This is a genomic window from Bifidobacterium criceti (assembly GCF_002286935.1).
GTDB classification, from domain to species: domain Bacteria; phylum Actinomycetota; class Actinomycetes; order Actinomycetales; family Bifidobacteriaceae; genus Bifidobacterium; species Bifidobacterium criceti.
In genome coordinates, this window is the sequence record NZ_MVOH01000001.1 from 1 (window position 1) to 57,671 (window position 57,671).

Annotated in this window: 43 protein-coding genes, 3 tRNA genes and 2 pseudogenes (1 of these 48 running past the window's edge); 21 read left to right on the forward strand and 27 right to left on the reverse strand. The window is 63.5% G+C overall.

All coding sequences use genetic code 11. The features are described 5' to 3' along the window. The coding region (locus B1526_RS00005; protein WP_201260108.1) for a hypothetical protein at nucleotides 1–921 on the reverse strand (921 nt) is incomplete at its 3' end. A gap of 131 nt (nucleotides 922–1,052) precedes the next feature. Between B1526_RS00005 and B1526_RS00010 the strand changes: the two genes are divergently transcribed. Then, nucleotides 1,053–1,805, forward strand: coding sequence for a MerR family transcriptional regulator (locus B1526_RS00010; protein ID WP_162287902.1), 753 nt, complete (start codon nucleotides 1,053–1,055; stop codon nucleotides 1,803–1,805). 3 nt (nucleotides 1,806–1,808) lie between these two features. On the opposite strand, the gene B1526_RS00015 is transcribed toward B1526_RS00010, so the two are convergent. After that, complete coding sequence (locus tag B1526_RS00015; protein ID WP_095614098.1) at nucleotides 1,809–2,543, reverse strand: M48 family metallopeptidase; 735 nt, start codon at nucleotides 2,541–2,543, stop codon at nucleotides 1,809–1,811. Between the two features lie 132 nt (nucleotides 2,544–2,675). Here B1526_RS00015 and B1526_RS00020 point away from each other — a divergent pair. Together B1526_RS00020 and B1526_RS00025 are read left to right on the forward strand one after the other, a co-directional pair. Further along, nucleotides 2,676–2,749 (forward strand) — tRNA-Ile (locus tag B1526_RS00020). Nucleotides 2,750–2,780: 31 nt separating this feature from the next. Further along, nucleotides 2,781–2,853 (forward strand) — tRNA-Ala (locus B1526_RS00025). 270 nt (nucleotides 2,854–3,123) lie between these two features. Here B1526_RS00025 and B1526_RS00030 read toward each other — a convergent pair. After that, complete coding sequence (locus tag B1526_RS00030) at nucleotides 3,124–4,137, reverse strand: HlyD family secretion protein (RefSeq protein ID WP_095614099.1); 1,014 nt, start codon at nucleotides 4,135–4,137, stop codon at nucleotides 3,124–3,126. 177 nt (nucleotides 4,138–4,314) lie between these two features. After that, nucleotides 4,315–4,458, reverse strand: a pseudogene (locus B1526_RS09405) (zinc-ribbon domain-containing protein); the annotation flags it as partial. A gap of 53 nt (nucleotides 4,459–4,511) precedes the next feature. Between B1526_RS09405 and B1526_RS00035 the strand changes: the two are divergent. Beyond that, a complete protein-coding gene (locus tag B1526_RS00035) occupies nucleotides 4,512–6,737 on the forward strand; it encodes a DUF2207 domain-containing protein (protein ID WP_157908643.1) in 2,226 nt (741 codons plus the stop codon). An 84-nt stretch (nucleotides 6,738–6,821) separates the two neighbouring features. Here the strand turns inward: B1526_RS00035 and mscL are convergent, their stop codons facing one another. Beyond that, entirely contained in the window at nucleotides 6,822–7,319 is a 498-nt protein-coding gene (gene mscL, locus B1526_RS00040; RefSeq protein WP_095614101.1) for a large conductance mechanosensitive channel protein MscL, read from the reverse strand. A 431-nt stretch (nucleotides 7,320–7,750) separates the two neighbouring features. Here mscL and B1526_RS00045 point away from each other — a divergent pair, with 431 nt between their 5' ends. The 3 genes from B1526_RS00045 to trhA all read left to right on the forward strand — a co-directional run bounded on the left by B1526_RS00045 (nucleotide 7,751) and on the right by trhA (nucleotide 11,582). Further along, on the forward strand, nucleotides 7,751–8,995 hold the full coding sequence (locus B1526_RS00045; RefSeq protein ID WP_095614102.1) for an MFS transporter: 1,245 nt from the start codon (nucleotides 7,751–7,753) through the stop codon (nucleotides 8,993–8,995). 133 nt (nucleotides 8,996–9,128) lie between these two features. After that, nucleotides 9,129–10,475: an NADP-specific glutamate dehydrogenase gene (gdhA, locus tag B1526_RS00050; RefSeq protein WP_095614103.1), complete on the forward strand. Its 1,347-nt coding sequence runs from the start codon at nucleotides 9,129–9,131 to the stop codon at nucleotides 10,473–10,475. A gap of 252 nt (nucleotides 10,476–10,727) precedes the next feature. Beyond that, on the forward strand, nucleotides 10,728–11,582 hold the full coding sequence (trhA, locus tag B1526_RS00055) for a PAQR family membrane homeostasis protein TrhA (protein WP_095614104.1): 855 nt from the start codon (nucleotides 10,728–10,730) through the stop codon (nucleotides 11,580–11,582). A 579-nt stretch (nucleotides 11,583–12,161) separates the two neighbouring features. Here trhA and B1526_RS09380 read toward each other — a convergent pair. The 7 genes and pseudogenes from B1526_RS09380 to dnaN form a co-directional block, all read right to left on the reverse strand. Next, nucleotides 12,162–12,800, reverse strand: a pseudogene (locus tag B1526_RS09380) (VanZ family protein); the annotation flags it as partial. A gap of 57 nt (nucleotides 12,801–12,857) precedes the next feature. Further along, the gene (locus B1526_RS00065; RefSeq protein WP_235606948.1) at nucleotides 12,858–13,343 is read right to left on the reverse strand and encodes a DUF3566 domain-containing protein; all 486 of its coding nucleotides are present in this window, start codon (nucleotides 13,341–13,343) and stop codon (nucleotides 12,858–12,860) included. 160 nt (nucleotides 13,344–13,503) lie between these two features. Further along, entirely contained in the window at nucleotides 13,504–16,257 is a 2,754-nt protein-coding gene (gene gyrA, locus B1526_RS00070) for a DNA gyrase subunit A (RefSeq protein WP_162287903.1), read from the reverse strand. A gap of 87 nt (nucleotides 16,258–16,344) precedes the next feature. Then, nucleotides 16,345–18,420 (reverse strand): DNA topoisomerase (ATP-hydrolyzing) subunit B, encoded by a 2,076-nt coding sequence (gene gyrB, locus B1526_RS00075; protein ID WP_327078332.1) that lies wholly within the window; start codon nucleotides 18,418–18,420, stop codon nucleotides 16,345–16,347. A 210-nt stretch (nucleotides 18,421–18,630) separates the two neighbouring features. Continuing rightward, complete coding sequence (locus B1526_RS00080; protein WP_095614107.1) at nucleotides 18,631–19,143, reverse strand: DUF721 domain-containing protein; 513 nt, start codon at nucleotides 19,141–19,143, stop codon at nucleotides 18,631–18,633. Then, on the reverse strand, nucleotides 19,143–20,294 hold the full coding sequence (gene recF, locus B1526_RS00085; RefSeq protein ID WP_095614108.1) for a DNA replication/repair protein RecF: 1,152 nt from the start codon (nucleotides 20,292–20,294) through the stop codon (nucleotides 19,143–19,145). Before recF ends, B1526_RS00080 begins: the two co-directional genes overlap by 1 nt. 87 nt (nucleotides 20,295–20,381) lie before the next feature. Then, entirely contained in the window at nucleotides 20,382–21,506 is a 1,125-nt protein-coding gene (gene dnaN, locus B1526_RS00090) for a DNA polymerase III subunit beta (RefSeq protein WP_095614109.1), read from the reverse strand. Nucleotides 21,507–21,580: 74 nt separating this feature from the next. Between dnaN and B1526_RS00095 the strand changes: the two genes are divergently transcribed. After that, nucleotides 21,581–21,889, forward strand: coding sequence for a hypothetical protein (locus tag B1526_RS00095; RefSeq protein WP_235606946.1), 309 nt, complete (start codon nucleotides 21,581–21,583; stop codon nucleotides 21,887–21,889). 103 nt (nucleotides 21,890–21,992) lie between these two features. Here the strand turns inward: B1526_RS00095 and dnaA are convergent, their stop codons facing one another. After that, a complete protein-coding gene (dnaA, locus tag B1526_RS00100) occupies nucleotides 21,993–23,564 on the reverse strand; it encodes a chromosomal replication initiator protein DnaA (protein WP_407640973.1) in 1,572 nt (523 codons plus the stop codon). A gap of 380 nt (nucleotides 23,565–23,944) precedes the next feature. On the opposite strand from dnaA, the gene rpmH reads away from it, so the two are divergent. The 9 genes from rpmH to B1526_RS00145 all read left to right on the forward strand — a co-directional run bounded on the left by rpmH (nucleotide 23,945) and on the right by B1526_RS00145 (nucleotide 31,284). Next, complete coding sequence (gene rpmH / locus B1526_RS00105; RefSeq protein WP_095614112.1) at nucleotides 23,945–24,079, forward strand: 50S ribosomal protein L34; 135 nt, start codon at nucleotides 23,945–23,947, stop codon at nucleotides 24,077–24,079. Between the two features lie 21 nt (nucleotides 24,080–24,100). Continuing rightward, a complete protein-coding gene (gene rnpA / locus B1526_RS00110) occupies nucleotides 24,101–24,460 on the forward strand; it encodes a ribonuclease P protein component (RefSeq protein ID WP_095614113.1) in 360 nt (119 codons plus the stop codon). Next, nucleotides 24,457–24,762: a membrane protein insertion efficiency factor YidD gene (yidD, locus tag B1526_RS00115; protein ID WP_095614114.1), complete on the forward strand. Its 306-nt coding sequence runs from the start codon at nucleotides 24,457–24,459 to the stop codon at nucleotides 24,760–24,762. The genes rnpA and yidD overlap by 4 nt, the downstream gene beginning before the upstream one ends. Nucleotides 24,763–24,772: 10 nt before the next feature. After that, on the forward strand, nucleotides 24,773–25,777 hold the full coding sequence (gene yidC / locus B1526_RS00120; protein WP_095614115.1) for a membrane protein insertase YidC: 1,005 nt from the start codon (nucleotides 24,773–24,775) through the stop codon (nucleotides 25,775–25,777). Nucleotides 25,778–26,054: 277 nt separating this feature from the next. After that, complete coding sequence (locus B1526_RS00125; protein WP_095614116.1) at nucleotides 26,055–26,600, forward strand: Jag family protein; 546 nt, start codon at nucleotides 26,055–26,057, stop codon at nucleotides 26,598–26,600. Between the two features lie 201 nt (nucleotides 26,601–26,801). Further along, entirely contained in the window at nucleotides 26,802–27,560 is a 759-nt protein-coding gene (gene rsmG / locus B1526_RS00130; protein WP_095614117.1) for a 16S rRNA (guanine(527)-N(7))-methyltransferase RsmG, read from the forward strand. 272 nt (nucleotides 27,561–27,832) lie between these two features. After that, a complete protein-coding gene (locus B1526_RS00135) occupies nucleotides 27,833–28,777 on the forward strand; it encodes a ParA family protein (protein ID WP_095614118.1) in 945 nt (314 codons plus the stop codon). 1 nt (nucleotide 28,778) lies between these two features. Next, nucleotides 28,779–30,176 (forward strand): ParB/RepB/Spo0J family partition protein, encoded by a 1,398-nt coding sequence (locus B1526_RS00140; RefSeq protein WP_095614119.1) that lies wholly within the window; start codon nucleotides 28,779–28,781, stop codon nucleotides 30,174–30,176. Nucleotides 30,177–30,213: 37 nt separating this feature from the next. Then, nucleotides 30,214–31,284: a YdcF family protein gene (locus B1526_RS00145; protein ID WP_095614120.1), complete on the forward strand. Its 1,071-nt coding sequence runs from the start codon at nucleotides 30,214–30,216 to the stop codon at nucleotides 31,282–31,284. 28 nt (nucleotides 31,285–31,312) lie between these two features. On the opposite strand, the gene trxB is transcribed toward B1526_RS00145, so the two are convergent. From trxB to B1526_RS00165, 4 genes are all read right to left on the reverse strand, one after another. Further along, complete coding sequence (gene trxB / locus B1526_RS00150; protein WP_095614121.1) at nucleotides 31,313–32,278, reverse strand: thioredoxin-disulfide reductase; 966 nt, start codon at nucleotides 32,276–32,278, stop codon at nucleotides 31,313–31,315. A gap of 62 nt (nucleotides 32,279–32,340) precedes the next feature. Beyond that, entirely contained in the window at nucleotides 32,341–36,363 is a 4,023-nt protein-coding gene (locus B1526_RS00155) for a lipid II flippase MurJ (RefSeq protein WP_095614122.1), read from the reverse strand. After that, a complete protein-coding gene (locus B1526_RS00160) occupies nucleotides 36,360–38,540 on the reverse strand; it encodes a DUF6049 family protein (protein ID WP_133088380.1) in 2,181 nt (726 codons plus the stop codon). The genes B1526_RS00155 and B1526_RS00160 overlap by 4 nt, the downstream gene beginning before the upstream one ends. Nucleotides 38,541–38,592: 52 nt before the next feature. Then, nucleotides 38,593–39,294: an NUDIX hydrolase gene (locus B1526_RS00165; protein WP_162287904.1), complete on the reverse strand. Its 702-nt coding sequence runs from the start codon at nucleotides 39,292–39,294 to the stop codon at nucleotides 38,593–38,595. Nucleotides 39,295–39,424: 130 nt separating this feature from the next. Here B1526_RS00165 and B1526_RS00170 point away from each other — a divergent pair, with 130 nt between their 5' ends. After that, nucleotides 39,425–40,858, forward strand: coding sequence for a CCA tRNA nucleotidyltransferase (locus tag B1526_RS00170; protein ID WP_201260109.1), 1,434 nt, complete (start codon nucleotides 39,425–39,427; stop codon nucleotides 40,856–40,858). A 16-nt stretch (nucleotides 40,859–40,874) separates the two neighbouring features. Here the strand turns inward: B1526_RS00170 and B1526_RS00175 are convergent, their stop codons facing one another. From B1526_RS00175 to B1526_RS00210, 8 genes are all read right to left on the reverse strand, one after another. Beyond that, nucleotides 40,875–41,501: a LytR C-terminal domain-containing protein gene (locus B1526_RS00175; protein WP_095614125.1), complete on the reverse strand. Its 627-nt coding sequence runs from the start codon at nucleotides 41,499–41,501 to the stop codon at nucleotides 40,875–40,877. Between the two features lie 97 nt (nucleotides 41,502–41,598). Continuing rightward, the gene (locus B1526_RS00180) at nucleotides 41,599–42,492 is read right to left on the reverse strand and encodes a 4-(cytidine 5'-diphospho)-2-C-methyl-D-erythritol kinase (RefSeq protein ID WP_095614126.1); all 894 of its coding nucleotides are present in this window, start codon (nucleotides 42,490–42,492) and stop codon (nucleotides 41,599–41,601) included. After that, nucleotides 42,489–43,394, reverse strand: a complete 906-nt coding sequence (gene rsmA, locus B1526_RS00185) for a 16S rRNA (adenine(1518)-N(6)/adenine(1519)-N(6))-dimethyltransferase RsmA (protein WP_162287905.1) — start codon at nucleotides 43,392–43,394, stop codon at nucleotides 42,489–42,491. Before rsmA ends, B1526_RS00180 begins: the two co-directional genes overlap by 4 nt. 106 nt (nucleotides 43,395–43,500) lie before the next feature. After that, nucleotides 43,501–45,039 carry an aggregation-promoting factor C-terminal-like domain-containing protein gene (locus B1526_RS00190; RefSeq protein ID WP_095614127.1) on the reverse strand — a complete coding sequence of 513 codons (1,539 nt, stop codon included), beginning with the start codon at nucleotides 45,037–45,039 and terminating at the stop codon, nucleotides 43,501–43,503. A gap of 364 nt (nucleotides 45,040–45,403) precedes the next feature. Next, nucleotides 45,404–45,477: transfer RNA gene (locus B1526_RS00195), tRNA-Thr, on the reverse strand. A gap of 145 nt (nucleotides 45,478–45,622) precedes the next feature. Continuing rightward, nucleotides 45,623–46,591 carry a DsbA family protein gene (locus B1526_RS00200; protein WP_095614128.1) on the reverse strand — a complete coding sequence of 323 codons (969 nt, stop codon included), beginning with the start codon at nucleotides 46,589–46,591 and terminating at the stop codon, nucleotides 45,623–45,625. 120 nt (nucleotides 46,592–46,711) lie between these two features. Continuing rightward, nucleotides 46,712–48,844: a serine/threonine-protein kinase gene (locus B1526_RS00205; protein WP_095614129.1), complete on the reverse strand. Its 2,133-nt coding sequence runs from the start codon at nucleotides 48,842–48,844 to the stop codon at nucleotides 46,712–46,714. 69 nt (nucleotides 48,845–48,913) lie between these two features. Then, nucleotides 48,914–49,942 (reverse strand): potassium channel family protein, encoded by a 1,029-nt coding sequence (locus B1526_RS00210; protein ID WP_095614130.1) that lies wholly within the window; start codon nucleotides 49,940–49,942, stop codon nucleotides 48,914–48,916. Between the two features lie 348 nt (nucleotides 49,943–50,290). Here B1526_RS00210 and B1526_RS00215 point away from each other — a divergent pair, with 348 nt between their 5' ends. Further along, nucleotides 50,291–51,421, forward strand: a complete 1,131-nt coding sequence (locus tag B1526_RS00215; protein WP_095614131.1) for an ABC transporter ATP-binding protein — start codon at nucleotides 50,291–50,293, stop codon at nucleotides 51,419–51,421. Nucleotides 51,422–51,560: 139 nt separating this feature from the next. After that, nucleotides 51,561–52,997: a DUF4032 domain-containing protein gene (locus B1526_RS00220; RefSeq protein WP_095614132.1), complete on the forward strand. Its 1,437-nt coding sequence runs from the start codon at nucleotides 51,561–51,563 to the stop codon at nucleotides 52,995–52,997. A gap of 126 nt (nucleotides 52,998–53,123) precedes the next feature. On the opposite strand, the gene rlmB is transcribed toward B1526_RS00220, so the two are convergent. Beyond that, nucleotides 53,124–54,113: a 23S rRNA (guanosine(2251)-2'-O)-methyltransferase RlmB gene (rlmB, locus tag B1526_RS00225; RefSeq protein WP_095614133.1), complete on the reverse strand. Its 990-nt coding sequence runs from the start codon at nucleotides 54,111–54,113 to the stop codon at nucleotides 53,124–53,126. 277 nt (nucleotides 54,114–54,390) lie between these two features. Between rlmB and B1526_RS00230 the strand changes: the two genes are divergently transcribed. Beyond that, nucleotides 54,391–57,375 carry a cation-translocating P-type ATPase gene (locus B1526_RS00230; RefSeq protein ID WP_095614134.1) on the forward strand — a complete coding sequence of 995 codons (2,985 nt, stop codon included), beginning with the start codon at nucleotides 54,391–54,393 and terminating at the stop codon, nucleotides 57,373–57,375. Nucleotides 57,376–57,513: 138 nt separating this feature from the next. On the opposite strand, the gene B1526_RS00235 is transcribed toward B1526_RS00230, so the two are convergent. Beyond that, a protein-coding gene (locus tag B1526_RS00235; RefSeq protein WP_095614156.1) for an alpha/beta hydrolase crosses the window boundary here: on the reverse strand, nucleotides 57,514–57,671 show its end. The gene runs 595 nt beyond the window's last position; only the last 158 of its 753 coding nucleotides appear in the window; its start codon lies off the right edge, out of view — the gene reads right to left on this strand; it ends in the stop codon at nucleotides 57,514–57,516.

Here is a 57,671-nt window from a genome sequence, read left to right on the forward strand (position 1 = left end):
CTTATCAAATTTTACTGCACAGTCAGTTTTCCAATCCCGGATTTTTGCAGGTTCCTTCAACGTCGTTTCCGTTGCGTCACCCCCGGATACATCGTCATCATCGAATAGGAACAACTGCGCAGATACAGCCACACCTGCACGCGCAGGTGTCATATAGGTCAGCCCATCCATTTGCCACAGGTTCCAACTGATGATTGTCGCGAATCGCTCATACTCGTCTTGCGATAGTCCCTCGTAGCCCGCAAAGGTCAGATAATCCTCAATATCACGCAGAACGTTCACACGGGCAATCAGCAGATTATCCCCCTGATACTCGTATCCATAGGTCGTCTCAACAGCTTTGGTCGCCCAATCCAACCACTCTTCCCTGTTACGCGCATTATGCGAAATGAGCCGCAGTTTACGGTCCAGAATCCCGATGCGGTTTTCGATATCGGCCACTTCCTCGCCGGTTTCGGCATCATACCTATTCACGAGATACGGCGCCTCGCCACAGGTGATTTCCAAACGCAGAGAGGATACATAACACTGCCAATCATCCTCCAATCGCTGTATGCCATTGGAAGCCATCCATGCAGAATCAGCGTAATCAATCATCATTGCGCAGATACGCACCGGCGTGAACACTTCGGCATGCTGACGCGTTAGCAGACATTGTTCTTCCTTGTCTTTCTGCGCACGGCGCCGTATGACGCCCGCATGACTACCGGATACAAGCTTAGGCTGCATCTCCTCAATTGCACCATACCCATCCCCAAGGCCCTCATAGGCATGAGTGGCCCATACGATGTTCTCCCCTGTTGAACGGTCAGCAAGCAAAATCGGAAGAATCCCCATCAAGGCATATCTATTCAGCTCCTCCGGAATCGATACAGTCATGCCCTCCTCTTCCTTACCTTCATCGGATACCGTTACCACCATGAGTATATAGGATTATGTCATTCCCCCATATTGTTTTGCCCGGCTACGCCCATCAACCAATTCCCACCATCCGACATGCCGTTCATGTTGACCTTCACATCATGTCAGGCCGTAGCGTACGAATCATGCAAATGAGTGAACAACGGACAATCGGAGAGACGTCGGCGCTGTGCGCGGTGAGCGTACGGATGCTGCGGCATTGGGAATCGACGGGACTGCTCCATCCGAGCCGAGACGGCAACGGATACAGGTTGTACAGCGAGGACGACATCGCACGCATCCGCCGTATCCGTCTGTACCGTGACCTCGGACTCACGACGGAGCAGATTCGCGCGGCACTCGACGGTCCAACCACGACAACGCTCGCATTGATGCGCGACCAACGGGCACGCATCAGCGACCATATCGCACAACTGCAGCTGATGTTGGAGGACATTGACGAACTCAGCGCATACGCACACAACACGAACAAGGATGAGCATATGAACGACCCATATATCAACGAAGCACACGAACGTTGGGGAGACAGCGCACAGTGGATGGAGTACGCGGAATACCGCACCCGTATGGACGACGCGCAGCAGCAAGCGGACCGCGACGCGATGCAGACGGTCGAACGCGAACTCGCGCAGGCGATGCGCGACGGCGTCGAACCAGGCAGCGACACCGCGAACGAACTCGCGTTGCGGCACAGGGAATCACTCACGTGGTACCACGTGACGCCATCGATGCATGTGTGCCTTGCGCAGATGTACACTGCGGATCCGCGGTTCCGCGTGCATTACGAAGCGATCGAACCTGGACTCACGGAATGGTTGCGCGCGGTCATCGAGGCGCAGGGCGCCACGGAGGGTGTGGACGTCGAGCACGCGCGCTGGGAGTAGCGTTCAGTTGCGCGTCTGCGGCACTTCGAAGATCGTGCACTTGTTGAGTTCGCGGCGCAGCTCCTTCCAATTGGGCAACGCGTCGGTCATCCTGTTCTGGAAGCCGGCGCCGTGCCCATGCTCCCACAGATGCGTCATCTCATGCACGAGTACATATTCGAGGAACTTCGGGTCCATCAGTCCGAGTTGCAGATTCAGGCGGATGCGTGCGGTCTTCGGTGTGCACGACCCCCATCGCGACGTCATCGCGCGCACGGTGATCTTCGATGGCGAACGGCCGATGACCGGTGTCCATGTATCCAGCAGCCCCGGGATCTGACGCTCGATCGACTGCCGGGCGCGCGCGATATACTGTTCGTTCCACGTGAAACCGGACATTTCCTCGTGGGCGGACGCCTCTTCGACGCCGGTCGCCGCGATTGAACTCGACGGCACCGCCGGATCGACATCGGTCGACGCAAAGGTGCGCGAGCGCGCGGCCGCCATCTTCTGCAGCGCATCATCGATCCACCCACGGCGGTCGCGCACGAAATCGACGATTGTGCGCTCGGGCATGCGCGCGGGGGCGGTCACTTCGATCGCGCCATAGGGTGGCTTGATTCGAAGGTACATATTGCGGTTGTTCTTCCGCAGGACCGTCACTTGCAGCCCATCGACATGCAGCGTTTCACGCGATATCAACGCGCGTTGCGCCGGCTTCGCGAACGAGCGCGCCCTCGGCATTCCACGAAAAGACATACGTGCATTATCGATGTTCATTCGGACATATGTTCGAATGAATACATGTACGACACGCCGATTCCATCACGATTTGCACAAGTACACACCCGAGTGTATTCTTTCTATCTGTTGCGCACAGCGCAATGGATCGGGCCCGTAGCTCAGGTGGTTAGAGCGCATCCCTGATAAGGATGAGGTCGGAGGTTCAAGTCCTCCCGGGCCCACGTGGGGAGCATTCTCACGTGTTCCCCCGTTGGGGCTATGGCGCAGCTGGTAGCGCATCTGCTTTGCAAGCAGAGGGTCACCGGTTCGAACCCGGTTAGCTCCACTCGCGTAACCGTTGAAAACATTGGGTTTTCAGCGGTTTTTCTGTTTTGGCTCCCCTGTGCTGAGACAGCCCGCTGAGGGGCTGGAATGACGCACGATTGCGCTGGGATTGCGCTGACGCATTCCCCTCGACACGCTTACTGCCCCCAAGGGCTTGGCCGCCCCGCTCACGCACACGTGCCGACCCATGTGTCGCCAATACGCCCCGATACCGTCTGCCACGCAAGCGTTGCACAAGTGTTGCACGCTTGTTGCACGTAATGGCACGCCGTCACACGCCGCCGTTCGTGTAGGGTGCGGTGAGTGTCGGCGCTGTCCGTTCGACGATCGGTCCGCACACCGCTTGGTTCTCCTTCGGATATGTGAACCGGATCGTGCTGACGGCTTTCGGTCCGATGATCATCCGCTCGTAGGTCACGGTGCCGTTCTCCTCCCACGTGGCGATCATGACGTCGTCCTTCACGAGACTGTAGCTGACATGGTGCTCCCGTTTCTCCATATCGAGCATCTGCTGCGCCGTCGTGTTTCCAAGGCTTGCGCTTGCGGTGATGCGCATCCCGGTCGCGTCGTCGGTGAATGCGCGGCCATCACCGTTCGCCGGACCGGGTGTCACGAGCGCGAAGTCCTCCGGGATCTGCGCCGTGAAGTCGAACCGTGCATTGACGTACGTCCGCATGCCGTCCTTCGGATACGACAGCCAATCGCCTTCGATGTCCTCTCCCCCGTCCTCATTCGCCGACGATCCCGCACGGTCAACGGATTTCGAGTCCGATGCCGAGTCCGTCCGCTCTTGGTTCCGCGCCTGCTCCTGCGCTTGTTCGCGCTCCTGTTGTTCGTCCGCCTTCGCGTCCGCTTTTCGCTGCGCCTGTTGTGACACACGTACCGATTCGGCCACCGTGGCGATCGCGTCAAGGTCCTGTTTGCTCGCGTCGATATCCGACTGCGCCTGCTGCGCGACGCGTTCGAGTTCCTCTTCTCCAGCGTCCGTGGGACATGAGAGCGCGCTTTTGTCACCGGAGATCTTCCGGTATCGGTCGAGCGCATCGTGGAGGTCGTCGAGTGTGTCCTCGTCGGCGACTTCGCTCGCGGACAATGTTTCCAACTGTTCCGCCGACCGCACGTCCGTTTCCGCCGCCGTACGCTGTGCTTCGAGCCGTTCGACTGCGGATGTGCAGCGTTCGCGCGCGTCCGCGAGCGCCGACGCGTTCTTCTTCGCATGGACGACCGCGATGCCCGCGCCGATGGCCGCGAGCGCCGCGACGGCTGCGATGATGGTGACGATCATCTTCCGTGGTGTCTTGTGTTGGTGTGTGGGCGATGGCGGTACGGTGGCAGATCGTGAGGGGGCAGCTGTCGGAACCGGCACAGCGGGCGCCGCGGGTATGCCGCCGCCTGACGCTATACGCGTCCCGTCGACGGTGCCGCCCGCAGGCGCGTGCGTTCCCCTATTGTCCATGTCCGCACCGCAGTTCGGGCAGAACTCGGTGCCTGCGGGCACTTCCATCCCGCAGTTCGCGCAATGCGTCGCGTCCATATCCGCTCCCTCCCGTCGTCCTCTCCCATTATGCAGTCCCAGCGTGCCGTTCATGTGCCCAATGGTGCCCATGAGGTGGACGCGCCCCCATGTTCCGCGGGTTATGTGCCACAATCGTCATCATCATGAGTACTTCCGATACCCCATCCATCCCATCGCGTAAGCAGAACATCGTTCTCGTCATCGTCGTGACGCTCCTTACTGCGATCAGCTTCGGTCTTGTCGGCACATTGTTGATTGCCGGTATCGCGAACAGCGGACGCGACGCGCGTATGCAGTACCGTTCGCTCGATTATGACGTGTCCGTTGAGGATGACGGCAGCCTGCGCATCGTCGAAACGGTCGACGTCCGCCTTGACAAACAGAAGAACAACAAACCGTGGCGTCAAATCTACCAACGGTACACACTTGATTCCAATCAGCTGACCGGCATAAGCGGCATCGCCGTCGAGAATCTGGATACGGACGACATCTATCTTCAGGGCGACGTCGTGCAACCGAAGGATGTACGGAAGGCGCGCAATTGGGACGTCGACCATGCGGGCACGTGGTACATCGCGAACGTCGACAAACCGAAATCGAATGAATCACCGTTGAGCGACTACACATCGATCGAATCGACGGACAACGTTTCCGGTCCGGCCACGCAGACGGTCGAGGTCGGTTGGAACATCCCCGAGACGAAATCGGCGGACAGTATGCGGTTCCAGGTGACGATGACGTTCGACAACGTCGCGACGCAGTATGCGGACGCGACGAAGTTCCAATGGGAACCTGTTTCGAAGGACAACGCGGTGCCGATCGGTACACTCACGGCGCGCGTACACTACCCTGCACCGCTCGACGACGCCGATTCGTGGGCGTGGCTGCATTTCCAGGGCGCCGATTCGCAAATCACGCGCACCGACGACGGGTTCGAGTTCCGCGCATACGATGTGCGTTCGAAAATGTACGTCGATTATCTGAGTATGACGGCGAACGAGGTCACACCGTATGTCATGCGCACGTCGGATGCGGATACGAAGGATGCGACGATCGCCGACGAAGCGAACGCGCGTACGGATTGGGACAACAAACGCACACGCGACGCGCGGCTGACGCTTATCGGGCTCGCCGTCGGCGCCGCGTTGTGGCTCATGTGCACCGTCTTCGCGTACATCCGCTGCGTGCGCATTTGCCGCGGCATCCGCTACCGCGGCCCGATCGAATACTGGCGCACGGCGCCCGCGGTCAGTCCGGGCGCCGCCGCGCGCCTGTACAACATCACCGCCGAATACGGCAACGGTGAAGGCGCCGACGCGAACGCGTTGGCGGCGACACTGATGGCGCTCATCGACAAGCACATCGTCGCAGTGTTCCCCGGTTCGCTCAAGCTGTACAACGGCGAGCGCGGCGTGCCACCGCTCAATGTGCGCACGGCGACGCCGTCGGCGGCGATGGCATCGCTGAACATGCTCGATGAGCAGCAGCGGCGCGATGAGATGAAAAAGTGCACGTTCGTGCTGCTGCCGGACGCGTTCACGAATATGGATCCGTACACGACACGGTTGTGCGCGTCGGAGCGTGCGCTCCTCGCGATCCTGCTCGAGGTCGGCGAACGCCTGCACAGCAATGTCTTCGATACGAAACAGATGAACAAGACGCTGCGCGAATGGAAGCATGCGGACAGGAAGTTCAAGGAGTTCACGCAGGCGTGCAGGGGCGAGGTGAACAATACGCACGCGGTCGTCGCCGCGAACCGTGGCATGAACCGCTGGATCCTTGGCGCGGTCGTGTCGATCGTATTCGTCGCGATCCTGTTGTGCTTCGGCTTGCAGGAGTTCATGCTCACGGGCATTGTGGCGTGCGCGGCGCTTGCGGTCACGTTGTTCCCGTTGTTCTGGGCGCCGAAATACACGCTCGACCCGCGCGGTGAGGAGGTCGTCGGGCAAGTGCAGGGTTTGGCGCGCTATCTGCTTGATTTCAGCCGTTTCCAGGACCGCACGATGCTCGACATGACGTTGTGGGGCCAATACATGGTCTATGCGACGGCGTTCGGTATTTCGAAACAGGTCATCGCGCAATTCGCCGCGACGTACGCCGAGCTGCACGATGCCGCATGGTTCGACACGCATCTCGATACGACGCCTGTCGTGTATTGGTCGCTGTGTTCGTCCGCGTCCTCGGTGACCGCGTTCACGAACGACGGCGGCGCGCGCAACGGTGGCGCGTCGTTCTTCGATTTCGGTTCGCAGATGGGTTCGAATTTCTCATCGATGATGTCGTCGGCGTCCGGTGGCGGTTCGTCGTCGAGCAGTGGTTTCGGCGGCAGCAGCGGCGGTTCCGGTGGTGGTTCGTTCGGCGGCCGCTGACGGTGTCCGGATACGGCGGGGGGGGCGCCCGGGTTGTTCCCGGGGCGCCCCTCGCATTGGCATGTGCTGGTCGCTTGTGCGGCTTCACTTGCTTTCAACGGTAAGCGTCGCGGTGGGCGCCGCCGCAGGGGCGGCGTTCTGCTGCTGCGCGGCGAGCGAATTGCGGATGTCCTGCAGCAGGATGACGGTCTGCTCTTCGGGGCTCAGATCAGGCTGGGAGGCAGCGACGTCCTCGTCACCGCCCTTCTTGATCTTCGCCATCGCCTTCTCGCTCATGTCACGCAGTTTGTTGATCGGTACGACGATGCAGAAATAGACGGCGATCGCGATGATCAGGAAGTTGAGCAGCGCGTTGAGGAGCGATCCGAACGAGATGACGGAGTTCTCGCCCGCCCAGTTCGTGATCGTCCAGTTCCACGTCTTGCTCAGATCGGGCTTGCCGAAGATCGCGGCGATGAGCGGATTGATGATGCTGTCGACGAGCGCGTTGACGATGCCGGTGACCGCGGCGCCCATGACGACACCGACCGCCATATCGACCATATTGCCACGCGCGATGAATTTCTTGAATCCGTCCAACATGTTCCGACTCCTTCTCGATGTCTGACGGGTGGGGGTTGCCGTCCGCAAGCCATCTCCTGCCGCATGGCGCCGCATTGTCTGGTCAACGGACGTATAAGTGCCATAGTAAACGCATCGAACCAGCCGATATGACCAAACGCGCATTTTTCCCGTGGGCTTCCGCAATGCGCGCATTGTCCCCGACACGCGTAACAATGCCATCTTCATGGCCCACCGGTTGTGCGCATGCCGGCCAATCCGCACTGTGGTACGGCGGGCGGTCCCGCAGCGTACCGCAGTGCGGATGATTGCCATGCGGCGGGGTGACGACTTCGGGCGTGTGCTTGTTCCGGCATCGTGCGCCTTCCGCTCCGCGCGTATGCGCGGTCCTACAATGGTCGGGCCGACACCGCAGCGGACGGACATCCAGGAAGGAGCACATTGTGCAGCCGATGACACGTGGCGCGATCACACCGGAGGGTGGCGCGGCGGAAGATGGCGCGCCGCATCCGCACGAGCGGCTCATCACGCGCGATGTCGCGCTCATCATGGCGGCGACGTTCTTCTTCATGGGCGCGAGCATGATGGGTGGCCCGATCATCGCGGGATTTGCGCACACGCTCGGGGCGAACGGCGCGCTCATGGGATTCATCGCCGGCGCGCTGTCATTGTCCGCATTGTTCTGCCGTCCGATCGCCGGGCATCTGTCCGACCGCACAAGCAAACGCATCCTCGCCGTCTCCGGCGGCGCGTTGTACCTCATGACGAACATCTGGTACGCGTACGCGTCGAATCCGGCGTCACTGCTCGCCGCGCGCATCGTCAACGGCGTCGGGTTCGCGTGCATCTCCGTGTGCCTGTCCACATGGCTTTCGATGCTGCTGCCGATCTCGCGCATGGGCGCGGGCATGGGGTTGTACGGCACGATGAACGCCCTTGCGCAGGCCTTCGGCCCCGACCTCGGCATCCGCATCTCCCAGTCGGTCGGCTACCGTGCCGCGTTCCTGACGGCAGCGGGCATGGCTGTGCTCGTCGTCGTCTGCGTCCTGTTCATCAAGGACGGCGGCAGACCATACGCCGCAGACGGCGGCGCACATCCGCGCGGCGCACGACATCATCTGCGCCTGAGCGCGCTCTTCGAACCGAACGTCATCCCGATCGCCGTCATCTTCATGATGTTCGGTATCCCCTATTTCGCGAACCAATCGTTCATCGTCGACTATGCGACGCGCACACACGCGTCGTTCGGCGTATCGGCGTTCTTCCCGATGTACGCGCTCGTATTGCTCGCCGTGCGCATCGCGCTGCGCAACTGGTTCGATACGAAATCGTTCCTGTTCTTCCTCGTCCTGTGCACCAGCGCGGACATCGTCATGATTCTGGCGCTCACCTATCTGCGGAGTTTCTGGATGCTCGCGCTTGCCGCGGTCGCGACGGCGTTCGGCTACGGGCTGATGAGTTCGGTCACGCAGGCGAAGGCGGTCGTCATCGCTGGCAAAGCACGCAGCGGCATGGCGAATACGACGTATTACGCGGGCATCGACTTAGGTATGTTCCTCGGGCCGCTCATCGGCGGATTCCTCTACGGGGGACTGCCGATCACATGGTTCTATCCGGCGTTGCTCGCGACGATGCCGCTCGCGTGGGCGATCTATCTTCCATTCCATCGGATGATCGACGGCGCGCAACGCACATGACGGGAACGTGACACGAACATGACAGCGTTGGCAAAAACATCATCCAAAACATGAGTAGACACTTGTGTGACCGTTTTCGCTGTCTCTAGAATGATGCTGTTTTGTCCATATACGACGATCAGAAAGAGGAACAATGCTCACCGATGAGTATGTGAAGCGCGTCTACGCCCAGGTCGAAGAACGCGACCCCGACCAGAAGGAGTTCCTGCAGGCCGTGCAGGAAGTGTTCGAGAGCATCGAGCCGGTCTTCGCGAAGCATCCGGAATATGAGGCGGCAGGCGTCCTGCAGCGCTTCGTCGAGCCGGAGCGCCTTGTCAAGTTCCGCGTCGCGTGGGTAGACGACAACGGCGACGTGCAGGTCAACCGCGGCTACCGCGTCCAGTTCAACTCGGCGATCGGCCCGTACAAGGGCGGCCTGCGCTTCCACCCAACCGTCACCGAAAGCGTCATCAAGTTCCTCGGTTTCGAGCAGATTCTGAAGAACTCGCTCACCGGCCTGCCGATGGGCGGCGGCAAGGGCGGCTCCGACTTCAACCCAAAGGGCCGTTCCGACGCCGAGGTCATGCGCTTCTGCCAGGCCTTCATGACCGAGCTGCAGCGCCACATCGGACAGTTCACCGATGTCCCGGCCGGTGACATCAACGTCGGCGGCCGTGAGATCGGTTATCTGTTCGGCCAGTACAAGCGCCTGCGCAACGAATTCACCGGCGTGCTCACCGGCAAGGGCCTCGAATTCGGCGGTTCGCTCACGCGCACCGAGGCGACCGGCTACGGCCTGTGCTACTACACGCAGGAAGCGCTGCGCGTACTGCGCGATGATTCCTTCGAAGGCAAGACCGTCGTCGTCTCCGGCTCCGGCAACGTCGCGATCTTCGCGATCGAGAAGGCGACCGAACTCGGCGCCAAGGTCGTCACCTGCTCCGATTCGAACGGCTACATCTATGATCCGAACGGCATCGACCTCGACGTTGTCAAGGACATCAAACTCGGCCACCGCGGCCGCATCAAGGAATACGCGGACCGCGTCGCCGGCAGCGAATACCACGAAGGCTGCAGCGGCGTGTGGAGCGTCAAGTGCGACATCGCGCTGCCGTGCGCGACGCAGAACGAAATCGACGGACAGTCCGCGCAGACGCTCGTCGACAACGGTTGCACCGTCGTGTGCGAAGGCGCGAACATGCCGTCGACGCCGGACGCGATCGCCGTCTACCAGAAGAACAATCTCCTCTACGGTCCGGCGAAGGCGTCGAACGCGGGCGGCGTCGCCGTCTCCGGTCTCGAGATGAGCCAGAATTCGTATCGTCTGTCGTGGACCTTCGAGGAAGTCGACAACCGACTCAAGGACATCATGAGGAACATCGTCTCCGAATCGCTCGAAGCGGCGAAGGAATACGGTCACGAAGGAGACCTCATGTTCGGCGCTAACATCGCGGGCTTCGTCAAGGTCGCTGACGCGATGGTCGCCCAGGGCATCTTCTGATCGACTGTAGAACGGTATAACGGTTGTGCGCGGCGGCAGCGCCGCAGTGGACAGCCATCGATGCACCAATATACGGCTGCACGGTGCGGCACCGTCGCCCTGTGCAGCCGTATTGTAGTAGTCGGCGGCTGTTCTGTGCGGCACCGCCGCCGACTACGTCCGTGGGATGTACACCGCCGCGACGTTCCCCGTAAGAAAAATGTGGGGAGTCGGCACCGTCCACCACGCGCGCACGTACGTATGCTAAGAACTATGTCCCGCGATACGAATAGGAAGAAGAACGCACAACGCGCGAGCGCGCGGAACTACCGCCCTGCGTACAACGTCGTGCGCACGCAGGCGCAATCGAACGCGCAGACGCCGCGCAAACCACGCAAGACGATCACGGCGAAGCGACTCAACGCAATCAAACAACGCACCGCGCAAGTCAAGGAACAACGTGAACGCCGTAGGATACTGCGTGCGAAACCGAAACTGCGTGGATGGCTGCACCTCATCGCGTTCCCGTTCGCGATCGCGACGTCGGTCATCCTGATATGCCTTGCGCCTGCGGGATGGATGAAGGTCGGCATCAGCATCTATGGTGTGACGATCATGCTGTTGTTCGGCAACAGCGCGGCGCTGCACCTCGGGCACGGCCATTTCCCGAAACGCGTCGACGATGTGCTGTGCCGCATCGACTATTCGAACATCTTCCTCGTGATCGCGGGCACCTGTACGCCGTTCCTGTTCGCGCTCAACAACAAACCATTGTGTTGGGCGTATATGGGTATCCTGTGGATCACGGCGGCGATCGGCACAATCGTGCATCTGTTGTATCCGGTCGGACTTGATTGGTTGTTCACGATCGTCTACATCATCCTTGGTCTCGCACCGGTCACGATCATCTATTTCTTCTGGGTGTCACCGTTCATCGGTCCCGTCCCGACGATCCTCGTGATCTGCGGCGGCGCGTGCTACATCGCGGGTGCCGTGTGCTTCGCGCTGCGCAAGCCCAACCCGGTCCCCCGCTGGTTCGGGTACCACGAGCTGTTCCACCTCGGTACGATCGGCGGATACGTGTGCCACGTCATCGCCCTGTTCATGGTCGTGCTGCAGATGCGCTGACGTTGGCGCTGACGTCTGTGTCTGTGTTGATACCGATGCGGACGTCGACGTGTCCCCAGGGATGAGGTCCCACGGCATCCTGCGCACGAATACCCACCATACGACGAGCGCGGCCGTCAGATACCAGAACCAGCGGTCGGCGCCATCGTTGAGCAGGACGAACCATGCGCCGAGCACAAGCGTGCGCGCGATGTAGAACAATGCGCGACGCCACCCTGTGCGGGTCTTCGTCTCGACCGTCATACGCGTGTATGTGCCGCCAAGTGTGCGCCCGTCGTGCCTCCACGGGATCCACACTTCGAAGATCGCGAACATGATGGCTGCGAGGATCGCGGGCACCCAATGCACACCGTCGGTCGTGATGAGGAGCGCGCCTATCGCATAATGGGTGCTGTCGAGCGCGACCGCGCATTTGTAGAAGATGTACGTGAGCAACAGCACGATCGCGTACATGATGATGTTCATGATCGCGACGTCGATCATGAGTGCGACGGCGCGGTGGACGAATCCAGGGTGGGTGTTCGTTCCTTCGAGCTGCTTCGCGCGTTTCGGTACGAGTTTCGTATAGAGGACGGCGATCGCGTAGCCGAGCATCGCGCCGATCGTGTTCGTGAGCATGTCGTCGACGTCGAAATAGCGGTATGCGCACGGATAGAGTCCCCAGATGCCGGTGAGCTGCGTCGTCTCGATGAAGATTGAACATGCGAGGCCCGTGCCTACGGTCTGCCAGAACCTCCATCCGGCCCAGCGGCCGAGCATGAAGCCGAGTGGGAGGAACAGCACGATGTTCATGACAAGCTGCAGGACGCCGTACAGGCCGCTTTGCGCATCCTCGATGAATTTGAAGAGGTCGAGCTGCGGTCCCAGATGGTGCGTCAGGCAGTATGCGGCGGGGTCGTCGGGCATCGGGTACATCGTGAACGCGATGAGCCCGAGCGCGTAGAGCACGGCGACGTACGCGGTGAATGCGCTCATGAAGCTCATCCGGTGGTTGCGGTGGTAGATGACCGCGACGATCGGCAATGTCAGCAGGAACGACACGAATGGCCACAGCATGACCGCGAGCATGAACGACTGGCTGAAGGATCCCAAGTATCTGAACACGGTTTCACAGTCTACCGTCGCACACGACGGCGTTGCATGGTACTGGAGGATGATTCGCGCACGACGCATTGCGCTCCGGTACGCTGAGGCGGCTGTGGGCGTCACACAGTGCATAACTGCACTGTGTGACGCCCACAGCCGCCTCAGCGTACCGGAGCGCAGAAAAAACTATCAGTCGTCGCCGAGCGTCACGTGGACGCCGCCGACGAGCGAACTGACGACGTTGTACAGCAGCGCGAAAATCGTCACAAGAATCGTGATCAGGACGATTTCGGCGATCGAGAAGATCGTGACACCACTAAGGATCGTCGGCAGCGAGAAGACGTTCGCGAGATTGATGCCGCCCGCGTCGAGACCTGCGGATGAGACGATCTGCGTGACCTGGTCGAAGACGCCGACGACTTTGAGGAGCGACCACAGCAGCGCGACCGCGATGATCTGGATGAGCGCGCCCGCGATCGACAGCATGAACGTGACCTTCGCGACCGACCATGCGTCAAGATGCGTGAGCGAGAGCTTCATGCGGCGTGCGCCCGGCTTCTTGCGGCGTTTGATTGGACGGACCGGCTTGTTCTCGTCGGGGCGGTCCTTGTCCGCGATAAGCGGTGTGTTCGATGCTGAGCGGGCGACGCGCGGCGCATGCTTGTCGGTCGTCATCGATGTGGTCGTGCTCTCCAGTGGATTGACCTCGCGAGGGTCGCTCATGCTCTGCTCCTTGAAATGGTCATGGTTTTGCAGTCGAGATTACCGATGGTAGGGGACGTGGCGGCGGCCGTTCGGGGGAACGGCCGCCACGATATGCCGTGCGTCCGCCGTATCAGTCGGTGTCGGTGTCACCGTCTTCCTCGGTCGTGCGTTCGATCGCGGCGGAATCCTCGGTGATGACCGTAGTGGCCGCGTCGCCTTCCGTATGGACTTCGAATGTCGGCTCGCCTTCCGCGGGCTGCACCGCCGTGCTGCCGTCCGCGGAATCGGTCGTGACGGTGTCACCGTCGGCGTCGTCCTCGGTTTCGGCGTTGCGCGCGATCGAGATGAGTTCGTCGTCCTTGTCGGGCTTCGCGAACGTGACACCCTGCGTCGTGCGCCCGGTGCGCTTGACTTCGTTGACGTTCGAACGGATGACCTTGCCCGACTTCATGATCGCCATAATCTGGTCCTCTTCGGACACGACGAGCGCACCGATGAGGAAACCGCGGCCCTCGACGAGCTGCACGGCCTTGACACCGTAGCCGTTGCGGCCCTGGAGGCGGTATTCGCCGAGCTGCGTGCGCTTCGCGAAACCTTCGTTCGTCACGACGAACAGGTCCTTGTCCGAGTCGCCCCAGACGACGTCCATCGCGAGCAGCTCGTCGCCGTCACGGAACTTCATGCCCTGCACACCGGCGGTCTGGCGTCCCATCGGACGCAGCTGCTCGTCGTCGGCGCGGAACTTGAGGCTCATGCCGTGCTTCGAGACGAGGATGATGTCGTCCTCGGCGTTGCACAGGTTCGCGCCGATGAGCTCGTCGACCGTATCGCCGTCCTCGTCCTGCATGAGGCGCACGGCGATGAGGCCGCCCTGGCGCGGCGAATCGTATTCGGACAGGCGCGTCTTCTTGACTTTGCCCGAACGCGTCGCGAGCACGAGGTATTTCGCGACCTCGTAGTTCGGGATCGACAGCACCGTCTGGATCTGCTCGTCCGGTTCGAACTGCAGCAGGTTCGCGACGTGCTGGCCCTTCGAATCGCGCGAGCCCTCAGGCAGCTCGTACGCCTTGCAGCGGTAGACGCGCCCTTTGTTCGTGAAGAACAGCAGCCAGTTGTGCGTGCTCGTCAGGAAGAAGTGGTCGACGACGTCGTCCTCGCGCAGTTTCGCGCCCTTGATGCCTTTGCCGCCGCGGTGCTGCGCACGGTATTCGTCGGCCTTCGTGCGCTTGATGAAGCCCGCGTGCGTCACGGTGACGACGACGTTCTCCTCGGCGATGAGGTCCTCGACGTTCATTTCGCCGGAGAACGGCAGGATCTTCGTGCGGCGGTCGTCGCCATAGCGCGCGACGATTTCGTCGAGTTCGTCGCCGACGATCTTGCGCTGGCGTTCCGGCTTCGCGAGGATGTCCGCATAGTCGGCGATCTTGCGCATGAGCTCGTCGTGCTCGTCGAGGATCTTCTGGCGTTCGAGCGCGGCGAGGCGGCGCAGCTGCATCGCGAGGATTGCGTCCGCCTGCACGTCGTCGACATCAAGCAGGTTCATCAGGCCGGTGCGCGCGATCTCGACGGTCGCCGACGAACGGATGAGGTGGATGACCTCGTCGATCATGTCGAGCGCCTTGAGGTAGCCCTGCAGGATGTGGTCGCGTTCCTCGGCCTCACGCTTGAGGTAGGCGGTGCGACGCGCGATGACGTCGAGCTGGTGGGCGACCCAGTGGCGGATGAACGCGTCGAGGCTCAACGTGCGCGGCACGCCGTCGACGAGCGCGAGCATGTTCGCGCCGAAGGTCTGCTGGAGCTGCGAATGCTTGTAGAGGTTGTTGAGGACGACCTTCGGCACGGCGTCGCGCTTGAGCACGAGCACAAGGCGTTGGCCGGTGCGGCCCGAGGTCTCGTCGCGCATGTCGGCGATGCCTTGGATCTTGCCGTCGCGCACCGCTTCGCGGATCGAGACGACGAGGCGGTCCGGGTTGACCTGGTATGGCAGCTCGGTCACGACGAGGCACATGCGACCGTGGATCTCCTCGGTGTTGACGACGGCGCGCATCGTGATGAGGCCGCGGCCGGTGCGATACGCCTGCTCGATGCCCTTGTGGCCGAGGATCGTCGCGCCGGTCGGGAAGTCCGGTCCCTTGATGCGCGCGATGAGCGCCTCGAGGAGCTCCTCCCGCGTCGCGTCCGGATGGTCGAGCGCCCAATGGACGCCATCGGCGACCTCGCGCATGTTGTGCGGCGGGATGTTCGTCGCCATGCCGACGGCGATGCCCGACGAGCCGTTGACGAGCAGGTTCGGGAAGCGCGCGGGGAGCACGGTCGGCTCCTGCGTCTTGCCGTCGTAGTTCGGGACGAAATCGACGGTGTCCTTGTCGATGTCACGCACCATCTCCATCGCGAGCGGCGCCATGCGGCATTCGGTGTAACGCATCGCGGCCGCGGGGTCGTCGCCGGGGGAGCCGAAGTTGCCCTGGCCGTCGACGAGCAGGTAGCGCATCGACCACGACTGCGCCATGCGCACGAGTGTGTCGTAGATCGCGGAGTCGCCGTGCGGATGGTATTTGCCCATGACGTCGCCGACGACGCGCGAGCACTTGTTGTAGCCGCGGTCGGGGCGGTAGCCGCCGTCATACATCGCGTAGACGACGCGGCGGTGCACCGGCTTCATGCCGTCGCGCACATCCGGCAGTGCACGTTCGACGATGACGGAGAGCGCGTACGAGAGGTACGACTGGCGCATCTCCTCCTGCAGGTCGACCGGCTGCACGCGCGTGCCGACCATGAGGCCGTAATCGGTGTTGTCCGCTTCCTGCGGGCTGAGCGGCTCCATCGAGCCGGAGAGGTTGTTGAGCTCGTCGTCCGAGCCGTTGTTCGTGGGTTCGTCTGCCACTATGTTTCCTTTGCCTTCACCGCGGTTGGGCGGTCACGTCTTGCTTGCGGGGTGGTCCTGTCGGCCGTTGGGCAGCCAAAGGACCGGTCAGGCGTCGATCCAGCGGGCGTTGTGCGCGTTGCGCTGGATGAACAGACGGCGCGGCTCGACCTCGTCGCCCATGAGCATCGAGAACGTCTCATCGGCCTGGAGCGCGTCCTCGATGTGCACCTGCTTGAGCACTCGGTTCTCGGGGTCCATCGTCGTCTCCCACAGCTCCTGGTAGCTCATCTCGCCGAGGCCCTTGTAGCGCTGGATGCCTTCGCCCTTCGGCAGCTGGCGTCCCGCGGCCTTGCCCTCCGCGAGCACACGGTCGCGTTCGGCGTCGGTGTAGACGAAATCGTGCGGGCCCTTCGTCCACTTGAGACGGTAGAGCGGCGGCATCGCGACGTAGACATAACCGGCGTTGATCATCGGGCGCATGTAGCGGAAGAACAACGTCAGGTTGAGCGTCGCGATATGCGCGCCGTCGACGTCGGCGTCGGCCATGATGATGACCTTGTGGTAGCGGACCTTGCTCAGGTCGAAGTCCTCGCCGTAGCCGCCGCCGATCGCCGTGATGAGCGATTCGATCGTGTCCGACTTCATCATGCGGTCGAGGCTCGCGCGTTCGGTGTTGAGGATCTTGCCGCGCAACGGCAGGATCGCCTGCGTGTTCGGGTTGCGGCCCTGGATCGCGGAGCCGCCTGCCGAGTCGCCCTCGACGATGAACAGCTCGCACTCGGACGGGTCGTTCGACTGGCAGTCCTTGAGCTTGTCGGGCATGCCCGCCGATTCGAAGATCGACTTGCGGCGCGTGTTCTCGCGCGCCTTCTTCGCGGCCATGCGCGCGCGGGACGCCTCGATCGCCTTCTGGATGATGTTCTTCGCCTCGCCCGGATGCGCGTCGAACCAGTCGCCGAGCTTGTCGTTCATGATGCGCTGGACGAAGGTCTTCGCCTCGGAATTGCCGAGCTTCGTCTTTGTCTGGCCTTCGAACTGCGGATTCGTCAGCTTGACCGAGATGACGGCCGTGAGTCCTTCGCGCACGTCGTCGCCGGACAGGTTGTCGTCTTTGTCCTTGAGGATGTTCTTCTCGCGCGCGTAGCGGTTGATCATGCCGGTGAGCGCCGCGCGGAAGCCTTCCTCGTGCGTGCCGCCTTCCGTCGTCGAGATTGTGTTCGCGAACGTGTGCACCGATTCCGAATACGCGGTCGTCCACTGCATCGCGATTTCCGCGGAGATGCCGATCTCGAGGTCCTCCGCTTCGATGTCGATGACGTCCGGTTCGATCGGCTGCGCCTTGCGCATCTTCACCATGTAGTCGACGTAGTCTTTGATGCCGTTCGCGTACTGGTAGGTGACCGTCTGGTGCAGTTCGTCGCTCGCGTCGGTCTCACCCGTCACTTCGTCGCCTGTCGCCTCCGTCTCGCGCATGTCGGTGAGCGAAATCCTGAGTCCTTTGTTGAGGAACGCCATCTGCTGGAATCGCGCGCGCAGCGTTTCGAAGTCGTAGACCGTCGTCTCGAAGATCTTCGGATCAGGCCAGAACGTGACCGATGTGCCCGTCGATTCGTCCGCGTCCATCGCGCGGCCGCGCTTGAGCGGCGCCGTCGGATGCTGGTTGATGTACGTCTGCGTCCAGTAGTAGCCCTGGCGGCGCACTTCGATGTCGACGCGCGTCGAGAGCGCGTTGACGACCGAAATGCCGACGCCATGCAGACCGCCGGAGACCGCGTAGCCGCCGCCGCCGAACTTGCCGCCCGCGTGCAGCTTCGTCATGACCGTCTCGACGCCGGAGACGCCTTCGCCGGGGACTTCGTCGACGGGGATGCCGCGGCCGTCGTCGACGACGCGGATGCCGTTGTCCGGAAGGATCGTCACTTCGATGTGCGACGCGTATCCCGCGAGCGCCTCATCGACCGAGTTGTCGACGATTTCGTAGACGAGGTGGTGCAGGCCGCGTGGTCCCGTCGAACCGATGTACATGCCCGGGCGGATGCGGACCGCTTCGAGGCCTTCGAGGACGCGCAGGTCGCTCGCATCGTAGTGTTCGGGGGACAGGGTGTCATCCAGTTGCGCTTCGACGACCTGATCGTCATCGTTTCGTGATGCGGCCGCCGAATCAGCTGTGAGATCTGCCACAGAGATTCCTTTCTGTGTTCGTCGCGAGGGTGTTTTCGCGGGGCGACATGCCCTATAACACGAATAAAACGCCCTTGCAGGCGTTTAACTACTCTACTGGGTATTCTACTTGTGTGTGGGGACGGAATGGGCCTGTGGCCCGTTATACGATTTTTGTTCTCCTGCGGCGCAAAAATCACCGCGATGCGCGCCACGACGTCATCGTGACGCTCAGCGCGCGCCGCCGCGCATGGGTTTCCTCGTGTTCTGCTGCACGTATTTCATCATCCGCACGCCGCGGCCGTGCGCCTGTGGTCCCGTGACGCGCACGTCGTCGATGCGCAGCCCGCTGAGCCGTTCCGCGATCCGCTCCTTGAGCGTTGGCGCGATCGCCGTGAGCTGCTGCGTCCATGACGGCGAATCCGCCGCGATCGTCAGGACGCCGTCGACGTAGCTCGCGACGCGCGAATGGCGCGCGTTGACGTCGCCGACGATTGCCGCCCAATCCGATTCGAGCGACGCCATCTGCAGCCGGGGTCCCCATCCGGATTTCCTGATGATGGTCGCGAACACGTCACCGAGTTCGTGTGGGTCGCGGCCTGGTTTTCCGAAGTTCTCAAGCGCCTCCTCGCGACGGATGCGCCGTTCGCGGATGAGTCCCGCTTTCTTCGCGACGCGTGCGAATTCCTCGGCCGCGAGTTTGCGCTCGTCGAGGTTGAGGGTCACGGCGATGGGGACCTGCATCAGAGCGTCCCCTCGTCCTGCGTGTCGCGCAATGCGGCGACGTCGATGACGTGCGCGTGCGCGAACGAGCTGTCCGATGGGATGTCGCCAGCCGCGGCGACGGTGATGAACACTTGGTGCTGCGCGGCGGCGAAGTGCATGATCTGCGCGCGTCGTGCATCGTCGAGCTGTGCGAAGACGTCGTCGAGCACGACGATCGGCTGGGTGCCGAACCGTTCCTCGAGAAGGCGGTAGACGGCCATCTTGAGTGCGAGGCCGAGCATCCACATCTCACCGTTCGACGCGAATTCGCGCGCCGGGAACGCGTTGAGCATGATGAGCAGGTCGTCGCGCTGGGGGCCGATGAGGTTGCGGCCGCGCGCGACCTCACCCGCGTAGAGCCGTTGGAAATGTTCGCTGATGAGCGCCGCGGCGCCGTCGCCTTGGAAGATCTCGTCGAATGACGGTTCGTAGTCGAGCGACGCGTCCTCGTCAGGGCCTGCGAGGTCATGCACGAGTTCGCGGAACGGCTGTTGCAGACGTTCGATGACGGCCATGCGGTCGCGTGTGAGCTGCAGGCCGACGTCGATGTACTGCCCGGTCCAGATCTCGAGCCCGCTGAGCGCCGTGTCACGTGAGCTGTCGAACCCGTCCGTGGTGTTGAGCTGTTTGAGGAGCGTGGCGCGCTGTTTCGCGATATGGGTGAAGCGCTGCAATGTGTCGGCGTATCCGCGGATGAGGAGCGACGCCGTCTGGTCGAGGAACCGCCTGCGTTCGGATGGGTCGGCCGAGACGAGGCGCTGGTCGTCAGGCGTGAACGCGACGAGCGGGATGTCGCCGATGATGTCGCGCAGATACAGCGAAGGACCGCCATTGACGCGTGCACGGTTCGCGCCTTTCGCGCGGATCGTCGCCTCATAGGTCGTCACGTGGCCTGCCGTCTCGCCGTTCACGTTCGCGCGGATCGTCGCCTTGTCGAAACCGCGTTCGACGAGCGGCGCCGATGATGAGGCGCGGTGGCTCGAACCGGTCGCGAGGAATTCGATCGCCTCGACGATGTTCGTCTTGCCGAGCCCGTTCGCGCCCTGCAGAATCGTGACGCCCGGGGTGAAGTCAAGCAGGCAGTGCTCCCATGAACGGAAGTGGTCAAGGGCGAGGCGGGATATGAACATCGGCTTTCCAGCGGTTCGGTGACAAGGGAGGGGAGGAAGGGGATCGGGGGCGCCGTCCATGCGGCGAAGGCGGCCCCGACCACGTCATCAGCTGTTGAAGCGCATCGGCACGAGGAGGTAGCGGTAGGCGAGCGATTCCTCGGAGTCCTCCTCCTGCTGGCCGTTGAACTCGACCGGCTTGACGGCCGTCGTCATCTTCATGCGCACATATGGTTCGGTGATCGCGCTCAGACCTTCGCGCAGGTAGTTCGGGTTGAACGCGACGGTGATGTCCTCGCCGTCCAGGTCGACGTCGAGGATCTCGTTCGCGGATGCCTCGTCTGCGGCGCCCGCCGTGAGGTTGACCTCCTGCCCGGAGAAGACCATGCGGATCGGTGCATTGCGTTCGGCGACGAGCGCGACGCGCTTGATCGCGTCGAGGAGATCCTGCCTGTCGAGGACCGCATGGATCGGGTAGGAATCGGCGTACAGGCGGTCGACCGCGGGGAAGTCGCCGTCGATGAGCTGGACTGTGGATACGCGTCCGGCGTTTTCCACACCGAGGAGCGTCGGGTTTTCGACATCGAAGTACAGGTTGACGTTCTGGTGCTCGTCGAGCGAGCGCGAGATGTCGCGCAGATGTGTGCCCTTGACGAGCGCGACGGCGTCGAGCGCCTCATCCGACGGGGTCCAATGGAACGTCGAGCGCGACAGGCGGAAACGGTCGGTCGACGACAGCGTGACCGTGTCGCCGGTGAACTTCATCTGCACGGCCGTGAGTACAGGGCGGTCGTCGGTGCGCGCGATCGCGACGGCCGCCTGGATGATCGACTGCGTGAACGTCGGTGCGTCGACCCGGCCGAGGAGCGGCGGCAGCTGCGGGAGGTCGGGGTATTCGCTTTCCGGCATGAGCTGGAGGGTGAACGTCGATTTGCCCGATGTGATGCGCAGCGTCGAGCCATCGGTCTGCAGGTACGCCTTCTCGAACGGCAGCGACTTGCTGATGTCGGCGAGCAGTTTGCCGGGGACGACCGCGGCGCCCGATTCGTCGACACCGGCCTCGATGTGGTCGCGCGACGACAGCTCATAGGTGAATGTGGAAAGTTGCAGCGTGCCGTCCTTCGCCTCGAGCTTGATACCGGAAAGCAGCGGGTTGAGTTGTTTTGCCGAAAGGATGCTCGTGGTCCAGGACACGGCGTCGGCGAACGAGGTGGAATTGACTTCTACTTTCATGCGCTTCCTTGACTGTTGACGGGAACGGTTGCTGGAGTTCATTCTAACTGCTCTTTGCCGTGTTCGCTTGCGCGGTGCGCAAGGCGCAGCCGATGTCCCTTGATGGTCATGATGAAGGTTTAAGAAGAAGAGTATTCATCATCATCATTATCCCGGTGGAAATGTGGAAAACGTCCGGAAGCCATACAGGACTGTGGATTATCGACGCCGATGCGATGTGGACAACCTCTGTATTTCGTGTGGATAACATGCCGGCTTTTCCACAGGTCGCAGAGGGTCTCTTGGTTATCCACATTTCGATGCCGCCCATCCACGGGTTATCCACAGCGTGGTTCCGCGTTTTCCCCGCGCAATCCACTGCGTTTACCCACATTTGTGGATAACCATGTGGAAAACTTGCCGCGTATATTCTCCGACATGGGTGTGTCGCATGGATGCGGCGTCCACACCGCGATGTGGACGCCGCACATGGGGGAATGAACCGTGTCACTTGCCGCGCTGGCGCAGCAGCACCGTCAGCTCGGTGACGTAGTTGTAGATCTCCTGTTTCTGCTTCATGCCATCGGAGACGATCTTGATGTTGTGCATGACGGTCGTATGGTCGCGGCCGCCGAACACCTGGCCGATGTTGACAAGGCTCATGCTCGTCAGGTCGCGCGTCAGGTACATCGCGATCTGCCGCGCGAGCGTGATGTTGCGGTTGCGTTGCGGCCCCACGATGTCGTCGAACGTCAGATGGAAATATTTCGCGACACGTCCGATGATGTCGGTCGGCTTGACCTCGATGTCGGTCGAGAAGAAATCCTGGAGCGTCTGCTCGGCGAGCGCGACGGTGACCGGCTGGTTGTTGAGCGACGCGAGCGCGGTGACGCGGTTGAGCGCGCCCTCGAGTTCACGGATGTTCTCGGTGAAGCGTTCGGCGATGAGGTCGAGGACGTCGTAGGGCACGCGCATCCCGGACGTCGACGCGATCATGCGCAGGATCGCGATGCGCGTCTCGAGGTCCGGCGGCTTGACGTCGACGGTGATGCCCTGTTCGAAGCGGGAGATGAGACGCGCCTCGAAGTCCTTGAGGTTCTTCGGCGGCACATCGGACGCGATGACGATGCGCTTGTTCGCCTGATACAGGCTGTTGAACGTGTGGAAGAACTGCTCAAGCGTCTCGGTCTTGCCGCCGAGGAACTGGATGTCGTCGATGAGCAGCACATCGACTTCGCGGTATTTGCGGTTGAACGCCGTCACACGGCTCGACCCCGACTTCGTGCCGGCATCCATGCGCAGCGAATCGATGAACTCGTTCGTGAACTCCTCGCTCGTCACATAACGCACGCGCGTGCCGGGCTGCTTGATGAGCGAATAGTTGCCGATCGCGTTGAGCAGATGCGTCTTGCCGAGTCCCGAACCGCCGTAGATGCACAACGGGTTGAAGTCGCTGCCGGTGCCTTCGGCGACGGCGAGCGCGACGGTGCGCGCGAAGCGGTTCGAGTCGCCCGGGACGAAGGTATCGAACGTATCGCTCGGGTTAAGGTGTGTCTCAGGGTCGAGCATCGGCTTGCCGTGCGCGCCGAGCGCCGCCGGCATGCCGGCCACGCCGCCTGAGATTGGCGCGGGGGTTGCGGGGGAGAGGTCCTCGCCCATCGAATCCTCGAAGGTCTGCACGACGGCGTCGTCGTAATGCGTCGTCTTCGGCGTCTGTCGGATGACGACCGGTGCGGGCGCGGGCTCCGGCTCGGGGAGCGGCTGGCGTTTGCGCGTGTCGCCGCGTGGCGCCTCCTCGCTGAGCGCCGTGACCGGGAGGACCGGCTGCTCCGGCTCGTTCGCGCGCATGATGATCTTGAACGCGGGGAACAGGTCGACGCCGCCGTTCGCGAGGCGCAGCGCCTGGAGCAGCTCATCGTTGAGCTCGGTCTGCAGGACGTGCTGTGTCTCGCTGTTCTCGACGGCGAGGATGATGTTCGTGCCAAAGAGCGCCTCGGGCAGGACTCCTTCGAACCACCCCTTCTCACGGGCGGTGAGCGATGAGTTCTTCCGAAGCAGTTCGAGCGCATCCGACCAGATGCGGGCTGCCTTGGCCCCCGGGTCGTTCGTGGCTTCGCTCATGGTCTCGTCTCCATCGGTTGGGAATGCACATGCGTAACAGGTTATTTTTACTCTGACTGATGGAAGTTATCCACATGCTCGCGTGTTGGAAAACCTTGGTTTTGTAATGACATCGGTGTGATTTGTGTATAACTTCGCGGCGCTTTCCCCAACCGCGAGAACAGGTTGGTGGGTACCGCGGACGACGTCTCCACAACGTCGCCGGGCGTGTCGTACGCGGCGTCGCCCACCGTGCGCGCGTGGTGGTATAGGGGTATCGGTAAATTGGTAGAGATTGTCTCAAGCGAAGTCATGTATGAACGCATGACCCATCGACCTAATAACGGGAGCATGAAACTATGAAGAGGACATTCCAGCCGAACAACCGTCGTCGTCACATGAAGCACGGCTTCCGCGCCCGCATGCGCACGCGTGCCGGCCGCGCACTCATCAACCGTCGCCGCGCCAAGGGCCGCAAGACCCTCTCCGCCTGAGTCCCACCAGACCAGACGAACTTGGAACGGCTCAGGAGCCACCGCGATTTCGTAGCCGTATTGCGCCGCCGCCGACGGGTGTCCGATGACGACCTCGTCGTGCACTACCTCGTACCGGATGGTGTCGGGAAAGTCGAGACGGACGGCGCATCGAGACGCGTCGGGCTCGCCGTTTCGAAGGCGGTGGGCAATGCGGTCACGCGCAATGCGGTCAAACGCCGCTTCCGCGTGCTCGCACGGCGCTACGAGGACGAACTTCCCGCGCATGTGAGCGTCGTGCTGCGCGCGAAACCAAGCGCGGCCCACGCGTCCTTCGCGTCGCTCGACGCGCAGATGGCGTCGCTTTTCCGCGCGGTCAGACACAAGACGGAACGTTCATGACGAATGCAGGGCAGGTGTTGATTCGCTGCATCCGCTGGTACCAACGGCGGATTTCGGCGAACACCCCGCCCTCATGTCGTTATTACCCCAGTTGTTCGAACTATGCGATCCAGGCGATCAGGCGCCATGGCGCCGTCCGCGGCGTCACGCTCGCCGCGCTGCGCCTGCTGCGCTGCCGCCCATGGAGTGCGGGCGGCATCGACGATGTGCCGCAGCGGTTCTCATTGTTCTACAGATTCTCGTGGTCACGCGCGCATGAAGAGCCGCGGCTGACCCCTTTGCCTCACGACGAAAAGGAGTGAACGGGCGCATATGTCGGAAAATTTCTTATTGGATAGCGGATTCTGGGGGTGGCTGTACAAGCTGCTGACCCCGGTCGAGTGGCTCATGACGCAGGTCATGTACTGGTTCCACAAACTGCTCACGCTCATCGGCATGCCGGCCGTGGGCTTGTCGTGGGTGCTGTCGATCATCTTCCTCGTCATCGTCGTGCAGGCGTGCGTCTTCCCGCTCTTCTACAAGCAGATGAAGTCGATGCGCGGCATGCAGGCGATCCAGCCGAAGATGATGAAGATCCAGAACAAGTACAAGGGCAAGAACGATCCCGCGAGCAAGGAAGCGATGCAGCGCGAGATGATGAAGCTCTACAAGGACAACAACGCCAACCCGGCGGGGTCGTGCCTGCCGATGCTCATCCAGGGCCCGGTCTTCATGTGCATGTTCTACGTGCTCTCGGCGATCCCGTACATCGCGCGCGGCAAGCGCGCGCCGCTCGGCGCGTTCGACGTCGCGACCGCGAAGGAGTTCTCGAAGACGACGTTCTTCGGTACGAGGGTCTCCGACACGTTCACGACGGCAGGGACAAGCGGCAAGATCGTCATCGGCATCTTCGTGTTCGCGATGTGCGCGTGCCTGTGGTACATGCAGTGGAACACGATGCGCCGCAACACGGCGCCCGCGTCGATGAACAAGCAGGCCGAACGCATGCAGAAGATGATGCTGTGGATCTTCCCGGTCATGTACATCTTCTCCGGTGTCGCAATGCCGTTCGCAGTGCTCGTGTACTGGCTCGCGAACAACATCTGCAACCTGCTGCGCTCGTTCTGGCAATTGCGCGAATTCCCGACGCCCGGTTCCCCCGCGGCGCTCGACAAGGAGAAGCGCGACCACGACAACGAGAACAGGAAACGCGCGCGTGAAGGCCGTCCGTCGATCGAGGAACAGGAACTCATCGACGCGAAGAAGGCGGCGGAACGCAAAGCCTCGCAAGGCCACCAGCGCCAGCAGCCACAGCGCAAGAACCGCAAGAAGAAGTAGCGTACGCCTTCATCAGGTCCCACGTCCCGCAAATGGACGTGGGACCTTCCCATATGTCGTACCCCCACGCCAGCCACCGCACTCCGGTACGCTGAGGTGGCTGTGGGCGTACCGCCCTGCGTGTATCGCCGCGGTGCGGTGCGTTGCGGCACGCGTGGCGCCTGGTGGCGGGGGACTGCCTTACACTAGAGAGTGCATGAGTATAGGGTCGGCATATCGCCGCCGGCCATATGAATTTGTGGACAACGAGACATCCGGATATATGCAAGGAGTGCGTATGGTGCAGGACGAAGAACGAAGCCTCGAACAGCTCGACCGCGAGGCCGACATCGCAGCCGACTACCTTGAGGGTCTGCTCGACATCGCCGATTACGAGGGCGACATCGAGATGGGTGTGCGCAACGGACGCCCGATGGTGCAGATCGTCGCCGACGATGACACCGACATCAAACACCTCATCGGCCGCAACGGGGAGGTCGTGGACGCGCTCCAGCAGCTGTGCCGCCTCGCCGTGCAGCAGGAGACGGGCGAACGTTCGCACCTGATCGTCGACGTCGACGGTTTCCTCAAGCGCAAGCGCCAGGTCCTGCGTGACATGGCGCTCGACGCGGTCGACGATGTGCGTGAGACGGGCGAACCGGTCGATCTCAAACCGATGAACTCGTTCGAACGTAAGATCATCCACGACGTCGTGCGCGACGAGGGCCTGCGTTCGCGTTCGCATGGTGAGGAGCCGAAGCGCTATGTGACGGTCTATCTCAAGCACAACGACGCCGATGGTGACGAATACGAGGAGGACGACGAATACGTCGTCGAGGACTGACGGTTCCGTCATCCGAACATCGTGATCGTGCGGGGCGCACCGGGGACTTCCGGTGCGCCCCGCACGATCGTTCGTAGCCACTGCCGATGGCATACGTTGCCGTCGGCAAAATGTTTCACGTGGCGTAAAAAACGTTTCACGTGAAGAAAAGTATTGGGAAACGGGGATGTTGCACGTGAAAACGGTATAGGATGGTGCGTTATGAGTGACGAGATCCATACCGACGAACAGCTCGCCGATGCCCCGGTACTCGAAGCGGTATTCGGTGATGCGCTTGAGCAGATCAAGGTGTTTCACGGGAAACTATCGCGAGAGGGGGAGCCGAGGGGGCTCATCGGCCCGCGCGACGTGGACATCCTGTGGGAGCGCCATCTGCTCAATTCCGCGGCGATCGTGCCGTTCGTCGTCGAAGCGACCGAAGACAGGCAGTTCAAGACCGTCGCCGACATCGGCAGCGGCGGTGGATTCCCGGGGCTTGTCGCCGCGGCGATGCTCCCCGACCGCACGTTCACGCTCATCGAACCGATGGAGCGGCGCTGCGCATGGCTTGCCGAATGCGTCGACGAGATGGGGTTGAAGAATGTGAAGGTCGTCCGCGCGCGCGCCGAGGAGGCGATCGCCGCGCTCGACGAACGCAAGCCCGAAGGTAAGCGCCATGTCAAGGCGTCGATCGTCGTCCCCGAGGAGGTGTGGGATGCGATCCGCCATCCATTCGCGGCCGTGACGTGCCGTGCGGTCGCGCCGCTCACGAAGCTCGCAGGGTGGACGTTGCCGCTCGTCGAGCCGGGTGGTGAGCTCATCGCGCTCAAAGGGCGTTCCGCGCAAGCCGAGATCGACAAGGCGCGCAAGATGATCACGAGATACGGCGGCGTGCGCCCCCGTGTCGTGACGGCGCCCGTCGGTGAGGGGCTTGAGGACACGAGGGTCGTCATCATCAACAAGAAGACGGCGAAACGATGAGTTATCCACAATGTGCACGAATAGAACGAAGTTATCCACATTGATGGTTGTGGATAACTTCGGTTGTCAATAAACACTGCAATATCAACGATAAGAAGACGAAACACACGTGTCGGGAACATGGGAAGACGGTGAGTTATCCACAATGTTCCACAAGTTATCCACAATGGGACGGATGTCGGTTCCCTGTCCACGTGACTACAGAGACTTGAAGACACTGCGACTCAATTAGGAGGACAGTCCTCGTGACAGAACAAAGGGATATCCCCGGCATGGAAAGCACAACGGAGACGCTTGCGCGCATATTCAAAGGCAGCGACTCCGGCGTAGGTTCGCAGATCGCGGACGAATCGTCACGGTACGAACGCATCAACGCCGCCAAATTCAAACGTCCGGCGGACACGCGGCGCATCGCCGTCGCGAACCAGAAGGGCGGCGTCGGCAAGACGAGCACGGCCGTCAACGTGGCCGCCGCTCTCGCGCAGGCGGGCATGCACGTGCTCGTCGTCGACATGGATCCGCAGGGCAACGCGTCGACCGCGCTCGGCGCGAAGCACAATTCCGGCGACCCCTCCGTCTACGACGTCATCGAAGGACGCGCGACGGTCGCCGATGTCATGCAGATATGCCCCGAATACGAGACGCTGCACGTCGTGCCCGCATCGATCGATTTGTCGGGCGCCGACCTCGAACTCGCCGACATGCCCGACCGCAACAACCTGATGCGCAACGCGCTCGACGCGTTCCTCGACGCGAGCGACACGCACTACGATTATGTGTTCGTCGACTGCCCGCCGAGCCTCGGACTGCTCGTCATCAACGCGATGTGCGCGGTGAGCGAGATGCTCATCCCGATCCAGGCGGAATACTATGCGCTCGAAGGACTCGGACAGCTCATCAACACGATCGGCCTCGTCCAGTCGAACTTCAATCCCGAACTGCTCGTCTCGACGATGCTCGTGACGATGTACGACAAGCGCACACTGCTCAGCCGCGAGGTGTACGAGGAAGTCAAGACGCACTACCCAAGCATCGTGCTCGACACGACGATCCCACGCACCGTCAAGATCTCGGAAGCGCCGAGCTTCGCGCAGACCGTCGTCAGCTATGACCCGCGCGGCATGGGCGCAATCGCGTACCGCGAAGCCGCGCTCGAAATCAACAACAGGTCCGCGGTAGTGCTCGAAACCATCGCGTCGAGAAGAAACGAGGAGTGACATGGCATCGAAATCACGTTTGGGCCGGGGACTCGGCGCATTGTTCCCGTCTCTGCCCGGCGAGCAGGCGACGACGCACACCACGCCCGACGAGACGGCCGCGGCTCCGCAGCAGCCACAACAGCCGCGGCAACCACGACAAGCCAAGCCCAAGGCGGCGAAACCGGCGGCAGCAGGACAGCCACGAGCGGCGCGCGACGAGCAGCCGCAGCAGGGGCCTGTCTCGCCGCTCAGCTCGACGATCCCGTCGATGGGCGAGATGACGCGCCATGCCGACACCGTCTCGAAACTCTCGGCACCGATGACGCTCCAGCCGGAAGCGGCGGAACACCGCCCCGTGCGCGAGACGACGGCGTCCACGGAGGGGCGGACGGACGGACAGCCAAACGCGAAACCCACATCGTCGAAACGCGCGCCGATGCCGGCGATCGGCGACATCGCCCATCCAAGCGACATGTTCTTCGACGGCACGCCGATTGTGCCGAACACGACCGCCGCGCCGCACGGCAGCGACGAACAGCAGCTCAAGCCGGTCGAAGGCGGGTATCTCGTCGAACTCGACGTCACCCAGATCGGACCGAACCTGCACCAGCCGCGGACTGTGTTCGACGATGACGAACTGCACGAACTCGCGGAATCGATCAAGGAAGTCGGCGTGCTGCAGCCAATCGTCGTACGCAAACGCCCCGTCGAACAGATCCGCGCGGCGCACGCGCAGCCGAAACACGACAGCGGCGACCGCTTCGCCGACCGCATGGACAGCGCATACGAACTCATCATGGGCGAACGACGCTGGCGCGCGTCGCAACTCGCAGGCCTCGAGGCGATCCCGGCGATCGTCAAGACGACGGCCGACGACTACATGCTGCGCGACGCATTGCTCGAAAACCTGCACCGCGTCGCGCTCAACCCACTCGAGGAAGCAGCCGCATACCAGCAGATGATCGACGAATTCGGCCTCACGCAGATGCAGCTTGCACGCTCCGTCTCGAAATCGCGGCCGCAGATCGCGAACACACTGCGCCTCATGAACCTGCCCGCGAGCGTGCAGAAGACAGTCGCCTCCGGCAAGATCTCGGCGGGCCATGCGCGTGCGCTCCTCGGACTGCCGGACGCGGCCGCGATGGAAGCGCTCGCGAAACGCATCGTCGACGAAGGACTGAGCGTGCGCAGCGTCGAGGAAATCGTCTCGATGCAGGCGAGCGACCACCAGAAGAAACCAAAGACGAACAAGCACAACCCATGGGCCGGTTCCCCGATCCAGCAGAGCCTTGAGGAACGCTACGGCACGAAAGTCTCGATCAAGGGATCCGAACAACACGGCCGCATCGAGATCGTGTTCTCGTCACCGGAGGAAATGGACCGCATCATCGCGCTCCTCGACCCCAATGGACGATAGACGACGGACGATAGACGACGGAAGGAAGTAAACGCCGATGCGCGCCGCATGGCTGACGTCACCCTACGTGTTCCTGTGGTTCCCGCAACTGTGCGCGCTCGCGTTCCTCGCGCTCGTCGTGCGCTTCGACAGACGGTCGTTGTGGTCGGGGTTCGCGTTGCTCGTGTGCATCATGACGGTCGGTGTGACGGCCGCATGCCTGTACGTCGACACGATGGACGTCATCCCGGCACAGTGGATACGCGACGCGATGCTGTGGATCGGCGTGCTCGCGGCCGTCGTCGTCATCGCCTTCCCGTTGCTCCTCGGCGTGTTCCTGACCGCGGAAGGCTGCCGCCTGCTGCGCAGGGAGGGCGTGACGGCCGCCAATTGCCTGTCGCTCGCCGCCGGTCTGTTCATCCTGCTCGACCTGACGCTCATCCCGTACCTTGTGTCGCTTGTGCGCAACGGGGTGTTCGCATGGTGCTCCGCACTCGCCTCCGCATGTGTGCTGTTCTTCTCCGCGCAGCTCGCGATCTACTGCCTGTCGTCAATCGTCAACCTCGTGCACATCGGAAAACCGAAGCACCTCAAGCAGATCGTCGTCCTTGGTTCGGGCCTCTTCGGCACGACCGTGCCGCCGCTGCTGCAGAACCGCATCCTCACCGGCATCCGGCTGCAGCACGACGCGCCGCACGCCGTGCTCATCCTCTCCGGCGGTCAGGGCCCCGGCGAAGACGTACCCGAAGGTCGCGCGATGATGGCGTGGGCCTTGCAGCACGGTGCCGATCCAGCCCGGACGGTCGCCGAGGAGCGTTCGCGCAACACCGAGGAGAACCTCGAATACTCGGCGCGTCTCTTTCCGGATCCGCTCGGCAGGACGGCGATCGTCTCGACACGGTACCATGTGCTGCGCGCGCTGCTGCTATCGAAACGGCTGCATATCGACGCCATCGGCTACGGGTCGGCGACGACATGGTACTTCTCGCTCAACGCACTGTTGCGTGAGTTCATTGCGTTCGTCGTCATGACGCGCAAACGGCAGGCGATCGTGCTCGGCATCCTGCTCACGCCGTTGTGGCTCGTCGCAATCGGCGGCATCGCGCAATGGGCCATGTCGATTGGTTGAACCAGGTCACGCAGGGGTCATGCCTGCATTACGCTTCGGCGGCTTCCTCAGCCGCCTCCTCGGCGAGCGATTCGAGGTACATCTGCACGTCGATCGCGGCACGGCAGCCGGTGCCGGCGGCGCTCACCGCCTGCTGGTAGACCGGGTCGGCACAATCGCCCGCCGCGAACACACCGGGCACGTTCGTGCGCGTCGAGGCGCCTTCGACGACGATGTACCCGTGGTCGTCCAGTTCAACTGCGCCACCGAGGAACGCCGTCTGCGGGACCTGCCCCGCCGCGATGAACACGCCGTTCGCGTCGATCTCGCGCGTCTCGCCCGTCCGCACATCACGCACACTGACCGACATGACCGTCTTCCCGTCGCCGTTGATGCTTGTGACGACGGTGTTCGTCATCACGTCGATCGCCGGGTTCTCCAACGTGCGGTCGACCATGATCTTCGACGCGCGGAACGTGTCGCGGCGGTGCAGCAACGTGACCGAGGAACCGAAACGGCTCAGGAAACCGGCCTCCTCCATCGCCGAATCGCCGCCGCCGACGACGACGATCGGCTTGCCGCGGAAGAAGAACCCGTCGCATGTCGCGCAGTACGAGACACCCTTGCCCGCGTATTCCTCCTCGCCGGGCACATCGAGGTGTCGGTAGTACGACCCGGTCGCGATGATGACGGCGCGTGCGCGGTAGACGTCGCCGCCGTTGCAATGCACGGTCTTGATCGTCTCGTCAAGGTCGGCCGATTCGACGTCGTCGTAGACGAGTTCGGCGTCGAATCGTTCCGCCTGACGTTGCATCGCCTCCATGAGGTCGGGGCCGAGCACGCCATCGGGGAAGCCGGGGAAGTTCTCGACCTCCGTCGTATTGACGAGCTGGCCGCCCGGTGTGAGCGCGCCTGCGATGACGAGCGGCTTGAGCCCCGCACGTCCCAGATAGATGGCCGCCGTGTATCCCGCGGGGCCGGAACCGATGATGATGACGTCTCGAATTTCACTCATGCTCTCACAATAGGCGCGCCGCGGCGTTTATGCCACGGTATTGCTCTCGGCACACGCGACGCTCAGAACGCCTTGACCGAGTTGATGTACAGCTGGTTGCCCGGAAGGCTGTCGAGCGGCACCCACATGATGAGGTCCTGCGTTTCGACGGGTTTCGTGAACTTGACTTCCGTCGTGCCGCCATCGGCGAACGTGAACTCCGCGACCTGCTCGCCGCCCGTCGGATTGTCGGCCGTCGCGTTCGCGTAGACGAAGCCCTTGCCGCCCGACGACCGGATGCTGACGACGATCCTGTCGACGTTCTCCTTGTTCTGCAGATGCAGATAGTAGCCGTAGCCCTGCTGTCCCGCAGGGCGGTCGAGGAACTGCTGCGAGGCGACCGGATACGCGGTGTTGTTCGGCGCCTTCGACGGCGTCTGCGTCGGCTTCGGCGCATCGGACTGCTTGCCCGTCGCGTCCGGCGTCTTGACCTCGCCGCCGTTGCGTTCGCCGAACGGCACATCGTCGAGGTCCGCATCCGGCCAATACGTCGTGTCCTGCTTGCCGAAGCCGAAGAGCGACCCGCTCGTCGCGAGGCTGTGGATCGCGAATCCGAGCGCCGTCGCGACGGCGAGCGCGACGACGATGATGACCGCGGCACGTCCCGTCTTCTTTTTCTTCGGCTGTTCGTCGTTGAGGTTCGACGGTGCCTGCGTCTTCGGGCGTTCCTGTGGCGCGAAGCTCGGCGGCAGCGCCGGCGCGCCCATGACGTAGGTCGCATCGATGTCCTCGCGTTCCTTGCGCAGTTCGCGCTGCGACTGCGAGCCGTCGGGCAGTTCGTTGCCGTCCTCGTCGATCGCGGGCAGATGCCCCGTCGCCGTCGCCGACATCGGCGTCGCCGCCGACGACGTATTGATCGTGCTGTCGCGCACAGGTGACACGTCAATCGGCACCGTCATGCGCGACGGCGTCATCGGTGTCTCCGGCACGGCGTTCGGGTCGAAGGCCGTGAACATCTCGGTCGCGTCGTTCGGTGAGATCTCGGGAATCTTCGCACCCGTGTCGTCGGTGCCTCCCATGATCGCCTTGCTCTTGTTCCACAACGCCTTGAACGAGCGGCCGGATGCCTGATCCCCGTCGGCCTGCCCCTGCTTTTCCGCGGTCTCCTCTTCGAGTTCGGCGAGCGAATCAGGGTCGAGCTGCTGCGCGGGGAACATCATCGACGGCATCGTCTGCGAGGAGACCATCGAATCGGGAATCGGGAGGATGTCGCCGGGAAGCGCGGGTTGGATCATCGCGCGCACAATCGAGCATTCGCCGTCGACGCCCGTCAGGCGCACATCGTGGCGCGTGAGCGCATGCAGCGGCTTGCGCGCGCCAAGCAGCGCGTCCATCTCGGCCATCGTCACGAGCGGCACCGTCGGCTTGACGCCATCACTGAGCTCAAGGCCGCGTTTGACGATGAGATGGAACTCGACGGGCGCGTCCTCCGGTAGCGCATCGAGCGAGAACCGCGGATGCATCGTCGACGGCGTGCGCGTGAGCATGCCATAGAGCACACCGGCGAGCTGGCGGATCGCGCGGCGTTCGTCGTTGTACCCGGCGGGCGTGTTCGCCGTGTCCGCAAGTGCGGCGCTCACCGGGGTGTCGGCGAGCTGCACGCCGTTGCGCGTCAGACGGACCGTGTCCGTCGACAGCGAATTGTGGGTGAGGCGGTCCTTCTGCAGGACGCGGACCGCGTCCATCGACTCGCCGATGATCGTGCGCATCGCCTCATAGCTGAGCACAGGCGGTGTCGCGCCGTCATCACGCATGTATTCGGTGAGCGAGACGCCCGCATCGAGCCTCGTGAGGATGACGGCGATGTCACCGTCGTGCTGCAACTGGATGACCTGCGTGAACCGTGGGTCGTGGGACGCGGCGAGCGTGCCCGCGATCGCGTTCGTGTTCTCGAGCACCGCGCGATTGTTGACGATGAACAACTGGCAGTCGCGCGACAGGACACGGTCGTTCGATTTCCAGACCTGCAGCCCCGCCTCTTCACGCAACGGTGACACGAGCGTGTATCGGTTGAGAATCGTATCTCCCAGATGAGGCTTCATGTTGTCCCCTGATTCGTAAGGCCGTGAGGATGTCTGCACCGTCATTCTACTGTCCGCGGTGGTCGGCGGCGCAGACGGCCGCGCGACGTTGGCAGACAGCGCAATCGGCGGTTCGGCAAGGGCCGCCGGGACCGGCGGATCGAGCTGCGCGAGTTCGTCGATCGGCGCCGCCGGCGCGATGCGGCTCAGCTCCGGGATGACGCGCGTGCTGTCATCGTCGAACGCGATGCCATGTGCGGCGTCGAACGCACGTTCCTCATCGTCGACGGCGTCATCGATGACGGAATCGGTGCGCGCGCCATCCTGCACACCCTGTGCGCCCTCCGCGGACGCCGTATCCGCCGCGCCGACGCGCCCAAGGCGTGCGCGGACGGCCACGACGACCTGCGTGAGCTCCTCGGTGCGCAACAGCCACAGCACCGCAAGATACACGGCGACGATCACGATGAACAGGACCGCGGCGGCACCCACCGCACGCAGCCACCCCACCGCACCGGCACTCATCGGATCGTCGACGTGCAGCAGACGGTACAACGGACGCCGCAGCGCGAAACCGATGACACATGCGACGACGGTCGCCGTGCACGCCTTGCCATACGTGAGCGCGATACGGCGCCCATCAAGCGAACCATCGAACCGTTTGCGCAGCATATGCACAAGCGGAACGAACGAAATGAGATAGCTCACGGACACGCACACGCCGATCGCTGCCGCCCACTGCGTCGGCGGCAGCACACGTGTGCACAACAGGATCGAACCAAGCTGCAGCGCGTACATGATCGCCATGAACGTGAACGGCGAACGGCCATCCTCGAACGCATAGAACGTGCGTTGGATGATCAGGTATGCGCTCGCGAGCGGCAGGCACACGCTCAATCCCATGAGCGGTCCACACATGAGGATCGCCTGGCCGACGGAGACGGTCGGCAGCAGCGAGCGTGTGATCGCGAGCGGCATGACGAGGAACGCGGCCATGAACAGGAACATGATGATGCCGACCGTGCGCAACGAACTGCTCAGGTCGCCGCGCGCGCGCTCGAGGTCATCGTCGGCGATCGCGGCGGAGATCTGCGGGAAGATCGCCGTCGCGACCGAGACGGCGATGAGCGAATACGGCAGCAGGTAGATCGTGTACGCGTTCTGGTAGGTCGCGTTGCCGGCGACGTCGAACTGGCTCATATGCATCGTCCGCTCGGCGAGCGACGGTGCCGCCGTGAGGACGCGCGTCGAGATGATGTTGGCGATCTGGTCGATGCACACGATGCCGAGGCTCCACGCGGCGATCGGGCCCATCGTGCGCAGGCCTATGCCGCGCACGCCGAAGCGCAGATGGAATCGGAAGCCGGAACGCAGCAGCGGGACAAAGAGGATGAGCGCCTGGAACATGACGCCGAGCGTCCACATGCCAGCTGTGAGCGCGATCTTCGGTGTCGTCCACTGCCCGGCCGAGGACTGCGAATGGTTGCCGAACAGGACGATGAACAATGTGAAGCCGATGCAGCTGATGACGTTCGCGCCGACCGAACTCCACGCGTACGCGCCGAACTTGTTCTTGACCGCGAGGATCTGACCGAGGACCGTGTACAGGCCATAGAAGAAGATCTGCGGCGTGCACCACAACGTGAACGAGCATGCGAGGCTGATCAGTTCGGGGCCGCCGCTCACGTACAGCCGTGTGATCCACGGGGTGAGCACCGCCATCAGCACGGTCACGCCAAGCAGGAGCGTCACGGCGAACGTGACGATCTTGTTGAGCTGCTCCTCGGCGTTGTCACTATGCAACGTGCGCACGATGTGCGGTACGAGGACCGCGTTGAAGATGCCGCCCGAGACGAGCGTATAGATGACCTGCGGGATCATCGAACCGGCCTGGTACGCGTTCGCGGCGAGGCCGGTCGTGCCGATCGCCGCTGCGAGCAGGATCGTGCGGATCTGGCCGGTTATGCGGGACGCCGCCGTGCCGGAAGCCATGATGAGCGAATTGCGGCCTACGGAAGAACTCATTCGTCGGGATCCTTCTTGCGGTGGAATTGGCGCCACAGTCCGAGCAGGCCAAGCGCGGCGGCGATGATGACGATCGCGAGGCCGCTCTTGTCGCTCAGTTGCAGCGAACTGGTGATCGAGGTCTGCTGGACGGCGCCGAACGGCTTGTTGTCACGGTCGAACAGCTGTTCACGTGCCATCGTCGTGCCTGACGTCGTAACGCGGATCGAAATCGACGCCTGGGTCTCGCTGTGGGCGGGGACGTGGACGTCGGTCACACGCGCCGTGACGATTTCGATCGAATCGGTGCGTGACGATACGCGCACCGCGATCGGGAACGGCAGTTTGTTGCTCACCGTCACGGGCATCGACGCGGATTCGGACAGGACATTGACATTGCCGGACGGGATGAGTGTGATCTCGCCGAGCGCCGCGTCGGCGAGCCCGTGCGCCGCGTCGCGCATCGCAGTCGTGAGCGTGGCGTCGCCTTGGAGCGCGAAGAGCGCGAGTGTGTCGTGCGCGTCGAGGAGGCGTCGCGCGTACGCGGTTTCGCTGAGGTCTGTGCGGTCCGCGCCCGCACCGTTCGCACCATTCGCGGTGTCGGCATCGGTGGACACGGCTGCGGATGCGGACGCCGACACCGATGGAGACACGGGGTCGTCCGCATCCGTATCGTCCGGGCGTTGTCCGGATGCGCCCGCGGGGCGCGCGAGAATCGACGACGCGAGCCTCATGAGGTCGGTGCGGCTCGCGCCGAGTTGTTCGAGTGTCTCGCGCACGGCGTCGATGTGCGCGCCGCCGACGCCGACGTTCGCGTTGATGAGCTGCGGCATGAGGTCGCTCGATACAAGCGGTTCGTGCTGGGCGAGGTCATCGAGTGTCTTCATGTCGAGCCAGTCCGCGCCGTTGAGCGTGTCCATGAGCGCACTGACTTCGCCCGGGGTGACGTCGTCGCCGAAACAGACGAGCAGTGTGCGCTCCTCATACGGTTGTTCCATTTGATAGAACGCGCTCTGCGCGAGGAAACGCGCGATGCGCCCCGCATCCGTCTGTTCGGCGTTCGCGTGCGCACTCGATGGGCGCGCGTTCGCGAGCGCCGTAAGCGTCGGTTGCGCGGCGAGCACGGTGACGTCGCCGTGCCCGGTCGGCGTACGGTAGACGAGCGTCTCCGCGGTCGCATCGTCGGTCACATCGAAGTCGTCCGTCGCGATGACGGTGTCGTAGCCTTGCGCGCGCGCCGCGTCGAGCGCGTCGATCGTCCAACTGTCCGCGCCCTGCCATGCGACCGTCGGCGCCGTCGCGGACGTGTCCCCGAGCGTACGCCGCAGCCGTGTGAGCGCGCTGTCCGCGCTCCACGCGCGTTCGGAGACGCCCGCGTCCGCGTAGGCGTCGGCGTCGCGCATACGCGCATACGTCGTGATGTCGAAGCGCGCGGGTTGCATGAGCGCCGTCAGATGCGGCGTACCGAGCGCGTCGAGCACCGCGGGGTCGACGACGACCTGGAGGTGCGGATAGTTCGTCGCCAACTGGTCTTTGTCGTGGAGCGCTTTCGTGTGCGCTTCGTCGAGCGTCGCGATCGAACGCGCCGTATCGTCGCGCGCGGCGGACGAGATGAGCCGCCTCCGCGCCTTCGTATCGACCTTCCAATCGTGCGACGTGAGCGGCATGACGACGCTCATCCCGATCGATGGTGTGCGCACGCCATCGACGCCGTCCTGTGCGCGTGTGATGTAGGTGTTGAGTGTTGCGCTCGCGCCTTGCGCGTTGTAGAGGATGCGCAGCGGCCGCGGCCCCCACGTCGTGAGCGCCGCGAGCGCACCGTCGTGCGCGTCGACGCGCACGTGCGCGCTCACGCTGCCTTGTGCGGGCACCGACGTGACGTCGACGTGCGCGAGCGCGAGCGGTGTGTCGATGTGCGCGTCCGCGTCCGCCCATTCCTGTACGTCGGTGCGTGAGACGAAGTTGTAGTCGGGGTTCGTCAGGATGTCGACATCTCCGTCGTCGAGCGCCGCGTCGGTGTGGTTCGCGATCGTGAGCGTCGCCGAGAATCCGGAGGTTGTGGTGATGATGGGCGTCATCGCGTCGATGGTGAGCGTCACGCCGTCCGTGGGGTCTGTCGTCACCGTGTCGTCGTCCGCGGCCGCCGTGTGCGTGTGCACGTCGAGCACCATCATGATCATCATGAGGAGCGCCATCATCGTGCACCAAACGCGTGCGTGGGCGCGCGGATTGGTGTGACGTCGGTTCACGTTAGCCCTGCCTGTTCAGTTTCCTTGCATACAGCCAAGCTATCTTACGCTCGTTGGGGTAACTGAGCACGTCGTCCAGATCGGCGAAGTCCACCCAGATGGCGTCTTCGGCCTCGTGGTCCGGGTCCCCTTCCACGGTCAGTTCGCCGCCGACCTGGCGTAATGCGAAATGGTGGACGAGTTTGTGGACGCGTTGGCTGGTTCCGGTAAACCAATAGTCTATCGTGGCGATGGAATCGACGACTTCGCCGAGGATGCCGGTTTCCTCGTGCACTTCGCGCACGGCCGTCTGTTGGGGTGTCTCGCCTTTTTCGATATGCCCCTTCGGCAGGCACCATTCGAGGTGGCCGCTGCGTGAATGGCGCGCGATGATCGCGACGCGGCCGCGCGTGTCGAAGACGAGGCCGCCGGCCGAGTATTCGCGTACGATCGGCAGTTCCTGTGCGTCGAGTGACGCGAACGTCGTGGGGCGGTCGCTGGTGCGGCGGCGCGGCATGATCGCGGGCGTCGGCGTGGCCGCCGCGTTCGGTGTGCGCGGTGCGTCCTGTGTGCCTGATGCGTGTGAGGTGCCTGGTTCGCGCATCGTGATGCGCAGTGTTTCCGACTGCGACGTGTACATGAGCTCGTCCGGTGCGAGCGGTCCGCGGGCATGGTTCGCCGCAGCGTTGGCAAGCATGCGTGCAACGTCTGCGGGTGTCGTCATACAGTCCACCTTACTCATGTTTTGCCGCCGGTGGGGTACGGGTATGCTTGAAGGGCAGAACGCGCCGGCGGAAACTCCGATGGAAGGCGCCGTCTGCGCCGAGCACGACCATTGGCCGGAAAGGGAGCTTGTGAACTTCGAAGTGTGGCCGGAAGCCATTGAATTGGGAGAGATGTTCGCCGACGCGGGATACGAGCTCGCGCTTGTCGGGGGGCCCGTGCGCGACCTGCTGCTGCACCGTCCGTCGCATGACCTTGATTTCTGCACGTCGGCGCGTCCCGAGGAGTTCGAACCGATCCTCAAACGTTGGGGGCATGACGGGTTCTGGGACATGGGCCGCAAATTCGGCACGCTCGGCGCGTTGCGCCGGCGTTCCGACGGCACCGAGGTCAAGGTCGAGGTCACGACCTACCGCTCGGACGTGTACGATCCGCAGTCACGCAAGCCTGAGGTCAGCTATGGTGATTCGCTTGAAGGTGACTTGTCGCGCCGTGATTTCACCGTCAACGCGATGGCGTTGCGTGTGCCGGACCTCATGTTCGTCGACCCCTTTGGTGGCGCGAACGACCTGCAGCGCAAGGTGCTGCGCACGCCCGTCGACCCACGCCAGTCGTTCGACGACGATCCGTTGCGCATGATGCGCGCCGTGCGTTTCGTCGCGCAGCTCGGCTTTTCGATCGAACCGGAGACGGCCGAGGCGATCGTGGACATGGGTGGCCGTCTTGACATCGTCTCCGCGGAACGTGTGCGCGACGAACTCGTGAAACTGTTGTTGTCGGACCGTCCGCGCGCGGGCGTCGAGGCGTTCGTCGATTCCGGCCTTGCCGACGTTGTGTTCCCCGAGATCCCCGCGCTCCAGCTGGAGATCGACGAACACCACCGCCACAAGGACGTCTTCGAACATACGATGATCGTCATCGACCGCGCGGTCGCGCTCGAAACGGGTCCTGACGGTCCTGTGCCCGGACCTGACCTCGTCCTGCGCCTCGCCGCGCTCATGCATGACATCGGCAAGCCGAAGACGCGCAGGTTCGAGGCGGGTGGCAAGGTCAGCTTCCACCACCATGACGCCGTCGGCGCGAAACTCACGCGCAAGCGCCTCAAGGCGCTGCGCTTCGACCATCACATCGTCGACGACGTGAGCGACCTCGTCGACCTGCATCTGCGGTTCCACGGCTACGTCGACGAACCGTGGACGGATGCGGCCGTCCGCCGCTATGTCAAGGACGCGGGCCCGCTCTACGAACGCCTCAACCGGCTCACGCGCGCCGACGCGACGACGCAGAACCGCCGCAAGGCGCTTGTGTTCAGCTCGGCGATGGACGAGATGGAGGAGCGTGTGCGCACGCTCAAGGAACAGGAGGACCTCAAGGCGATCCGCCCGGACCTCAACGGCGACGAGATCATCGCCGAACTCGGCATCGAACCGGGACCCGAAGTCGGTGTCGCGTACCGCCATATGCTCGACTACCGCCTCGACCACGGACCGGTCGACCATGACACCGCCGTCGCCGAACTGCACCGTTGGTACGACGAGCGCAACGCGCGGCAGACGTCTGCATAGATCCGTATGGCGGCGCTCAGCCGACCTTCGTATGTTCGGGGGACTTCGGCAGCGACGTCAGTTTGTCGGGTGCCTTGCAGCCTTCGGTGTTCGGGATGTCGGAACCGGTCTTCGGCACATCCTCGGTCGGGACGAGATCCTTGAACGTCGCACCGAGGACGACATCGACGAGCTTGTCGTCACGGTCGTCCATGACCATCTGCGCGTCGCTGAAATTGCTCGCGAGCGTATACGCCTGCGCGATCGCGTTCCTACCGAAGATGATCTGTGTGCGTTCGACTTTCGAACTGTCGTAGTTGTCGACGCCCTGGACGACGAATTCGCGGTTCTCGAGCGCTTCGGCGACGGCCTGCGCGAAACCGGAGAACTGGGTGCCATTGAGCACACGCACCGTCACCGAACGGTTGTCGACGTACTTCGGCGTCGAACCATCGGCTGCGGGAGAGACACACGGCGCGGTCCTGCCGTAGTTCGCCGATTCCTTCGTCTGCGCGGTCTCACCGAGGCCACCCACATGGAAGAACACGAGCAACGACACGACGAGCGCGACGGCGAGCACGACGCCGACGATGCCGAATACGATCGACTGACGCTTGCGTACGTATGCTTTGCGGGCCTCGCGCGCCCCGTTGTTCTGTGCCATACCCATCCTTGTCCACGAGGTGTCTGCTGTCCCACCTTATCCCATTATGCTGACGCGTCAGCGGCGCCCGCGCGCACGTGCATATCCGCGCGCCACGTCAACGTCCGGACGTATCGATGATGGGTGTGACGGGCGCGTGCGCGACGAAGAGACGGTCGACGGCGTCCATGCGCGTCCACGCCTCTTCGACGGCGCGTGCGGTGGCGTCGTCGGGGACGAATGCGCATACCGACGGCCCCGATCCGGAAACGAACGCCTGCGTCGCGCCCGCGCCCTTCGCGAGCCCGATCGCGGCGCCCGAACGCGGGTGCAGCGACACGGCGGCCGCCTGCAGGTCGTTCGGTGCGCCATCGCCGCCGAGGACGTCGAACGCCGCATACACTTCCGGTGTGCTCAGTTGCGCGCGGTACGCGCCGACGAGCACGCGGCCGCTGTACCCGTCGGCGCGCAGTCGCGCGATGCGCTGATCGTCCGCGGGCACGGGGGTGACGACCTCGCCATAGCCGCCGCCGTGCGCGTAGCCGCCGACAAGGCAGAACGGCATGTCGGCGCCGAGTGTCGCCGCGATCGGCGCAAGCCGTTCGAGCGGCCAATGGAGGTCCCACAGTTCGTTGAGCGCGAGCATCGTGCCCGCGGCGTCCGCGGAGCCGCCGCCGAGCCCCGCGCCGACCGGGATGCGCTTCTCGATCGTCACGGCGACGTCCGGTTCGCGCCCGCACGCCTTCGCCATCGCGAACAATGCGAGCATCGCATGGTTGCGCAGCATGTCGCTGCTCGATGCGGCAAGGTCGCCGAGATACTGCCCGGAGAGTTCCAGTGAGCAGCCTTCGCCCGCACGCCGCTGTTCGAGGGTGACCGTGTCATAGACGCCGACCGCGCAGTACATCGTGTCGAGCGCATGGCGGCCGCCCCACTCCTCGTGTCGTGCGCCCACATGGAGCGTCAGATTCGTCTTTGCCGGGCAATCGACGCTCACGATCGTGCCGCTCATGCGCCGAGCTCCTTCGCCGCGTCGGCGATGCGCACGAATTCATCGACCGTGAGCGTCTCGCCACGGCGTGCCGCGTCGATGCCGGCCTTTTCGAACGTGCCTTCGGGCACGACCTTCTTCAACGCCGCGTGCAACGTCTTGCGACGCTGGCCGAACGCGGCGTCGATGAGCGCGAACACGGCCGCGCGGTCCGCAGAAGCATGCGTCGCGGGACCTTCGTCTGGCGCATGGCGGTCGAAGCGCACAAGCGCCGAATCGACGTTCGGCGCGGGCCAGAACACGTTCCTGCCGATGGTGCCCGCCGGCTGCGCTGTGCCGTACCATGCGAGCTTCACGCTTGGCGTGCCGTAGATCTTCGACCCCGGCTGCGCCGAGAGACGGTCGGCAACCTCCTTCTGCACCATGACGAGGAACGAACCGAGGTTGTCGAACCGTTCAAGCAGCGTGAGCAGGATCGGCGTCGCGACGTTGTACGGGAGGTTCGCGACGAGTGTGAACGTCGCGTCGTCGCGGAAATCGGGAAGGTTCCCGGGTGTGAGTGTGAGCGCGTCCGCGCGCACGACGCGCAGGCGTGCGGCCGCGTCCGGCATGAACTCGGCTATCGTCTGCGGCAGGCGCTGCGCGACGGGAGAGTCGATCTCGACGGCCGTCATCCGCGCGCCCGTTTCGAGGATCGCGAGTGTGAGCGAACCGAGTCCAGGGCCCACTTCGAGCACATGGTCGTCGGCGCCAACGCCGGCCTCGCGCACGATGCGGCGTACGGTGCCGGGGTCGATGACGAAGTTCTGCCCGAATTTCTTCGTCGGGCTTATGCCGGCGTCGGCGGCGATCCGCCGGATGTCGGCGGCGCCGAGCAGATGGCCGCCCATGGTGGGCGTCGTGTGTGTGTCAAGTTCGCTCATGCGGATCTGTCGTCTTTCCTCGGTTGGTGAAGATGGTCCCGGTCCATCGGGATGCATCGGGACGAAGCGAGTATGCCGCGCGGGCCGGATGTGCCGCGCGTGGGTTTTAGTACCAGCCGACGCGTTCCGAATGCTCCCAGGCTTTCATCGGGGAGCCGTAGCATCCGGAGATGTAGCTCAGGCCCCAGTCGATCTGCACGGCGGCGTCGTGCTTCCAGTTCGAGCCGAATGCGGCCATTTTGTTGCCGGGAAGCGACTGCGGGATGCCGTAGGCGCCCGAATACGGGTTCTCGGCGTTCCAACGCCATCCGGATTCGCGGTTCCACAGTTTGACGAGGTCGCTCCAGTTCTGCCCCGTCCAACCATATTGTGCGGCGGCGCCCGCGGCATACGCCTGCGCGGCTGCCGCTGATGGACGGCACAGACGACAGTTCTCGGCGGGTGCGCTTGGCTGCTGCGGCTGTTGCGTCGGTTGTTGCGTTGGTTTGGGTTGCTGGGTCGGCTGTTGCGTTGGTTTGGGCTGCTGCGTCGGTTGCTGGGTCGGCTTGGGCTGCTGCGTCGGCGTTTGTGTCGGCGTCTGCGTCGGTTCGGGCTCCTGCGTCGGCGTCTGCGTCGGTTCGGGTGCCTGCGTCGGTTCCGCGGTCGGTTCGTGCGTGGGCTCGTCCGACGGCCCATCGCTTGGCTGTTCGCCCGGCGTGTCGGCACCCGCGCCGGTGCCATCGTCCGCGCCGTCCTTCGTGCCATCGTCGTCGCCGCCGCCATTGCCGCCGTCGCCGTCCGAGGGGACTTCGACCTTCTCGGGACCGACGGTGACGACCTCGTCGAGCGCTGCCTTCGTCACGACCTCGTCCGTCTTCGTCTTCGTCTCCGGTACGCCATCGACGTAGGTGACGCGGTACGTGATCTGCTTCTCGCCGTTTTCGCCGGCCATCGAGACGCGTGACGTGCCCGGCTCAAGCGAGTCGTCCTGCACGGTGCGCGTCGTATAGGGGATGACGACCGTCTGCGTTTCGTCGCCATAGGTCACGCGCTGCACGCGCAGGATCGTCTTGCTGTCTTCCTTCTGCACGCTCACACGGTCGTCCTTGCCGAGCGTGATGCCTTTCGCATCGAGGATCGACGCCGCCGGCAGCTTGCCGTTCGGCGCGACCGATGTCTTGCCGTCGGCGATCACGGTGACGGGGCCGTCCGTGTTGATGACCATGCCGCCGGTGAGTTGGTTGTAGACGTTCGTGATGTCGACGCGCACGCGCGACGCCGCGACTTCGTTCTGCTCGAAGAAATCGAGCAGTTGGTCGGCGCTTTCGGCGACCGTCCAGAACGGCATCTGCTGTCCGTCGATCGTGATCGTCGTCTGATACGCGCTTTTGACGGTGACGACGTCGTTATCGACGAGTGTGCCGTCGCCGGTGTTCTTGACGACGTCGTGTGTCTTGACGTCAACGTGCTGTTCGCGCAGCAGTCCGCTCACCGTCGTCGCGTACGTCGTCAGATACCGTGTGTCCCCGTTGACGTCAAGCGCGACCGATTTGCGCGCGGTGAGCGCGAACGTGAGGCATGACGCGAGCACGAGCGCGACGACGCATGTCATGACGCGGATGCGGCGCAATGTCACGGTTCGTTTCGGTGACCATCGCTTGGTCATGGTTCCCCTTTTCCTGCACGGTGCTGTTCATGCACGATTGTACTGAGTCGAGCCGCCATTCGCGTCCGCGCTGTCCGCGGTGGTGTCCACGGATGCGTGCCGACGGCTTGGCCGGCGTAAAGGGAAGGCCCCAGAGGTGGACTCCGGGGCCTTTGTTAAGGAAGGGGTGGGGGCGAGAGAGAAGGGGATGTTCTCGCCCCCTGCAGGTGAAGCTGGTTGGGGGGATGCTTCACCCGCACCAGAGGGCTATGGTTGGGGGAGCCCTCTGGATTTTGCTTACTCGGGGGTAAGTGTTGCTTTGCTATGAGTTGAATCACCCATACCGGTTATGAGTATACGGATTCATCGCGCTCAATGCAAATCGAGCCTCCTGTCGGGATCGAACCGACGACCTGCCGCTTACAAGGCGGCCGCTCTGGCCATCTGAGCTAAGGAGGCGTTGCGCCTGCCGGGGCGTTGGACGCACCGACCGTTGAATAGCATAGCAGTTCATATGGAACGGTCAAGGCGACAGTGCGCGTTGAGCCGGTTACACACGGTATCTTCACGTTTGACGGTGCCATACCGGGTGCGTCACAGCGGCTTATGGAATGAGCGCTTTGCCGTCCGCGCCGATCGAAGGCAGGTCTCCCTTGACGCCGATGTCCGCGGGCTTGAGCCCAATCGCTTCGCACAGCGCATCGGTGAGCGAGTCCTTGCTCGTGACCTTCGCGTCATGGAGGTCCCAATACCGGCCGTTGATCGTCACCGTCGGCGTCGACATCGAACCCTTCGTCGAACCACTCGTGCTCCACAGCTCCTCACGTGTCGGCGTGTAGGTGTTGACGGCGTCGAGGTAGTCGTCGTACTGGCGTGTGATCGCCTTGTTCGCGACGTCCTTGTCGACGCCGGCGTCGACCGCGCGCTGCGCGATCTTCTCGTCGCTTATCGGCTCATACGCCGTTTCATCGGGCTGGAAGTCGGCCGCGTACAGATTGGACATGAACTTGAGCAGATGGTCCGGGTCCGGGTCATGGTCGGCGATGTACAGCGCGGCATTCGCCGTGCGTGTCGAATACTCGTCGGTCGAGAACCGGTCCATGAACGACATGAAGTGCAGGTCGAGGTTGATCTGCCCCGCGTCGGCCATCTTCACGAGGTCTTTGTCGAGGTTCTGGTTGAGACTGCCGCATCCCGGGCACATGAAGTCCATGTAGATGCCGATCGTCGGCACGTCCTTGACCGGTTTGTCATAGCCGTCGGCGGATATGAGGATGCCGCCCTCGTCATCGGCGACCGACGGTTTCGCCGGGGACGACGCGAGCGTGTCCTTCGCGCTCGTCGCATCCTCGCTCGACGTCGACGAGCTGTTGTTCGCCGACGGATGGGTGCTGCGGTAGACGGCTACACCTGCGATGACGATGAGCACGACGAGCACGGCCGCGACAATCACGCCGATGATCGTCTGCTGCCTGCGTTCCTTCGCCGCTTGCGCCGCGCGCGCCTGCTGCTCTGCGGCTTCGGCTTGCCGGCGGCTTTCGCGGCCGCTCTTGGATGGGTTGGTACGGGCCATCGGTTTCCTTTCCTGTATCTGTCTTGAGTGTAGGCGTCCGCCAAGCCAAAATCCATCGTGCACGCGCATCCATCACGAACTGCCCACATGACCGGGCCGCAGGCCGTGGGATGGCACGCTCTACCACGGCAGCAGCGGCCACCATCCGACGGCCGGAGACACTTCGATGTTGATCGCCGCCGCACATGTGCATGCAACGAGGATCGCGAGCCATACCCATTGGCGGCGATCGTCCGCGGGAGGCAATTGCACGCGCTCGCGCTCACGCCGCGTCAGGCCGAGCACATGGCCCGCGCCGAGGCGGATCGGCACCGAACCCGGGCCGAGCACGACGAGGAGCCATCCGGCGGCGAACGCGGCGGCGCATGTGGCGCCCGTCGCCGACGCCGGCGCCATGTCGGGCACACCGAGCATGACATCCCAGCCGAACAGCCGGAGCGGCTCATCGTGGCACGGCAGGCCGAGCATGACCGTCGTGATTGCGATCGCGAGCGCCATCACAAGCCACAGCGCGAGGATGTTCGGGATGATGAACATCGTCGATTTGAGCAGATGCCATGGGAAGGATATCGCGCGGATCGCATTATCCGAGCCGCGGCGCTCGCCCTGATGGCGCAGCATGCGCGCCGTCTGCGCGGCCGCGTTGTACCCAATCGCCATGAGCATCCACAACACGCATGACGCGGCGATGAGCGCGACGACGGGCAGGCTCGCGGCAAGCGCGGCGAACGGAATCGTGAGCAGCAGGCATGCGAGGCGGCCACGTGCGGCGAAGCATGACGTCGGATCGACCAGTGCCGGCTGTGCCATCTGCTGTGGACCCTGTTGCGTCGTCTGTTGCGGCATGACCGCCTGCCATGGGGGTTCGTCGGTGCCGGCGCGTTGCGGCTGCGGCGCGCATGCGGGAGCCTCCCCCCGCGCCGAACGGGGCGATGGCGGCAGAATCGCTTGCGTCGCCTCCGCATCGGCGCCTGGCATGCCGGTGCCATCCGCAGCCGTTTCGAGGACGCGCGTCTGCGGCAACGCGCTCGTCGTATGCTCGAGCGGTGTCGTCGCGGCTTCGTCCGCCGCGCCCAACGGCCGTGTCGCCGTCGGTGGCGCGGGAGGGTCAAGCGCCGCGGCCTCCTGGTTCACGACCGTGCGAAGCGGTTCGCGCGCGGGCTGCGCCTGTGCCGGGATGGCGTCCGCGGCGCTGCCGTTCGCTGCGCCGTCATGCACTGGGCCGTCGCCGATCGCGCCGTCGCCGAAGGTGCCGTCCGCACGCTGCCGGCCCGCCGAGAACAGGATCGACGCGGTCGGCATCGATTGCGCGCGCCATAACGAACGGGGGTTGTCGACGCTTTCGTTTTTCCTGAACGCCGCTCCGGTCGCCGGGGCGGACGCCTCAAAAGGGAGGTTCGATTCCGCCTCCCACGCGTCCGCCGATATCGCGTCGAGCAGCTCATCCGGTGTGCACCGTTCCCCGGGCTGCGGCGAGAGCGCGGCACGGAACGCCTGCATCGTGCGCGGCGGCAGCCCCTGCAGGTTCGCGTTGCCGGCTGCCTCGCGCTGGAGCACGGCGAGCATCGGCTGCGTGCCGAAGACCGGCGCCCCGGTCGCCGCGAACGCGAGCACCGACGCCGTCGACCACCAGTCGGTCGCCTCGGTCGCCTCATGTCCCTCGATGATCTCGGGCGCGATGAAACCGGGCGTGCCCATGACGAGCCCTGTGCTCGTCACATGGCTTTCGCCTTCGCCCATCGCGATGCCGAAGTCGACGAGGATCGGCCCCGTCACCGAGACCATGACATTCGTCGGTTTGATGTCCCTGTGCACGATGCCCGCCCCGTGCACGGCGCGTACGGCGTCGATGAGCTTGCCCGCGAGCCGTTCGAGGTCGCCGCCGACGTATCTGCCATTGCGCACGACGTCCTCGCGCAGGTTGTCGCCTTCGATGAGTTCGGTGACGATGAACGCGAGCGAATCGTCGAGTTCCATGTCGACGATGCTGCACACCCCTGGGTCCTTGATGCGTTTGAGCGCCATCGCCTCACGTCGCAGGCGCTCGCGCGCGGTCGCCTGCGCGCGGCGTCCTTCTTCGTCGACCGCATCGTCGTTGAGCGAGTCCCTCAGTATCTTCATCGCGTAGCTTGTGCCGCCGCCATCCGTGACACGCCACACCGATCCCATCGCGCCCGCGCCGAGTCGGGAGTCGAGCGTGTAGCCGCCGACGATGTCGCCGGGTTTGAGGTTCAAAGCGTGCAGATCACTCATGGTTCCTATCGTAGGGGCCGTTGTGCCGATATGTGCGCAATATCGCTTCGTATATGGCGTCTGCTGTGCTCAGTCGATGAACGACGCGGGGCCTTCGTGGGCCGGTCCGCCGCCGTCGCGGCTGCTGTCGTGCGCGTCGATCGACGGTCCGTCGTGTGGTTTGCGGTGCGCGGGGCGTTTCGAATCCTCCGTCCCCGCCGTATGTGCGTGCACGTCGTGCGCCGCCGTGTTCGCGCCGCCGTCCGCCGTGTTCTGCGTGTGCAGATGGCCGTCGTCGTCGAGGAACAGGAATCCATGGTGGCCGTCGGTGCGCCTGTGCGCGCGTTTTGTGAGACGGTGCGTGCGCTGCAGTTCGTTGTTGAGCTGTCCGACCGTGTCGGTGAGCCGCAGGATTTCGGCGCGCATGAGGCGGATGTCCGCAGAATTGTATTCATTGTCCGATTGTGCGTGGGTGCCGGTGACCGCCGCGCTGTCCTTCGTGATGTTGCGCGCGCCGCCGTTGACTTGGTCGATGATCCACGACGAGATCATCGCGCTCACGATGCCGATCAACGCGATGCCGGTGAGCATGAGCGCGACCGCGATGCAGCGTCCGGTGAGTGTGACCGGGTAGACGTCGCCGTAGCCGACCGTCGTCACCGTGACGAACGCCCACCACAGTGAGAGCGGGAACGTCGTGATCGTCGCGCCTGGGGCGAGGTGCTCGGCCGAGTATTCGGCGAGCGCGGCGACATAGATGAGCAGTGTGATCGCGCTTGTCGCATAGACGGTGATGCGGCCGCGTGTCGCAGCGCCCGCGCTGCGGTTGAAGATGTGCAGCATCGGGATGAGCCGCAGCAGGCGCAGTGGTTGGAAGACCGGCAGCGCGAGCGTGAGCAGGAGCGGCAGGTTCTTGCGGAACCATGTCCATTTGTGTTTGGCGAGGATGAACGAGACGACGTAATCGAGTCCATACGTGATCCAGACGATATTGATCGCGATGAAGCACGCGTGCAGATGCGTCTGCACGAGGATCTGCCAGGAGTACGCGAACAGGAACACCGCCGACAATATGAAGAGCGGTATGTTGGATATGCGTTCCCATTTCTCAAGCGTCATATCGTCGATTGTACGGAGGAGGCGGCCGCGGTGTGGTGTCCTGCGGGGCGAATGTTGCGCAGGACGAAAACGGCCGGCCGTGCGTGTCGCGGATATCGGGGCGCGACATACGGGGATGGTTGAGCGGATATCTGTGTGGACATCGTGGAGACATGCGCGGCGCGCGTGTCGCATTGCCAAGTTCGGGGGAACGTGTATAGTGTGGAACAGCTTGACGAGGAGCGATTCCCGTCGGGCAACGTTGAAGTTTGTTGCCGCGTCGAAGTCGACGGCTGCAGATGGACACGCCACAAGTAATCCCCTCACAACGGATCGTTCGGCACGTACCTGCCGATGAAAGGATGAATAATGGCAGAAGTCATTTTCGATCATGTCACTCGTATCTACCCGGGCAATGACAAGCCGTCGGTGGATGACCTCAATCTTGATATCAAGGATGGCGAGTTCCTCGTGCTCGTCGGCCCTTCCGGCTGCGGCAAGTCGACGACGCTGCGCATGCTCGCGGGCCTCGAGGAGGTCAACAAGGGCCGCATCCTCATCGGTGGCAAGGACGTCACCACGATGCAGCCGAAGGACCGCGATATCGCAATGGTGTTCCAGAACTACGCGCTGTACCCGCACATGACCGTCGCGGACAACATGGGCTTCGCGCTCAAGATCGCAGGCACCCCGAAGGAGGAGATCCGCAAGCGCGTCGAGAAGGCCGCTGAGATCCTCGACCTCACCGAGTTCCTCGACCGCAAGCCGAAGGCCCTCTCCGGTGGTCAGCGCCAGCGTGTCGCGATGGGCCGCGCAATCGTCCGTGAGCCGAAGGTCTTCCTCATGGATGAGCCGCTCTCGAACCTCGATGCGAAGCTCCGCGTGCAGACCCGTACGCAGATCGCGGCGCTCCAGCGCCAGCTCGGCGTCACGACGCTCTATGTCACCCACGACCAGACCGAGGCGCTGACGATGGGCGACCGCATCGCCGTCATCAAGCTCGGCATCCTGCAGCAGGTCGGTGCCCCGACCGAGCTGTACGACCGTCCGGCGAACGTCTTCGTCGCGGGCTTCATCGGCTCCCCGTCGATGAACATCAACACGCACCCGGTCGTCAACGGCAAGGCGAAGATCGGCCAGGACACGATGGACCTGCCGAAGGAAGCGCTCGACAAGCTCACGCCGGAGGACAACAACGAGATCGTCGTCGGCTTCCGTCCGGAAGACGCGTCGCTCGCTGGCCCGGATGACACGAACGCGTTCTCGCTCAAGGTCGTCAACGTCGAGGATCTCGGCTCCGACGGCTACATCTACGGCAACATCATCACGGACGACTCGGTGGCCGCCGAGCAAATCTCGATGATGTCCGACCAGAACAAGCTCACGACGATCCGTGTGAACCCGCGTGTGCTCCCGAAGGTCGGCGACGTCGTCAAGATCAAGGTCAACCCGGCGAAGATGCACCTCTTCGCCCCGTCGACCGAGCTGCGCATCAACTGATGCAGGCTTGGCGAAAGCCCTGACATATCGATTATGCATGGAACCCCGCAGCATCATCTGCGGGGTTTCCTGTATCCGCGGGCGTATCCGTGGATGGCATCCGGCGAACGATGAACGGCAATGAGGTAGAGTGGCGACTATGAGCTTATATGACAATCCGCAGTTGGACCCACGCGCGTTGAAGGCGACGTCCGTGAAGGCCGAGGACCCGGCCACACCATCCGACGAGCCGCCATCGCTCAAGATCACGTCCGCGAGCGCGGATCCGAAGATGTTCACACTGCCATGGGAGCAGCCGCTCTCCACATGGCCGAAGGACATCCTCGTCAACCTGCCGCGAGGCATCTCCCGTCACATCGTGCGTTTCGTGCGCGTCGGCGACGAGGTCTACGCGATGAAGGAGATCACACGCGCCGTCGCGGAACGCGAATACGAACTGTTGCGGCAGCTGCAGAAACTGAATCTGCCGACCGTGCAGCCGATCGCCGTCGTCACGGGACGCCATGACGAGCATGGTGATCCGCTCGAAGCGATCCTCGTGACGAAGCATCTGCGGTTCTCGCTGCCGTACCGTGCGCTTTTCGCGCGCACATTGCGCCCGGACACGGCGGAACGCCTCATCGACGCGCTCGCCGTGCTCATGGTTCGGCTGCACCTTGCTGGTTTCTATTGGGGTGATGTGTCGCTTTCGAACGTCCTGTTCCTCAAGGACGCGGACGCGTTCTCCGCGTTCCTCGTCGATGCCGAGACGGGCGATCTGCAGGTCGAGTTGACGCAGGGGCAGCGTGAATACGACATCGATCTTGCGCGTACGAACATCATCGGTGAATTGATGGATTTGAGTTCCGGCGAACTGCTGCCGCCCGGCGTCGACGAGATCGAGGTCGGCAACCGTCTCGTCGACCGGTACCATTCGCTGTGGAGTGCGCTCACGGACACGGACAAGTTCAATCCGAACGAGATGTGGAAGATCGAGAAACGTGTCAACCGCCTCAATGAACTTGGTTTCGACGTCGACGAACTCGAGGTGACGACGACCGAGGATGGCAAACGTGTGCTTGTGCGTCCGCGCGTCGTCGACGCCGGCTATGCGAACCGCAAACTGCTGCGTCTCACAGGTCTTGATGTGCAGGAGAACCAGGCGCGCCGCCTGCTCAACGACCTCGACGCGTACCGCGCGTCGACGTGGCGCGACGGCGAGGACCTTGAGATCGTCGCGACCGATTGGATGCGTGAGGTCTTCGAGCCGACCGTGCGCATGATCCCGCCCGAATACCGTTCGCAGATCGAACCTGCGCAGTTCTTCCACGAAGTGCTCGACCACCGTTGGTTCATGGCGGAGAAGGCCGGCCATGACGTGCCGATGGCCGACGCCGTGCAAAGCTATGTGAACGACATCCTGCCGAAGCAGATGATGGACGCGAAGACCGTCGACGATCTCAACGCCGAAGCAGATTCCGGTGTCATCGACGATGAATCGACATATGATGACGCGTCCTCGCAGCCGCACGATGACCATGAGGACGACGACTACAATCCGGAGTTCGACCAGGACGCCGCGGTCTGGTCGCATTGATGGTCGCCCCGCGGCGGTGAATCGGTGCAGAAACAGCCGTTCTGCACCGATTCACCGCCACGGGGCGACGTAGCGTAGCGTAGCGCGAAAACGCTGGTGGCCGTTGCCGTGATGGTGTGCGGCTGCTTACTGCGCGGCGGCTTCGCGGCGCGCACGGTCGGCCGCGTACATCGCGATGCCGGCGGCGACGGACGCGTTGAGCGATTCGACGGCGTTCGTCATCGGGATGCCTGCAATGCAGTCGCACGCCTCACGCGTGAGCCTGCTCAGGCCCTTGCCTTCCGAACCGAGCACAATGACGAGCGGATCGGTTTCGAAGCCGGTCTCGCCGACGAGCTTGCTTCCGCCGCCGTCAAGGCCGACGCTGTAGTAGCCGCGCTCCTTGAGCGCCTCGATTGCCTTCGTCAGGTTGACGACGCGTGCGACCGGCATATGGGCGGCGGCGCCCGCCGAGACCTTCCACGCGGTCGCGTTGACGGACGCGGAACGGCGCTCCGGCAGAATCACACCGTTCGCGCCGAACGCGGCGGCCGAGCGGATGACGGCGCCGAGGTTCTGTGGATCGGTTATACCGTCGAGCGCGATGAAGAGCGGACGTGCGGCGATCTGCGCGGCCTTCGAGTTCGCGGCTTCCATCGCGCGCGCCTTGCGCTCGGCGCGTTCGGCGAGTTCGATGAGCGACGAGTACTGGAACGGCTGCGCCTTCATGATGACGCCCTGATGGTGGTCGGAGCGCGCGATGCGGTCCATTTCGAGACGGTCCGCCTCAAGCAGGTTGAGGCCATGCTGGCCGGCGAGACGGATGATCTCGCGCGTGCGATCATCAGGTTCGATGCGCGCGGCCACATAGAGCGTGCTCGCGGGCACGCCGACGCGCAGCGCCTCGAGGACGGCGTTGCGGCCGATGACGAGGTCGTCGGAATCGCTCGCGAATTTGGCCGCGCGGCGGCGTGCGGCGAGACGCGGATCGGAACGCTGGCGCTTCTCCGCCTGCTTCCTCGCCTTGTATGCCTTGTGATAGACGCGATCCTCGGCTTTGGGCGTCGGGCCCTTGCCGCGCAACGCGTTGCGGTGTTTACCGCCCGACCCCTTGGTCGGGCCTTTCTTCGTAACCATGGGCACAATTATGACAGCGCCCCGCGCCAAACGCCCACCCGCATCGCACACCATATGAGGTGGCGTCCCCGCCGTCCGTCCTGCGCGGAACACACGTAATCAGCTACGAGGTAAACCCCACTATGGAATAATGGCAGACGTATGCGGCGCCATGCCAATATGGCGCCGGAAATAACCGCGCAGCCCGGCCTGTTGTGCCCAGCCTCCGGTTCACCCAACCGGGGCCGGGACTTCGCGCCTGACTGACTACTCCGCGGCTGACCGAGGAGAATAACCTATGGATGATCGCATCATTGATCCATCCGCGCTTTCCAATGAACCACATGTGGAACCCGAGGATGCTCAGGAGACCCGGGAGGTGAAGGCGCAGGAGGCATTGCTGCGAGATGTCGATCCGTCGCTCGTCGATGCCGGCCAGGTCGCGGCGACCTTGGACGTGGACCCGCGCACCGGCCTGAGCACGGACGAAGCCAAACGCCGACTTGAGAAATTCGGCCCCAACGAACTCGCGAGCGCACCCCCTGTACCGAAATGGAAGAAGTTCCTGCAGCAGTTCCAAGACCCGCTCGTCTATCTGCTGCTCGCAGCCACCGCCATCTCGCTCGTCGCGTGGATCATCGAGAAGGTGAACGCCGCGCCGGGCGCCGAAGGCGAGGCCCTGCCATTCGACTCCATCGTCATCGTGCTGATCCTCATCGTCAACGCGATTCTCGGCTACATGCAGGAGGCGAAGGCGGAGGAGGCCGTCAACGCGCTGTCCGAAATGACCGCGCCCACGTCGAACGTGCTGCGCAACGGGCGCGTCGAACGCATCAACACGACCGACATCGTGCCTGGTGACATCCTCGTGCTCGGCGAAGGCGACACCGTGCCCGCTGATGGCCGACTGCTCGCCGCGGCGAGCCTGCGCATCGCCGAGGCCTCGCTCACCGGCGAATCGGTGCCGGTGAGCAAGAAGCCCGCCACGCTCGACAGCGCGAAGGCGCTTGGCGACCGTTCGAACATGGTGTTCAACGGCACATCTGTGACGCAGGGCACCGGCCGCGCCATCGTGACCGGCACCGGCATGAACACGCAGGTCGGCAAGATCGCCGACCTGCTCCAGTCCACCGAAGACGAGGCGACGCCGCTGCAGAAGGAGATGAACCACGTCTCGAAGATCCTCGGCATCGCCGTGTGCATCATCGCCGTCGTCGTGCTGATCGCGCTCGCGGTCCTCGAAGGCTTCCACAGCGTGCACGACGTGATCGATTCGCTTCTGCTCGCCGTGTCGCTCGCCGTCGCGGCCGTGCCGGAAGGCCTTGCCGCGATCCTGACTGTCGTGCTCGCGCTTGGCGTGCAGCGCATGGCCGCGCACCACGCGATTGTCAAGAAGCTGCATTCGGTGGAGACGCTCGGTTCCGCTTCGGTGATCTGCTCCGACAAGACTGGTACGCTCACGCGAAACGAGATGACCGTCGAACGCGTGGTCGTGCCGTCGGGTGAAGTCGAACTGACTGGCACCGGCTATGCGCCGGAAGGCGACATGGTTGCCATCGATGGCTCCGCAGTCCCCGAGAACATCGCGAACGAAGTCCTTGCCACGCTCGGTGCGGGCACACTCGCGAACGACGGCGAACTGCGCGAGGGCGACAAGCCCGGCACATGGGAGATCGTCGGCGATCCGACCGAGGTCTCGCTCGTCGTCGCCGCCCGCAAGACGCATGCGGACAAGAAGTACGAGCACTTCGACCGCGTCGCCGAGATTCCGTTCACATCCGAACGCAAGCGCATGTCCGTCATCACGCGCAACGCGACCGACGCCGGCAAGCTCACCGTGTTCGCGAAGGGCGCGCCGGACGTGCTGCTCAGCTACTGCGACCGCATCTATGTGAACGGCGCGGTCCGCCCGCTCACCGAAGGCGACCGCCAGGACATCCTTGGCACTGTCGAACGCCTGTCGCGTGAGGCGTACCGTACGCTCGGCGAGGCCTACCGCCCGCTTGAGACCGATTCGCTCGCGCAGGTGCCGGGCATCCGCACGAACTCCGCCGGTGAGATCTCCGATATCTCCGAACAGGCCGAGGCGATCGAACAGCACCTCATCTGGAACGGCATGGTCGGCATCATCGATCCGCCGCGCACCGAAGTGCGCGATGCGGTCGCCGAAGCGCACCGCGCGGGCATCCGCACGGTCATGATCACGGGCGACCACCCGCTCACCGCCGCCCGCATTGCCTCCGACCTGGGTATCATCGCGAAGGACGGCAAGGCGCTCACCGGCGACGAGCTCGATACGATGGACGAGCAGCAGCTCGACAAGGCAACGAGCGAAGTCTCCGTGTATGCGCGTGTGGCCCCGGAGCACAAGCTCAAGATCGTCGAATCGCTGCAGCGCCAAGGCAACATCGCCGCGATGACGGGTGACGGCGTCAACGACGCCCCGGCCGTCAAGTCCGCGGACATCGGCGTGGCTATGGGCATCACCGGCACCGAGGTGACGAAGCAGTCGGCGAAGATGATCCTCGCCGACGACAACTTCTCGACAATCGTCGCCGCCGTGCGCGAAGGCCGCGGCATATTCGACAACATCCGCAAGTTCCTGCGCTACCTGCTCAGCTCGAACGTCGGCGAAGTCTTCACCGTGTTCTTCGGCGTCGTCTTCGCCGGCTGGCTCGGCATCAAGAACCCGGCGTCCGTCGGCGTCACCGTGCCGCTCCTCGCGACACAGCTGCTGTGGATTAACCTGCTGACCGACGCGGCACCGGCGCTCGCGATGGGCGTCGACCCGATGACCGAGGACGTCATGAACCGCAAGCCACGCAAGCTGACCGACCGTGTCATCGACGGCGCGATGTGGGGCGACATCATCTACATCGGCATCATCATGGCCATCGTCACGCTCATCGGCATGGACATGCATCTGACGGGTGGCCTGTTCACCGACCGTTCCGTCGACGCGATGGGCCACGACGCGCAGATGGTCGAAGCGCGCACGATGGGCTTCACGATCCTCGTGTTCGCACAGCTGTTCAACGCGATCGCGTCGCGTTCGCATCTGCAGAGCGCGTTCGTCGGCCTGTTCTCGAACAAGTGGCTGTGGGGCGCAATCGGCCTGTCGATTGTGCTGCAGCTGCTCGTCATCTATGTGCCGTTCCTCAACACAGCGTTCGGCACGACGCCGCTGCCGCCGATGGCATGGCTCGAATGCATCGGCCTCGCGTTCTTCGTGCTCGTCGCTTCGGAGGTCCGCAAGATCTTCCTGCGCATGCGCGCGAAGTGACGCACAGTCCACGCTGACATGACACGAGGGGTCGGCGATCCGCATTGGATCGCCGACCCCTCACGTTGTTGCGGATACCGTCTTTTCGCAGTGCGGTACGTTACGGTGCCTCCCACCATACCGCACTGCGAAAAGACGTCACATGAGTCCGGACGTGATGTCATGGCCGAGGAGCCATTCGCGCAGGTCGGCGAACTCCTCGAGGCTCACCGCATGGTCGAGGCCCCGGTATTCGTGCGCCGTGAGCCACGTGTACTCCTCAAGCCACGCGAGCGTTTCGTAGATGTCGTATTTCG

Bases quoted from the DNA above. Each gene is read 5' to 3' on its own strand.
- B1526_RS00010 (WP_162287902.1), top strand. From the start codon at position 1,053: ATGAGTGAACAACGGACAATCGGAGAGACGTCGGCGCTGTGCGCGGTG.
- B1526_RS00015 (WP_095614098.1), bottom strand. From the start codon at position 2,543: ATGTCTTTTCGTGGAATGCCGAGGGCGCGCTCGTTCGCGAAGCCGGCG.
- B1526_RS00030 (WP_095614099.1), bottom strand. From the start codon at position 4,137: ATGATCGTCACCATCATCGCAGCCGTCGCGGCGCTCGCGGCCATCGGC.
- B1526_RS00035 (WP_157908643.1), top strand. From the start codon at position 4,512: ATGAGTACTTCCGATACCCCATCCATCCCATCGCGTAAGCAGAACATC.
- mscL (WP_095614101.1), bottom strand. From the start codon at position 7,319: ATGTTGGACGGATTCAAGAAATTCATCGCGCGTGGCAATATGGTCGAT.
- B1526_RS00045 (WP_095614102.1), top strand. From the start codon at position 7,751: ATGACACGTGGCGCGATCACACCGGAGGGTGGCGCGGCGGAAGATGGC.
- gdhA (WP_095614103.1), top strand. From the start codon at position 9,129: ATGCTCACCGATGAGTATGTGAAGCGCGTCTACGCCCAGGTCGAAGAA.
- trhA (WP_095614104.1), top strand. From the start codon at position 10,728: ATGTCCCGCGATACGAATAGGAAGAAGAACGCACAACGCGCGAGCGCG.
- B1526_RS00065 (WP_235606948.1), bottom strand. From the start codon at position 13,343: ATGACGACCGACAAGCATGCGCCGCGCGTCGCCCGCTCAGCATCGAAC.
- B1526_RS00080 (WP_095614107.1), bottom strand. From the start codon at position 19,143: ATGCAGGTCCCCATCGCCGTGACCCTCAACCTCGACGAGCGCAAACTC.
- recF (WP_095614108.1), bottom strand. From the start codon at position 20,294: ATGTTCATATCCCGCCTCGCCCTTGACCACTTCCGTTCATGGGAGCAC.
- dnaN (WP_095614109.1), bottom strand. From the start codon at position 21,506: ATGAAAGTAGAAGTCAATTCCACCTCGTTCGCCGACGCCGTGTCCTGG.
- rpmH (WP_095614112.1), top strand. From the start codon at position 23,945: ATGAAGAGGACATTCCAGCCGAACAACCGTCGTCGTCACATGAAGCAC.
- yidD (WP_095614114.1), top strand. From the start codon at position 24,457: ATGACGAATGCAGGGCAGGTGTTGATTCGCTGCATCCGCTGGTACCAA.
- yidC (WP_095614115.1), top strand. From the start codon at position 24,773: ATGTCGGAAAATTTCTTATTGGATAGCGGATTCTGGGGGTGGCTGTAC.
- B1526_RS00125 (WP_095614116.1), top strand. From the start codon at position 26,055: ATGGTGCAGGACGAAGAACGAAGCCTCGAACAGCTCGACCGCGAGGCC.
- rsmG (WP_095614117.1), top strand. From the start codon at position 26,802: ATGAGTGACGAGATCCATACCGACGAACAGCTCGCCGATGCCCCGGTA.
- B1526_RS00135 (WP_095614118.1), top strand. From the start codon at position 27,833: ATGGAAAGCACAACGGAGACGCTTGCGCGCATATTCAAAGGCAGCGAC.
- B1526_RS00140 (WP_095614119.1), top strand. From the start codon at position 28,779: ATGGCATCGAAATCACGTTTGGGCCGGGGACTCGGCGCATTGTTCCCG.
- B1526_RS00145 (WP_095614120.1), top strand. From the start codon at position 30,214: ATGCGCGCCGCATGGCTGACGTCACCCTACGTGTTCCTGTGGTTCCCG.
- trxB (WP_095614121.1), bottom strand. From the start codon at position 32,278: ATGAGTGAAATTCGAGACGTCATCATCATCGGTTCCGGCCCCGCGGGA.
- B1526_RS00155 (WP_095614122.1), bottom strand. From the start codon at position 36,363: ATGAGTTCTTCCGTAGGCCGCAATTCGCTCATCATGGCTTCCGGCACG.
- B1526_RS00160 (WP_133088380.1), bottom strand. From the start codon at position 38,540: ATGATGGCGCTCCTCATGATGATCATGATGGTGCTCGACGTGCACACG.
- B1526_RS00165 (WP_162287904.1), bottom strand. From the start codon at position 39,294: ATGACGACACCCGCAGACGTTGCACGCATGCTTGCCAACGCTGCGGCG.
- B1526_RS00175 (WP_095614125.1), bottom strand. From the start codon at position 41,501: ATGGCACAGAACAACGGGGCGCGCGAGGCCCGCAAAGCATACGTACGC.
- B1526_RS00180 (WP_095614126.1), bottom strand. From the start codon at position 42,492: ATGAGCGGCACGATCGTGAGCGTCGATTGCCCGGCAAAGACGAATCTG.
- rsmA (WP_162287905.1), bottom strand. From the start codon at position 43,394: ATGAGCGAACTTGACACACACACGACGCCCACCATGGGCGGCCATCTG.
- B1526_RS00190 (WP_095614127.1), bottom strand. From the start codon at position 45,039: ATGACCAAGCGATGGTCACCGAAACGAACCGTGACATTGCGCCGCATC.
- B1526_RS00200 (WP_095614128.1), bottom strand. From the start codon at position 46,591: ATGGCCCGTACCAACCCATCCAAGAGCGGCCGCGAAAGCCGCCGGCAA.
- B1526_RS00205 (WP_095614129.1), bottom strand. From the start codon at position 48,844: ATGAGTGATCTGCACGCTTTGAACCTCAAACCCGGCGACATCGTCGGC.
- B1526_RS00210 (WP_095614130.1), bottom strand. From the start codon at position 49,942: ATGACGCTTGAGAAATGGGAACGCATATCCAACATACCGCTCTTCATA.
- B1526_RS00215 (WP_095614131.1), top strand. From the start codon at position 50,291: ATGGCAGAAGTCATTTTCGATCATGTCACTCGTATCTACCCGGGCAAT.
- B1526_RS00220 (WP_095614132.1), top strand. From the start codon at position 51,561: ATGAGCTTATATGACAATCCGCAGTTGGACCCACGCGCGTTGAAGGCG.
- rlmB (WP_095614133.1), bottom strand. From the start codon at position 54,113: ATGGTTACGAAGAAAGGCCCGACCAAGGGGTCGGGCGGTAAACACCGC.
- B1526_RS00230 (WP_095614134.1), top strand. From the start codon at position 54,391: ATGGATGATCGCATCATTGATCCATCCGCGCTTTCCAATGAACCACAT.